This is a genomic window from Pseudomonas fungipugnans, from assembly GCF_029955235.1.
Lineage (GTDB): Bacteria > Pseudomonadota > Gammaproteobacteria > Pseudomonadales > Pseudomonadaceae > Aquipseudomonas > Aquipseudomonas fungipugnans.
Window position 1 is genome coordinate 2053920 of sequence record NZ_JARBWL010000002.1, and the last position, 57046, is coordinate 2110965.

Here is a 57046-nt window from a genome sequence, read left to right on the forward strand (position 1 = left end):
GCCGAGGCCATCGCCAACAATGCCGCCAAGAGTCAAGATACTGCCGCTTTGGTGGCCGCGGTGCGCGTCGGCGTATCGCGCGCAATCGTCCAAAGCATTGTAGGGACTGAGTCCGAGCTACCAGTTATCACTCTGGAGCCAAGGTTGGAACAGATATTGCTCAATAGTCTGCAGAAGGCAGGACAAGGCTCGGAAGAGGGCGTTCTGCTGGAGCCAAGCATGGCAGAGAAGCTGCAGCGTTCATTGATCGATGCCGCGCAGCGTCAAGAGATGCAAGGTCAACCGGTGATTCTGCTGGTGGCCGGTCCGGTTCGCGCGATGCTCTCGCGGTTCGGTCGGCTGGCAGTCCCGGGTTTGCATGTGTTGGCTTATCAGGAAATCCCTGACAACAAGCAAGTGACCATCGTTGCGACAGTAGGGCCCAACGGCTGAGGTAGTGGTTTATGCAAGTTAAGCGTTTTTTCGCCGCCGATATGCGTCAGGCCATGAAACTGGTTCGTGATGAGCTGGGCGCTGATGCCGCCATCATTGGCAATCGCCGGATTGCCGGTGGTGTCGAGCTGACGGCTGCGCTGGATTACAAATTGTCGGCGCTGGCTCCGCGCGTTCCGAACATGGAACTCGAAGACGAGCTGCGCAAGACCCAGTCGCGCATCGTCACCGCCCAGGCCGAACTGAGCCTGCGTGGCGATGGCGAGACCGAGGGTGACCAGACCACCAACCGCCAGCTGTTCGCCGGCCTGCCGTTGACCGCTGCCGAACCGCTGGTCGAACCGACCTACAGCGCGCCGCGTCGTCCGGCACCGGCCCCTGCACAGTCCTCTGGCGGTGTCGACCCACGGGCGTTCGACTCGATGCGTTTCGAGCTCAACAGCCTGCGCGAACTGATGGAAGTCCAGCTCGGTTCCCTGGCCTGGAATCAGCTGCAAGGCAGCCGTCCGGCCCAGGCCAACCTGTGGCGCCGCCTGCAACGCATCGGCCTGTCCGGTCCGTTGTCGCGTGACCTGCTGGCACTGATTAGCGATATTGAAGAGCCTCGTCAGGCCTGGCGCATGTTGCTGGCGCACCTGGCGCGGATGATTGCCACCCCGGAAGTCGAGCCGCTGGAAGAGGGCGGTGTGATTGCCATGGTCGGCCCTGCCGGCATGGGCAAGACCACCACCCTGGCCAAGCTCGCCGCCCGTTATGTACTCAAGTACGGCGCACAGAACATCGCGCTGGTGAGCATGGACAGCTATCGCATTGGCGCCCAGGAACAGCTGAAAACCCTGGGCCGGATTCTCAATGTGTCGGTGACCCACGTCGATCCGGGGCAGTCCCTGGTGCAGGCGCTGGACCCCCTGCTGCGCAAGCGCGTGATCCTGATCGATACCGCCGGCCTGCAAGCCAGCGATCCGGCCTTGCGCATGCAGCTCGAAAGCCTGGCCGGTCGTGGCATCAAATCGAAGAATTATCTGGTCCTGGCCACTACCAGCCAGAAACAGGTACTGACTGCCGCTTATCACAGTTACAAGCGCTGCGGGCTGGCCGGGTGCATCCTGACTAAACTGGATGAAACGGCAAGTCTGGGCGAGGTGTTGAGCCTGGCCATCAGTCATGAGTTGCCAGTGGCTTACCTCACCGATGGCCCGCGGATCCCGGATGATTTGCATCTGCCGCGTCGTCATCAGTTGGTCAGTCGCGCCGTAAGCGTGCAAATGCAGGAAGAACCCAGCGAGGAAGCCATGGCTGACATGTTCGCTGATATTTACCACAGCCCGACCAAGCAGGTTGGCTAAGGTAGTAATGAACAGTTTTTGTACCTACATCGATGGTCTGCCATGCATTGTTCCGTTGGTGAACGCGCAGCCAGTAATGTGGCCTCCGTCTATGCAAGACAAGGTAAAGAAATAACATGGGCAGCATGCATCCCGTACAGGTGATCGCGGTGACCGGCGGCAAGGGTGGCGTCGGGAAGACTAACGTGTCAGTGAATTTGTCCCTGGCTCTGGCTGAGCTTGGCCGCAGGGTCATGCTGCTGGACGCCGATCTGGGGCTGGCGAACGTCGACGTCCTGCTCGGACTGACGCCCAAACGCACCCTGGCCGATGTGATCGAAGGCCGCTGTGAGCTGCGCGACGTGCTGTTGCAGGGGCCGGGCGGAATCCGCATCGTCCCGGCGGCGTCCGGCACCCAGAGCATGGTTCATCTGAGCCCGGCGCAACACGCCGGCCTGATTCAGGCGTTCAGCGACATCGGCGACAACCTCGATGTACTGGTGATCGACACCGCTGCGGGTATTGGTGACTCGGTCGTCAGCTTTGTTCGCGCAGCCCAGGAAGTGCTGCTGGTGGTGTGCGACGAACCGACCTCGATCACCGACGCCTACGCGCTGATCAAACTGCTGAATCGCGATTACGGCATGAACCGCTTCCGCGTCCTGGCCAACATGGCCCAGAGCCCGCAGGAAGGTCGCAACCTGTTCGCCAAGTTGACCAAGGTCACGGATCGCTTCCTCGATGTCGCCTTACAATACGTCGGTGCGGTGCCTTACGACGAAAGCGTGCGCAAGGCCGTGCAGAAGCAGCGTGCAGTCTACGAAGCCTTTCCGCGCTCCAAGTGCGCGCTGGCGTTCAAGGCCATTGCACAGAAGGTCGACACCTGGCCGCTGCCGGCGAACCCGCGCGGGCATCTGGAATTCTTCGTCGAGCGCCTCGTGCAACAGACAGCAGGGCCAGTGGTATGACAGCCAGCGGTTACAACCTCTACAAAAAATCGGCACGTGATGCGCAGTACGAGCTGATCGAGCGTTACGCGCCGCTGGTCAAACGCATTGCCTATCACTTGCTGGCGCGTCTGCCGGCAAGTGTGCAGGTTGAAGATCTTATTCAGGCCGGGATGATCGGCCTGCTGGAAGTCTCGACCAAATACGACGCCAGCAAAGGCGCCAGTTTTGAAACGTACGCGGGGATCCGGATCCGCGGCGCGATGCTCGATGAAGTACGCAAAGGGGACTGGGCGCCACGCTCGGTCCACCGCAATACCCGGATGGTCAGCGACGCAATTCGCTCTATTGAAGCTAAAACCGGCCGTGACGCTAAAGATCACGAGGTTGCGGCCGAACTCCAATTGAGTCTCGACGATTATTACGGGATTTTGAACGATACCTTGGGCAGCCGCCTGTTCAGTTTCGACGACCTGTTGCAGGACGGCGAACACGAAGGGCTGCACGAGGATGGCGCCAGTGCTCATCTTGAGCCGTCACGCGATCTGGAAGACGAACGTTTCCAGGCCGCACTGGCGGACGCGATTGCCAATTTGCCGGAGCGTGAGCGACTGGTGTTGGCGCTGTACTACGACGAAGAGCTGAACCTCAAGGAAATCGGTGAGGTCCTGGGGGTCAGCGAATCGCGGGTCAGCCAGTTACACAGCCAGTGCGCGGCCCGTTTGCGGGGGCGTTTGGGGGAGTGGCGAGCGCGCTGAAGGCAGTGTGGGGACTGCAAACCAGGCTGGTGCGGTTGTGAACGGCACCGGTCTTGTTGTGTTGTGTTCCAGACAGTCATTTGAGTGCTTTGCCTGATTGATTGAAATGGCGCGTCCAGGTGCTGGACGCGTTTAAGACTGCTTGGAGGTCGAATTGGACAAGAACATGAAAATCCTCATCGTTGATGACTTCTCAACGATGCGGCGGATCATTAAAAACCTGTTGCGTGACCTTGGGTTCACCAACACGGTCGAGGCGGACGATGGCACTACGGCTATCCCTGTTCTCAACAGCGGGAGCATCGACTTTCTGGTAACGGACTGGAACATGCCTGGCATGACCGGTATCGATTTGCTGCGCCACGTGCGCGCCGATGAAAAGCTCAAGCACCTGCCGGTATTGATGGTGACCGCTGAAGCCAAGCGCGAACAGATCATCGAAGCGGCCCAGGCCGGTGTTAACGGCTATGTGGTCAAACCCTTCACGGCCCAGGCGTTGAAAGAAAAAATCGAGAAGATTTTCGAACGCATCGGTTGAGCAACTGCGCCACGGGGGAGCTATGGAGCATAACGAATCTTCACAGGGCGATTTTGAATCGACTCTGAAAAAACATGCGGTCGAACTGGTCGAAAGCCTTGAAAAAGGCAGGTTCGGCGATGCGGTGCAACTGATCCATGAGCTCAACCAGACCCGTGACCGCGGCCTGTATCAGGAAGTGGGCAAGCTCACTCGCGAGCTGCACAGCGCGATCGTCAATTTCCAGATTGACCCGAACATGCCGCAAGCCGAGGAAGTGTCGCAAATCACCGACGCCACCGAGCGTCTGGGGTATGTGGTCAAGCTGACCGAGGCCGCGGCCAACCGCACCATGGACCTGGTGGAAAACGCCACGCCGCTGATCAACAGCCTGAGCGAAGAAGCCCAGGCATTGAGCACCGACTGGGGCCGTTTCATGCGCCGCGAAGTCGGGGCTGAAGAGTTTCGCGAACTGGCCCGTCGGGTCGACGGTTTTCTGACCCGCAGCCGCGAAGACAACCGCGTGGTGTCGAGCAACCTCAACGACATCCTGCTGGCCCAGGATTACCAGGACCTCACCGGTCAGGTGATCAAGCGCGTGACCCAATTGGTCACCGAAGTCGAAAGCAACCTGCTCAAGCTCGTACTCATGGCAAGCCAGGTGGACCGCTTTGCGGGCATCGAACATGACCGTGAAGCGATGCTTGCTGAAAAAGATCCGCAAAAACATCTCTCTCAGGGTGAAGGTCCGCAGATTCATGCCGATAAAAGAGAAGATGTTGTGTCCGGTCAGGACGATGTGGACGATTTGTTATCCAGCCTAGGATTTTAGAGTTTTAGCATTTTAGGTTTTTTAGGTTTTTAGACCTGTAGGAGCACCCCCTTAATGAGCTTCGGCGCCGATGAAGAGATCCTTCAGGATTTCCTGGTTGAGGCCGGCGAGATTCTAGAGCAACTGTCCGAGCAACTGGTCGAGCTGGAAAGCCGACCGGATGATGCGGATTTGCTCAATGCAATTTTTCGCGGTTTTCACACTGTAAAAGGGGGCGCCGGCTTCCTCCAGCTCAATGAGCTGGTGGAGTGCTGTCACATCGCCGAGAACGTGTTCGACATCCTGCGCAAGGGTGAACGTCGCGTCGACTCGGAACTGATGGACGTGGTTCTCGAAGCGCTGGACGCGGTGAACGGCATGTTTACCGAAGTCCGTGAGCGCAGCCCGATCACGGCTGCGACGCCAGAGTTGCTCGCGGCACTGGCCCGTCTGGCCGAGCCGCAATCTGCCGATGTTGCCGCCCCCGTGGCGCAAGCGGTGGAAGAGCCGGCTGCCGAAGCCGAATCGGGCGACATCACCGATAACGAATTCGAACAACTGCTGGACTCGCTGAACGCGGTCAAGGCTCAGGCCGCCGCACCGGCTGCTGCGCCTGCGCCTGTTGCCGATGCGACCAGCGATGAAATCACCGATGCCGAATTCGAGTCGTTGCTCGATCAACTGCACGGCAAAGGTCAGTTTGCGGTCGACGCGGTGGCAGCGCCTGCTGCACCGGCGGCTCCGAAAGGACCCGGCGACAGCTCCGACATCACCGACGACGAATTTGAAGCACTGCTCGATCAACTGCACGGCAAGGGCAACTTTGCCGTCGATGCGCTGGAGTCGGCCATTGCTTCGGCCCCGGCCCCGGCTGCGCCAACGGCTAAAGCCGCTGGTGGCGACCTGATCTCCGATCACGAGTTCGAATCGCTGCTCGACGAACTGCACGGCAAAGGCAAGTTCACTGAAGTAGGCACGGCTTCTGCGGGTTCTGCCGTAGCGGCACCTGTGGCCAAGGCACCTGCGCCGGTAGCCGCTCCTGTCGCCAAAGCGCCAGAGCCTAAAGCCGAAGCGCCGAAGCCGGCTGCCGCTGCTGCACCGGCTCCGGCCCGTGCCCCGGCTGCGCCGCCACCGGAAAAGCCGGCCAGCGAAGCCGAAACCACGGTGCGGGTCGATACCGCCCGTCTCGACGAAATCATGAACATGGTTGGCGAGCTGGTGCTGGTGCGTAACCGCCTGGTCCGTCTGGGCCTCAACAGCGGCGACGAAGCCATGTCCAAGGCCGTGTCGAACCTCGACGTGGTCACCGCCGACCTGCAGACCGCGGTCATGAAGACCCGGATGCAACCGATCAAGAAGGTCTTCGGGCGCTTCCCGCGCCTGGTTCGCGACCTGGCTCGCCAGCTCAAGAAAGAGATCAACCTGGAGCTGGTCGGCGAAGAAACCGACCTCGACAAGAACCTCGTCGAGGCCCTGGCCGATCCGCTGGTCCACTTGGTGCGCAACTCGGTCGATCACGGTATCGAAGAGCCGGCCGAGCGCGAAGCGATGGGCAAACCTCGCAGCGGCAAGGTGATCCTGTCTGCTGAACAGGAAGGCGACCACATCCTGCTGTCCATCTCTGATGACGGCAAGGGCATGGACGCTGATGTCCTGCGCGGTATCGCGGTCAAGAAAGGTTTGATGGACAAGGATGCGGCAGACCGTCTCAGCGAGTCCGACTGCTTCAACCTGATCTTCGCGCCGGGCTTCTCGACCAAGACCGAGATCTCCGACGTGTCCGGTCGTGGCGTGGGCATGGACGTGGTGAAAACCAAGATCGCCCAGCTCAACGGCACCATCAATATCTACTCGACCAAGGGCAAGGGCTCGAAGATCGTCATCAAGGTGCCGCTGACCCTGGCGATCATGCCGACGCTGATGGTCATGCTCGGCAACCAGGCGTTTGCGTTCCCACTGGTGAACGTCAACGAGATCTTCCACCTCGACCTGTCGCGCACCAACGTGGTGGACGGTCAGGAAGTGGTGATCGTGCGGGACAAGGCACTGCCTTTGTTCTATCTCAAGCGCTGGCTGGTCAGCTCCGCCGCTCACGAAGAGCAGCGCGAGGGCCACGTGGTGATCCTTTCGGTGGGCACCCAGCGGATCGGCTTTGTCGTCGATCAGTTGGTGGGCCAGGAAGAAGTGGTCATCAAGCCATTGGGCAAAATGCTCCAGGGAACCCCGGGTATGTCCGGCGCCACCATTACCGGTGACGGCCGCATTGCACTGATTCTCGATGTGCCGAGCATGCTCAAGCGTTACGCCGCACGGCGTATTTGATTCTGGCGCAGCGGGGCGACAACGCCCCCGCTGCGTCTAACGGAGTGTTTATGGTAGTCAAAGTCCTGGTGGTGGACGATTCGGGGTTCTTCCGCCGCCGCGTCTCGGAAATTCTTTCAGCGGATTCCAATATCCAGGTTGTCGGTACGGCAACCAACGGCAAAGAGGCGATCGATCAGGCGCTGGCGCTCAAGCCAGACGTGATCACCATGGACTACGAGATGCCGATGATGGATGGCATCACGGCCGTGCGGCACATCATGCAGCGCTGCCCGACCCCGGTGTTGATGTTCTCCTCGCTGACGCACGAAGGCGCCCGGGTCACCCTGGATGCGCTGGACGCCGGCGCGGTGGATTTCCTGCCGAAAAATTTCGAAGACATCTCCCGTAACCCGGAGAAGGTCAAGCAGATGCTGTGCGAGAAGATCCTCAGCATTTCGCGCAGCAACCGTCGTGCAAGCACTTACAGCGCTCCGGCCCCGGTCGCAGCGCCAGCCCCGACGCATGCGCCTGCGAGCACCAGCAGCTACACCAGCCATGCGCCCGCGCGCCCGGTACCTGCACCGTTGCCGACCCGTGCGCCAGCCTCGACCGGTCCATCGTCGCCAGCCCCCAAGCGTAAAGCCTACAAGCTGGTGGCCATCGGCACGTCCACCGGCGGTCCGGTTGCGCTGCAACGGGTCCTGACCCAGTTGCCGGCCAACTTCCCGGCGCCGATCGTGTTGATCCAGCACATGCCGGCGGCCTTCACAAAGGCCTTTGCCGAACGTCTGGACAAGCTCTGCCGCATCAGCGTCAAGGAAGCCGAGGATGGTGACATCCTGCGTCCGGGCCTGGCGCTGCTGGCACCAGGTGGCAAACAGATGATGATCGATGGCCGTGGCGCGGTGAAAATCCTGCCGGGCGACGAGCGTCTGAACTACAAACCGTGCGTGGACATCACTTTCGGTTCGGCGGCCAAGTCCTACGGCGACAAAGTTCTGGCGGTGGTGTTGACCGGCATGGGCGCCGACGGTCGCGAAGGCGCACGTCTGCTCAAGCAGGGCGGCAGTGCGATCTGGGCTCAGGATGAAGCCAGCTGCGTGATCTACGGCATGCCGATGGCCATCGTCAAAGCGGAACTGGCCGACGCGATCTACAGCCTGGACGATATTGGCAAGCACCTGGTCGAGGCTTGTATCTGATGGATGTTCTAAGCCTTATCGGCATCATCATGGCGTTCGTCGCCATCATCGGTGGCAACTACCTCGAAGGCGGTCACCTCGGCGCCCTGGCCAATGGCCCGGCGGCGTTGATCGTTCTTGGCGGGACCATCGGTGCGGCGTTGTTGCAATCGCCAATGAGCGCCTTCAAGCGCGCCATGCAGATCCTCGCCTGGATTCTGTTTCCACCTCGCGTGGACCTGGCCGGCGGCATCGACCGCGTGGTGAACTGGAGCCTGACCGCCCGCAAGGAAGGCCTGCTGGGACTCGAAGGGGTGGCCGACGCCGAACCCGACAGCTACTCGCGCAAAGGCCTGCAATTGCTGGTGGACGGCGCCGAGCCGGAAGCGATTCGCAGCATCCTGGAAGTGGATTTCTACACCCAGGAAAGCCGCGACATCGAAGCCGCCAAAGTCTTCGAAAGCATGGGCGGCTATGCGCCGACCATCGGCATCATCGGTGCGGTGATGGGCCTGATTCACGTCATGGGCAACCTGGCCGATCCGACGCAGCTTGGTAGCGGCATCGCCGTGGCGTTCGTCGCCACCATCTACGGCGTGGCCAGTGCCAACCTGGTGTTGCTGCCCGTGGCCGCCAAACTCAAGTCAATTGCGTTGCGGCAGTCGCGTTATCGCGAAATGTTGTTGGAAGGCATTCTGTCGATCGCCGAAGGTGAAAACCCTCGCTCTATTGAGTTGAAGCTTCAGGGCTTCATGGATTGATGGGAGACATGGATCATGGCACGTCGTCGCCAACCTGAGGAACACGTCAACCACGAACGCTGGCTGGTGTCCTACGCGGACTTCATCACCTTGCTGTTCGCGTTCTTCGTGGTGATGTACTCGATCTCCTCGATCAACGAAGGCAAGTACAAGGTCATCTCCGAAGCGTTGATCGGCGTATTCACCGACTCCGATCGCGCCCTCAAGCCAATCCCGATTGGTGACGAACGACCGAAGACCGTGACCCCGGCCAAGCCACTGGTCAAGGACGCCGAGCAGGTCGACGCCGGTATTGCCGGGGCCAGCGACCCGCTGAAAAGCATCGCCGATGACATCAGCGCGGCGTTCGGCGACCTGATCGCTTCCAATCAGATGACCGTGCGCGGCAACGAGTTGTGGGTCGAGATCGAACTCAATTCCAGCCTGTTGTTCGGCAGCGGCGACGCCATGCCCAGCGACATCGCCTTCAACATCATCGACAAGGTCGCGGCGATCCTGAAGCCGTTCGACAACCCGATCCACGTCGAAGGTTTTACCGACGATCAACCGATCCGCACCGCGCAATACCCGACCAACTGGGAGCTGTCTTCGGCCCGTTCGGCGAGCATCGTGCGCATGCTGGCGATGCAGGGCGTGAACCCCGGTCGCCTCGCGTCGGTGGGCTACGGTGAATTCCAGCCGGTGGCCAACAACGCCACCGCCGAAGGCCGGGCGCGCAATCGCCGGGTGGTGCTGGTGGTGTCGCGAAATCTCGATGTACGCCGTAGCCTGACCGGCACTGGAACCGCCAATGCGCAACCGGATGCGGCGTTGAAGCGTGCTGGCACACAAACTGCACCGACCCCGGTCAAGTCGCCGGGACGAGAGAGTGCCGTCAATTCTCCGTCACCCGCATTAATACGCTGAGCTATTTCTCGGTCGAGTCATTCGGTCGGGAGGAACAATCTGAATGAGAGTCTGGGCAGTTGCCAATCAAAAGGGTGGTGTTGGTAAAACCACTTCCTCTATCGCTTTAGCCGGGTTGCTGGCTGAGGCGGGCAAGCGCGTGGTTGTGGTCGATCTCGACCCCCACGGCTCGATGACCAGCTATTTCGGCTACGACCCCGACAGTCTGGAACACAGCAGCTACGACCTGTTTCTGCACAAGGGCAGCGTGCCGCAAGGCTTGCCCGGCCAGTTGCTGTTGCCCACCAGCGATGAACGTATTTCCCTGCTGCCATCGAGCACCGCGCTGGCAACCCTTGAGCGACAGTCGCCGGGGCAGAGTGGCCTGGGGCTGGTGATCGCCAAGAGTCTGGCGCAATTGTGGCAAGACTTCGATTACGCCGTGATCGACAGCCCGCCGTTGCTGGGCGTGCTGATGGTCAATGCCCTGGCCGCGAGCCAGCAACTGGTGATCCCGGTGCAGACCGAACACCTGGCCGTCAAAGGCCTGGAGCGCATGGTCAACACCCTGGCGATGATCAACCGTTCGCGCAAACAGGCGCTGCCGTTCACCATCGTGCCAACCCTGTTCGACCGCCGTACCCAGGCGTCGCTGGGCACCCTGCGCGTACTGCGCGACAAGTACCCGGAAGAGATCTGGCAGGGCTACATCCCGGTGGACACCCGCCTGCGCGATGCCAGCCGGGCCGGCGTCACGCCTTCGCAGTTCGACGGCAAGAGCCGTGCTGTCCTGGCCTACCGCGCGTTGCTCAAGCACTTGCTGACGGCACAACTCGTTCCGCAGGTGGCGTGAGATGAATCGCCCGGTAAAAGTCACTTCGCGCCCGCAACTGGCGCTCCAGTCGTATCTGGACAACCTGTTGCAGGACGCGACCGAGGAGCTGACGCCCGAGATCGAGGTGCTGCCTGAGGTCGTCGAAGCTGAAGGCGCGCTGGACGAATTTCAGGCGGCCGTACTCGAAGAACAGGCCCGGGATGCGCGGCAGCCTGCTGCCGTCGCCGCGCCTGTTGCCACACCGATCGTCGTAAAGGCACCTGTAACTGTCATCGAAGCCCCGACGCCGGTACTGGCACCGGTCTCGACCATTGCGCCGCTCCTGCAAACGCTGGTGCCGCCAATCGTCGAAGTGCATCTGCCGCCAAGCAACACGCCGCCACCGGTAGAAACCGATGGCCGTCCGTCCTGGGCCGCCGAGCCGTTCGAATGCCTGCTGTTCGACGTCGCCGGGCTGACCCTGGCCGTGCCGCTGGTGTGCCTGGGTTCGATTTACTCGCTGGCGGGTCACGAGCTGACGCCGTTGTTCGGTCAGCCGGAGTGGTTCCTCGGGATCCTGCCAAGCCAGGCCGGCAACCTGAAAGTGCTGGATACCGCCCGTTGGGTCATGCCCGACCGCTACCGCGATGACTTCCGTCAGGGCCTGCAATACGTTATTTCGGTTCAGGGCTACGAGTGGGGACTGGCGGTGCATCAGGTCAGCCGCTCATTGCGCCTGGACCCGAACGAAATCAAGTGGCGCAGTCAGCGGGGCCAGCGGCCATGGCTGGCGGGCACGGTGATTGAACACATGTGTGCGTTGCTCGATGTGTCGGAACTGGCGGAGTTGATCGCCAGTGGCGGAGCAAAGCACATGGGCGGCACCAAGGCGCCCCATAAACCTACATAACAGAACACATACCGCCAGGGCGGTTTTTCGAGGGGTCAGATATGAATAGTCACGCGACGGCTGCAAAGGGTTCCGAGGATCCGATCCTGCAATGGGTGACCTTCAAGCTGGACAATGAAACCTACGGCATCAACGTGATGCGCGTTCAGGAAGTTCTGCGCTACACCGAAATCGCCCCGGTTCCGGGTGCCCCGAGCTACGTGCTGGGCATCATCAACCTGCGCGGTAACGTGGTCACCGTGATCGACACCCGCCAGCGCTTCGGCCTGGGCACTGTCGAAGTCAGCGATAACACCCGTATCGTCATCATCGAAGCCGACAAGCAAGTGGTCGGGATCATGGTCGACAGCGTGGCCGAAGTGGTTTACCTGCGTCAGTCGGAAATCGAAACCGCGCCAAACGTCGGTAACGAAGAGTCCGCCAAGTTCATCCAGGGCGTGTGCAACAAGAACAACGAACTGCTGATCCTCGTCGAACTGGACAAGATGATGAGCGAAGAAGAATGGTCGGATCTGGAGAACATCTGATTGATTCTTGAGGTGGCGGTTATTGTCCTGTTCCTCTTTTGGGCAGGCACGCTGGCGATGTTCCTGGCCTACATTCGTGGTCAGCGACTGATCGCCGCGCAACAGGCCCAGGGTGATGCGCTGCGCGATCAGCGCATCAAGGACCTGGCCAAACGCGTCGATGACTACCAGAACGGCAACGTACGCATGGGGGAAGACCTGCACGAACTGCGCGCCGTGGTCGGGCCATTGCCGGACAAACTGGCGCAGCTGGAACAGCGCGATCCCTCCAGCCTGTCGTTCGCCCAGGCGGCGCGACTGGTGGGCATGGGCGCCAGCGTCGACGAACTGACCCAGTCCTGCGGCTTGACCCAGGCTGAGGCGGAGTTGATGAGCAAGTTGCACAAGCACTGACTGTTGCAACTGAGTCGAGACCGCTTTCGCGAGCAGGCTCGCTCCCACAGGGGGTTGGTGGTGGGCACGCAATGTGTGAACGCCGCCAGTTCATTGTGGGAGCGAGCCTGCTCGCGAAGGCGTCATCCAAACCTCAATAATCATCCCCACGATCCGTAACATCCTTCTCCACCACCGGTGCATCCGGATCCTGCCCCTGCGGGAATTTGCCCTTCAAATTCCAGGCAAACGCAATAATCTCGGCAATCGTGCGATACAGCTCCTCGGGGATACTGTCTCCCAGTTCCATCCGTGCCAGCAGTTTCACCAGCTCTGGGTTCTCATAGATCGGCACTTCGCATTCGCGGGCAATCTTCAGAATGGCTTCAGCCAGTTCGTCGTCGCCTTTGGCGGTGAGGGTCGGGGCGTGTGCGCCGTCGTATTTGAGGGCGATGGCCTGGCGGGGGGGATTGGGGTTTCTCATGCGGTTTCGTCGACCCAGCGTTGTTCGAGACGGGTTTGTGCGCCTTGGGGCGGGGTGCCGAGGTGACAGTCGATGTCGCCGACGTTCAGGCCGGACGCCAGCAAGCGCTCGCGCAGGGCGCCCAGATTGTTTTCGATCAGTTGCGCGGTGTAGGGCCGTTCGGCCCACAGCTGGCTGGACAGGTTGCCCTGTATCAGTTGCGCCTGAACCTGCAATGGCCCCAGCGGCTCCAGGTCGAACGCCAGTTCTACGCGCCACAGCTGTTGCTTGGGTTCGCGTTCGTCGCGGCGCTCGGGTGCTTGTTCCTTTTCGGGGGCTTCTTCGCGCTGGAACTTGACCTGCAAGGGCACGATGTCTTGCAGGTTACGCATCGGGATTTCCAGCTGCCAGGTGCTCAACAGTCGGCCATCGTCGGTAAGGCCGGTCTGTTCCAGGCTCGACAGCTGATGGCTCTGCAGGCGTGAGACCGCCGCCGCCGCGAGCTTTAGCAGTTGTTCCAGATCGCTTTCACCTTCCGCGCCCTGCATCAGGCGTTCGGGGAGCGGGAAACCGGTTGGCAGCGGTTTGCTGCTGACTTGGCTGAGCATGCCGAGGGCGCTGCGGATGAAGCTCGGCATCGACTGGGCCAGGGTGTTGGCGGCGATGATGGCGCCCAGGGTGGTGTTGGCTGGCAAGCCTGGGGTCAGTTGCGCGATCAGCTTGAGCAGATCGGCCTTCATGTCCGGGGCCAATGCCGGGGTCTGTCCGGCGAGCAATTTGGTTTCCAGGAACACGCCACTGCTGAGCAGCGCCTGAGCCAGGCCTTTGGGTGTGCTCAATTGCTGTACATCCGGCAGACCGGCCAGCAGTTTGTTCACTGCGGCGCGCAGGTCGTCGGAGGTGTCGTCGGACTGCGGCAGGTTTTGCAGGGCCGTGAGCAGGCTGTCCAGCGAGCCCTGGCGGCTTTGCTGGGTGTTCAATTGTTGGGTGACGGCCAGTTGATCCTGGCGGGTGCTCAGCGGCAGGAACTTCAGGGTTTGCGTGTCCTGCACCAAGGCGCTGAGCAAGGTGCCGATGCGCAGCGGCTGCGGGCTGTCGATGTTCAGCGTGCTGCCGCTCAACGCCGTGTTGAGCAACGTCACCAACGAACGAAACACCGCAGGCTGGCCCGGCACCTGGGGCATCACCTGGGACGTCAGCACTTTGCCTTGCAGCAAGGTGCCCACTGGCAGTTGCGCGGTGTCGATGCGGGTGAGGGCGGCGACGCTGGAGGCGATGGCCTGTTGCACAGTGATCGCCAGGTTGCCCGCCGACGGCTGGGTGATCGCCAGGCTGGTGCCCTGGGGCAACGGTTGCAGGCTGGTGGCCTGGACCGTGGTCTGGCGGCCGTTGTCGAGGGTAACCTTGAGCAGCAGTTGAAAACTCTGATCCGCCTGCTTGAGCGACAGCACTTCGGCGCTGGCGGTCTGGCCGGCGCTGATCAGGCCGTCCATGGGCGTCAGCAGCTTGAGAAGGTCGCCGCTGACCACCATCGGGCGCGTCGCCGTCGGCGTGGTCTGGGGGAGCGGGAGGATGTTGATTTCGCCTGACATATACGGTCACAACCTGTGGAAATTGCCCTCTTTAGAGTAGGGCATGGCATGTATAATGCCGCCCGTCTTTCAGGGAGCGGTGAAAACATTGCAATTGTTTTGACACAGCTCTCTAAAACAGGCTGCCAATGCATCTATGCTGCACCTCTTTAGCGGCCGCGCCACTGCCGACTTGAACCGCTGACTTGAAACGCCGATTTGAAACGAAAAGGCCCGTGATCTCTTGAACAGTCCACTCCTGCAAACCGTCGACCTCGCCTGTGAGCGAGACCTTCGGCTGCTCTTCGAAAATCTCGAATTGAGACTGTCCAGTGGCGAAATGGTGCAGATCAGCGGTCCCAATGGCAGTGGCAAAACCAGTCTCCTGCGCCTGTTGTCGGGGTTGATGCAGCCCACCGCGGGTCAGGTGTTGCTCAACGGTCAGCCGTTGAGCGAACAACGTGACGAGTTGGCGCGCAACCTGTTGTGGATCGGTCATGCGGCCGGGATCAAGGATCTGCTGACGCCGGAAGAGAATCTGAGCTGGCTTTGCGCTTTGCATCAGCCGGCGTCCCGTGAGGCGATCTGGCAGGCACTGGCGGCAGTCGGCCTGCGCGGTTTCGAAGACGTTCCCTGTCATGCCTTGTCCGCCGGGCAGCAACGCCGTGTGGCGCTGGCGCGTTTGTACCTCGACAGCCCACCGCTGTGGATTCTCGACGAACCGTTCACCGCCCTCGACAAGCAGGGCGTGGCGCAACTCGAAGAACACCTGGCTGGCCATTGTGAGCGTGGCGGCATGGTGATTCTGACCACTCACCACACGCTGACCCGCTTGCCGGCCGGCTATCGCGACATTGATCTGGGGAAGTGGGCCGTATGAGTGTGTTCGGCCTGTTGGTCGCCCGTGAGGCTCGCTTGCTGTTTCGCCGTCCGGCGGAGTTGGCCAATCCGCTGGTATTTTTCGCTATTGTGGTGGCGCTGTTCCCGCTGGCGGTCGGACCCGAAGCTCAATTGTTGCAAACCTTGTCTCCGGGACTGGTCTGGGTGGCGGCGCTTTTATCGGTTCTGCTCTCGCTGGACGGGCTTTTCCGCAGTGATTTCGAAGACGGATCGCTTGAACAGTGGGTCCTTTCGCCGCACCCCCTGGCTCTTCTGGTTTTGGCCAAGGTACTGGCACACTGGGTGTTCTCCGGCCTGGCGCTGGTGTTGCTCTCGCCATTGCTGGCGTTGATGCTCGGTCTGCCTGCCGCCTGTCTGCCGGTGTTGCTGCTTTCTTTATTGCTGGGTACACCGGTGTTGAGCTTGCTCGGTGCGGTGGGCGCGGCGCTGACGGTGGGATTGAAGCGCGGTGGCTTGCTGCTGGCGCTGCTGATTCTGCCGCTGTACATCCCGGTGTTGATTCTCGGCAGTGGCGCCTTGCAGGCAGCCTTGCAGGGCATGCCGGCGACCGGTTATCTCTTGTGGCTTGGTAGCCTGACCGTCCTGGCGATAACCCTGACACCCTTTGCAATAGCTGCTGGCCTGAAGATCAGCGTCGGCGAATAATGAGGTCTGGTCAAATATTGATCAGTAAAGACCCTTGGCTCTTCACAGCGAAGAGCAACCGTGATGGAAACAGCAATGAACTGGACCTGGTTTCATAAGCTCGGCTCGCCCAAATGGTTTTACGGCATCAGTGGCAAACTGCTGCCGTGGCTGAGCAGTGCGGCGTTGCTGCTGATCGGTGCCGGCGTGGTGTGGGGCCTGGCCTTCGCGCCGCCGGACTATCAGCAAGGCAACAGCTTTCGCATCATCTATATCCACGTTCCCGCCGCGATGCTGGCGCAGTCCTGCTATGTGATGCTGGCGGTGTGCGGCGTGGTCGGGCTGGTGTGGAAAATGAAACTGGCCGACGTCGCCCTGCAATGCGCGGCGCCCATTGGTGCCTGGATGACCGCCGTGGCGCTGGTCACCGGGGCGATCTGGGGCAAGCCGACCTGGGGCTCGTGGTGGGTCTGGGATGCGCGTCTGACGTCGATGCTGATCCTGCTGTTTCTGTATTTCGGTCTGATTGCCCTGGGCAACGCCATCAGCAATCGCGACAGCGCGGCCAAGGCCTGCGCGGTGCTGGCGATTGTCGGGGTGATCAACATTCCGATCATCAAATATTCGGTGGAGTGGTGGAACACCCTGCACCAGGGCGCGACCTTCTCCCTCACCGAAAAACCGGCGATGCCCGCCGAGATGTGGCTGCCGCTGCTGCTGACGGTGCTGGGTTTCTACTGTTTCTTCGGCGCGGTGCTGTTGCTGCGCATGCGCCTTGAAGTGCTCAAGCGCGAGGCCCGGGCGAGCTGGGTGAAAGCCGAAGTTCAGAACAGCCTGGAGGCCGCTCGATGAGTTTTGCTTCATTCGGCGACTTCCTCGCCATGGGCCATCATGGCCTGTATGTCTGGTCGGCCTATGGCATCTGCCTGACCGTGCTGGTCCTCAACGTGGCGGCGCCGATCCTGGCCCGCAAGCGGTATCTGCAACAAGAGGCGCGTCGTCTGCGCCGGGAGAACGGCAAGTGAATCCGCTGCGTAAAAAGCGTCTTATCATCATTCTCGCGATCCTGGTGGGAGTCGGCGGTGCCGTCGGCCTGGCGTTGAGCGCCCTGAAAGAGAACATCAATCTGTTTTACACCCCGACCCAGATCGCCAACGGCGAAGCCCCGCAAGACACGCGCATTCGTGCCGGCGGCATGGTCGAAAAGGGCTCGTTGCAACGCTCCGGCGATTCCCTGGACGTGAAATTCGTTGTTACCGACTTCAACAAGTCCGTGACCATCACTTATCGCGGCATCCTCCCGGACCTGTTCCGCGAAGGGCAGGGCATCGTTGCCCTGGGCAAGATCAACGCCGACGGCGTGGTGGTGGCCGATGAGGTACTGGCCAAGCACGATGAAAAGTACATGCCGCCGGAAGTGACCAAGGCGTTGAAAGACAGCGGTCAGTCGGCACCTGTTCAAGCGAAGGAGGGTTAACCGATGACCGCCGCACTCTTTTCGGGCCCAGGGCTGTTTGTTCCAGAGCTGGGTCACCTGGCGATGATCCTCGCCCTGTGCTTTGCCGTCGTGCAGGCCATCGTGCCATTGCTCGGCGCCTGGCGCGGTGACCGCTTGTGGATGAGCCTCGCGCAACCTGCCGCCTGGGGCCAGTTTGCTTTTCTGGTGTTCGCTTTTGGCAGCCTGACCTACGCGTTCATGACCGACGACTTCTCTGTCGGCTATGTCGCCAACAACTCCAACAGCGCCTTGCCGTGGTACTACAAATTCAGCGCCGTGTGGGGCGCCCACGAAGGCTCGCTGCTGCTGTGGGCATTGATTCTCGGTGGCTGGACCTTCGCCGTATCAGTGTTCTCCCGGCAATTGCCGCAAGTGATGCTGGCCCGTGTGCTGGCGGTGATGGGCATGATCAGCACCGGTTTCCTGCTGTTCCTGATCCTCACCTCCAACCCGTTCGCGCGCATCCTGCCGCAGATCCCGGCGGACGGCCGCGACCTCAATCCGTTGCTGCAAGACATCGGCCTGATCGTTCATCCGCCGATGCTGTACATGGGTTACGTCGGTTTCTCCGTTGCCTTTGCTTTCGCCATCGCGGCGTTGCTGGGTGGTCGGCTTGATGCAGCCTGGGCGCGCTGGTCGCGTCCGTGGACCATCGTGGCCTGGGCCTTTCTCGGCATCGGCATCACCCTCGGTTCGTGGTGGGCGTACTACGAGCTCGGCTGGGGTGGCTGGTGGTTCTGGGACCCGGTGGAAAACGCCTCGTTCATGCCATGGCTGGTGGGCACTGCGCTGATTCACTCGTTGGCGGTCACGGAAAAGCGTGGCGTGTTCAAGAGCTGGACGGTATTGCTGGCCATCGCCGCGTTCTCGTTGAGCCTGCTGGGCACGTTCCTGGTGCGTTCCGGCGTGCTGACGTCGGTACACGCTTTTGCTTCCGATCCCGAGCGTGGTGTGTTCATCCTGATCTTCCTGCTGTTCGTGGTCGGTGGGTCGCTGACGCTGTTCGCCCTGCGCGCTCCGGTGGTCAAGAGCCATGTCGGCTTCAACCTCTGGTCCCGGGAAACCCTGTTGCTGGGCAATAACCTGGTGCTGGTGGTCGCGGCCTCGATGATCCTGCTGGGCACCTTGTATCCGCTGATTCTCGACGCCATGACCGGCGCCAAAATGTCGGTCGGCCCGCCGTACTTCAATGCGCTGTTCATTCCGCTGATGGCGTTGCTGATGGTGGTGATGGCGGTTGGCATGCTGGTGCGCTGGAAAGACACCCCGGTCAAATGGCTGGTGGGCATGCTGACGCCGGTGCTGCTTGGCAGCGCTGTATTGGCGGTGATTGCCGGTATCGCTTATGGCGACTTCAACTGGGCCGTGATCGCGACGTTCATGCTCGCGGCCTGGGTATTGCTGGCCGGTGTGCGTGACATTTTCGACAAGACCCGCCACAAAGGCCTGATCAAAGGCCTGCCGACCCTGACCCGCAGCTACTGGGGCATGCAGATCGCTCACCTGGGCATCGCCGTATGCGCGCTGGGCGTGGTGTTGTCCAGCCAGAACAGTGCCGAGCGCGACCTGCGCCTGGCGCCGGGCGAGTCCATGGACCTGGCCGGTTATCACTTCATCTTCGAAGGCGCCAAGCACTTCGAGGGGCCGAACTTCACGTCCGACAAGGGCACCATCCGCGTGATCCGCGACGGCAAGGAAGTCAGCGTGCTGCACCCGGAAAAACGCCTGTACACCGTGCAGAATTCGATGATGACCGAAGCCGGGATCGACGCCGGGTTCACCCGTGACCTCTATGTTGCCCTTGGCGAGCCGTTGGAAAACGGCGCCTGGGCCGTGCGTGTGCACGTCAAACCGTTCGTGCGCTGGATCTGGTTCGGCGGTTTGCTGACCGGTTTCGGCGGGTTGTTGGCGGCGCTGGATCGCCGTTATCGGGTCAAGGTGAAAAGCCGCGTGCGTGAAGCACTTGGCATGACGGGAGCCACTGCATGAGACGTTGGTTGATGCTGTTGCCACTGGCGATTTTTCTGGTGGTGGCTGTTTTCCTGTATCGCGGGCTCTATCTGGACCCGGCCGAGTTGCCCTCGGCCATGATCGGCAAGCCGTTCCCGGAGTTTTCCCTGCCAGCCGTGCAGGGTGACAAGACCCTGACCAAGGCTGACATCCTGGGCAAACCGGCCCTGGTCAACGTCTGGGGCACCTGGTGCATTTCCTGCCGGGTCGAGCACCCGGTGCTGAACAAACTGGCCGGGCAGGGCGTGCTGATCTACGGCATCAACTACAAGGACGTCAACGCCGACGCTTTGAAGTGGCTGGTGGAATTTCACAACCCGTACCAACTGGACATCCGCGACGAAGAGGGCTCCTTGGGCCTGAACCTCGGCGTGTATGGCGCTCCGGAAACGTTCTTCATCGACGCCAAGGGCATCATCCGCGACAAGTATGTCGGCGTGATCGATGAGCAGGTCTGGCGCGAAAAACTGGCCGCCAAATACCAGGCGCTGGTCGATGAGGCCAAGCCATGAAGCGCTGGATCGCCGCCGCTGTATTGGGCTTGAGCATGGCCGGCGTGGCACATGCGGCCATCGATACCTATGAGTTCGCCAAAGACGGTGATCGCGAGCGTTTTCGCGAGCTGACCAAAGAGCTGCGTTGCCCCAAGTGTCAGAATCAGGACATCGCCGATTCCAACGCACCGATTGCCGCCGACTTGCGTAAAGAGATTTTCCGCATGCTGGAAGAGGGCAAGGACAACCAGCAGATCATCGACTTCATGGTGGATCGTTACGGTGATTTCGTCCGCTACAAGCCTGCCCTGACCGGCAAGACCGCGCTGCTCTGGTTCGGCCCTGCCGCCCTGTTGCTGGGCGGCTTTGGGGTTATCGCCGTGATTGTCCGTCGTCGTCGCGTGCAACGCGCTGAAACGCCGGACTCGCTTTCTGCCGAGGAGCGCGAGCGCCTCGATCACCTGTTGGAAAAAAACCAAGAATGATTGATTTCTGGCTCGCTGCAGGTCTGCTGCTTCTGGTTGCCCTGAGTTTTCTGTTGATCCCGGTTTTGCGTGGCCGTCGTGCCCAGCTTGAAGAGGATCGTACGGCCCTGAACGTCGCGCTGTATCAGGAGCGCGTGGCTGAGTTGCAGACTCAGCAGCAAGAGGGCGTGCTGGATGCTGTGCAAATGGATGCCGGACGTGCCGAGGCTGCCCGTGAATTGCTCGCCGATACCGAAGGCGTCGCGGCGCCACGTGTTTCGCGTCTGGGCAAACCGTTGCCGCTGCTGGCGGCGATTCTGGTGCCGGTGCTGGGTCTTGGCCTGTATCTGCACTTTGGTGCCAGTGACAAGGTCGAGCTGACCCGTGAATTCGCCCAGGCCCCGCAGTCGATGGAAGAAATGACTCGGCGCCTGGAACGTGCAGTCGCGGCGCAGCCGGATTCGGCGGAAGGCCTGTACTTCCTCGGTCGTACCTACATGGCTCAGGATCGCCCGGCGGACGCGGCGAAGATCTTCGAGCGCACCGTCAATCTGGCAGGTCGTCAGCCGGAACTGTTGGGGCAGTGGGCGCAGGCCCAGTACTTCGCCGATGGCAAGAAGTGGTCGGACAAGATCCAGTCCCTGACCGACGAAGCGCTCAAGGCCGACCCGAAAGAAGTCACCAGCCTTGGGCTGCTGGGCATCGCCGCGTTTGAAGCTGAGCGTTATCAGGACGCCATCGATTACTGGAACCGCCTGCTGGTGCAACTGCCGCCGGACGACAACTCCCGTTCCGCGCTGCAAGGCGGCATCACCCGCGCCACCGAGAAGCTCCAAGCCAGCGGTGGCAAGGTTGCTCAAGCGCCTGCGGCCAAGGTTGCGGCGCTGCTCAAGGTACACGTCGATCTGGCGGCGGAGCTCAAAGACAAGGTCAAGCCCGGCGACAGCGTGTTCATCTTCGCTCGTGCCACGTCCGGTCCACCGGCACCATTGGCAGCCAAGCGCCTGACCGTCGCCGACTTGCCGGTGACCGTCGAACTGGGCGATGCCGATGCAATGATGCCGCAGTTGAAACTGTCGAACTTCCCTGAAGTCCAACTGGTTGCGCGCATCTCCCGCGCCGGCCAGCCGACTGCCGGTGAGTGGGTCGGACGCAGCCAGCCGCTGGCCAGCAGCACCACTGTGCCACAGCGTCTGATCATCGACAGCCCGGATAAATAACAGGAAAAATCGCCATGACCGCCATCGCTCGTATCACCCTGCTCAGTCTGGTCATGGGGTTAAGCGCATGTGCGGTCCATCGGCCACCCGAGCCGGGCTTGCCGCCCATTCCGCCCTCGGAGCCGAGCACAACGCCTGCGCCATCACCGACCAGCCCCGGCACACCGTCGGCACCGATCAAACCGTCGAAACCGCAGCCTCGCACCTCCGCCAGTTTTGCCCCGCCACCGGGTGGCAACAGTCACTGGGACGCGAAGCTCGGTGTCTATGTCCTCGACGACCAGACCAACACCTTCTACCGCCAACGCACCTACTACCGCTGGAACAACGGCTGGAGCCGCGCCATCAGCCCCGACGGGCCGTGGGAAGACACCGATATTCACGGTGTGCCCAGCGGTCTTGGCCGGCAGTTCGGGCAATAACCACTGTGGGAGCCGGCTTGCTCGCGATCGCGATCTTTCAGGCCACATGAATGTTGAATGAAAGTCCGCAATCGCGAGCAAGCCCGGCTCCCACAGGTTGCACATCTCGGGTAACGTAGCCGCTGCCGAACTGGCGACACGCAACGAGGATGTTTTTGATGGCTGGCAGGTTGATCTATCTCATCGGACCTTCCGGTTCGGGCAAGGACAGCCTGTTGGACGCAGCCCGCACACGATTGGCCGAGCGGGGTTGTCGTGTCGTACGGCGGGTCATCACCCGCTCAAGCGAAGCCTTGGGGGAGGCCGCCCAAGGCGTCAGCCCCGAGCAATTTGCCGAGATGCAAAAACAGGGCGCATTCGCCCTGAGTTGGCAGGCCAACGGTCTTTCGTATGGCATCCCCCGGGAAATCGACGATTGGCTGGCGGCGGGGCAGGACGTGCTGGTCAACGGCTCCCGCGGTCATCTGCACGAAACGCGCGAACGCTACCCTGACGTGCAAGTGCTGTTGCTCACCGTGGACCTGCCTGTGTTGCGTCAGCGTCTGTTGGCGCGAGGCCGCGAATCCCTGGCGCAAATCGACGAGCGCCTGGCGCGCAATACCCAATTCAGCGAAAACCTGCTCGAAGACAATGATGCTGCGTTGTGCCTGATCGACAATTCCGGGCCGCTGGAGAATGCGGTTGAACGCTTGCTGAGTTATCTCGAGGGCGGTCGACCTGCGCCTGAACGATAAAAGATGTTCAGAGAATCGCCTGATAAAGGGTTAAAGCCTTGCTCGATTGTACCAAGCCCTGACGCAGTAACAGATTGAGGTAAGCGCTGACATCCATTGGCGGCATCTTCAGCTGCTGGCGTTGCCGTTGGGCCGCCGCAATCACCGCGGCCGGATCGAGGTCCATGAGATTGTCGACAAACTCATCTGGGTGCTGAGCCTCAATGCCATAAGGTCGTAGCACAGCGCAGGGAAAGTCTTTCTGATTGAACGTGACGATGACGCTGGCATTGCAGCGGATGGCAACTGCCAGAACATGTCGGTCATCGACATCCGGCAGCACCAGCCCATCAATCAGCGCTTCATAACCGTATACACAAGCATCGGGTATCGCCTGTTCCATCAGTCCGGATGTGCGGTCCAGCTGTTCAGGCATCAGGTCAGGGCGGTTTTTCAGCAGATTTCGTTTCCATTCGTTGTGTATTTCCTCAGACCACTTCGCCCTGAAACGCCCTGAGAGCGCAAGCCACATCAGGAAGTCTCTCAAAGGGGCGGGGTACAGCACGCAAGCGTCATATACAGCGGTAAACGGGGAATGCCTCACTCGTATCCTGTCCTTAACGCCTGTGCTTGTTCGGCGAGAAGCGTCATTGCTCGCTCGCTGGCGGTGTCGCGCCGGTTTTTATAGTCCATCAGATCGGCAAAACGCACACGTCGGTGCTTGCCGGTTTTGTGGTAGGACAAATCGCCAGATTCCAGCAGCTTGATCAGATGCGGGCGTGAGACGTTGAGCAAGTCTGCCGCTTCCTGAGTAGTCAGCTCTGCATGAACCGGAACCACTTTGACAGCGTTGCCCGCGGCGAGCTCAGCCAGAATGTCGACCAGCAGCCGAAGTGCCGAGGTTGGCAGTTCGACGCTGTGAGCCTTGTTCTGTTCGTCGAAAATCTGGATCTGTTGAGTTTCGAATCGGGTGGCCAGCCACGCAGCAAGCGTGCGTTGCCCTTCGATAGCAGCCTGAACTTCGCGCTCTATGGGCAAAGTGAGGGGGGAATGGATAACTGGCGACATGACGATTTCCAATAGTTGAATAACCAATGCTGGCAGGCTATTCGAAACAATCGAAAATCGCAATAAACGAAAAGCGGCGGTTTTTAAACCTGATTCGCCAACAATCCCGATTACGCCGTCCTGGAAAATCAGGTAGCGCGCCGACGCAGGGCTCAATCCCGGAAGGCATGGCACCCCCCCCTCAATCACACTCTGCAAAACAACCGCACGTCGTCCTCGGGATTTTTGTGCTTGAGTAAATGTAACTCTAGGGTTACTTTTGTTCAGGCCGTAGCAAGGAGGCTGATAGTGCAGAGCAGGCTATTGATGAAGGAGTTGATGGAGGCAGGCTGGACGCTGGATCGGGTCACCGGCAGTCATCACATCTTCACCCATCGTTACAACCCGTACACGATTCCCGTCCCGCACCCGAAAAAGGATTTGCCGTTCGGGACGGTCAATAGCATCAGGAGGCGCGCCGGGCTCTATTGCCCGCCGGCCAGTTACGCAGGAGATCCATAATGCAATACCCAATCTGTATCGAGTGGGGCGACGAGAACACTGCCATCGGTATTCAGATCCCCGATATTCCGGGTGCGGTAACCGCCGGGGATACCTTTGAAGACGCCTATAACGCGGCGGTCGAGATTGCCCACATCATGCTGCAGGAAATGGCCGCTGGCGGGGAGTCGATCCCGATGCCGACATCCGCTGCCACTCACCGTGGCAACCCGGAGTTCGCCGAGATGGGCTGGGGGATGCTGGAGCTGGATATCTCGCCCTACATGGGCAAGACCGAGAAGGTCAACGTGACGTTGCCTGGCTATGTCATTCAGCGCATCGACCGCTATGTGCGGGAACACAACGTCAAAAGCCGCTCGTCATTTCTGGCGGATGCGGCGATGGAGAAGCTGGTTCGGCATTGAGCCCGGGTCGCGCCGCAATCGCGGGCAAACTTGTTGCTCCAGGAGCAAGGTTTGCCCGCGATGACTTTAACGATTCAAGCGGTCGCCAACGACGGTTTCTGCGAAGCGCTGATAAACCTAAACAGCGCCAACAGCGGAAATGCACTGCCCACAATCACGATCCACAACCAGCCACCCTGTTCATACACCACGCTGGCTATCGATGAACCGAACGCGCCGCCGATGAAGATGCTGGTCATGTACAGCGCATTCAAACGGCTGCGGCTTTTGGCGTCGAGGGCATAGACCGCACGCTGGCCGAGGACCATGTTCATCTGCACGCAGAAGTCGAGCACGACGCCGGTAACGGCCAGGCCAATGACGCTGTAGGCCGGGTGGATGAAGGCCGGCAGGAAGCTCAGGCTGGCGAACACCATGGCCAGCAGCGAGGCGACGCGGGTGTGACCGGCGTCGGCCAAACGGCCGCTGATGGGGGCGGCGATGGCGCCGATGGCACCGACCAGGGCAAAGATTGCGATCTGGGTCTGGCTCAGGCCGTGATTACGCGCCAGTTCCAGCGGCACGGCGGTCCAGAACAGACTGAAGGTGGCGAACATGCAGCCCTGGTAAAACGCCCGCTGACGCAGCACCGGTTGCTGGCGCAACAGGGTCCAGAGCGATCCCAGCAATTGGCCATAGGAGGCACTGTGGTCCGGCTGGCGCTTGGGCATGGTCAGCGCCAGTACAACGCTGATCGCTGCCATCAAACCTGCCGCAATGACAAACATTGCCCGCCAGCCAAAGTGGTCAGCCACCACGCTGGATACAGGACGGGCCAACAGAATACCCAGCAGCAAACCGCCCATGATCCCGCCGACCACCCGACCGCGAGACTCTTCTGGCGCCAGATGGGCGGCCAGGGGAATAAGGATCTGCACCGACACCGAACTGAAACCCACCAGCAACGAAACCAGCAGAAACACGTTTGGCTGATCGGTAAACGCTGCCGCCAGCAGACTGGCAATCGCCACCACGGTCGTGATGATCATCAGCTTGCGGTTTTCCAGCAGGTCGCCCAGCGGAACGAGGAAGAACAGCCCCAGTGCATAACCGATCTGGGTCAGCGATACGATGAAGCTGGCCATGGTGCTGGTCAGGCCGATATCCGGCGCGATGAGGCCAATGATCGGTTGCGCATAATAGATGTTGGCAACGATGGCGCCGCAGCAGAAGGCGAACAGCAATACCATGCCGCGGGTCATTGTCGCGGTGCCGGAATGGGGCACCTGAGTTGCTGGGTTCATAACGTGTCTCGCTGAACAGAAGAAGAATGCGTGCAGGCTAAGGGCCGTGCCACAACGGCGGAAGAGGGATTGGAGTGATAGTCATCATTGCTTTGCGCGATGAATGACACCGGGGCTGTGCTGACTGCCGATGAACCTTGCGTTCGAACGTTGAGGGAGGATGATACATTTACTTACATCCTGTTCGATAGCGTGCTTGTGCTCACTTCTCACGTTCCATCACCGGAAGGTACCTCCATGAATGCAATGTTCCGTCACCTGTCTGCCATCACCCTTGCTTCGTTGTTTATCACCGGTGTCGCCCAGGCCCAGGACGCGCCGGGCACGCGTATTGGCGTACGCGGCGAAATCACCACCGTCAGTGCCGACGCCTTGAAAGTCCACACCTATAGCGGTAGCGATGTCACCGTCAACCTCACCAAGGACACCATGGTGCGTGCCGTGACTCTGGCCAACATCGAAGACATCAAGCCCGGCAGCTACATCGGCTCCGCGGCTATTCCCCAGGAAGATGGCACCCTCAAGGCGCTGGAAGTCCACGTCTTCCCACCGGAACTGGCCGGCACTGGCGACGGCCATCGGCCTTTCGACCTGGGCAAGGGCAGCAGCATGACCAACGGCAGCGTCGGCGACCTGGTGGTGAGCAATGGCCGCACCTTGACCGTCAACTACAAGGGTGGTCAGCAGAAAATCCTGGTGCCGGAAGACGTGCCCATCGTCAACCTGACGCCGGGTGATCGCAGTTTGCTGAAAGTGGGCGTGAAAATCGTCACCTTCGCCACCCAAGGGGCTGACGGCACGCTCACCGCCCAGTCGATTTCAGCCGGCAAGGATGGCGTGAAACCGCCGATGTGATGGCGGCATGGGTTAAGCAAAGAATCATGTTTCGCTGAACATCTACTGTGGGAGCGAGCTTGCTCGCGATAGCGTCTGATCAGTCGACATTGCTGTTGAATGTCATGCCGTCATCGCGAGCAAGCTCGCTCCCACAGGTTGTTCACCTTGACTACCTGGCATTGGGCCAAATCCCCCTCGCACACTCGCGCAAAAAAAGGCGACCTCTTCAGGTCGCCTTTTTTTGCGCGCTCGGGTCTTACTGACCGCTGTAGATCTGATCAAAGATCCCGCCATCATTGAAGTGGGTCTTCTGCACGGTGCGCCAGTCACCAAAGGTCTTCTCCACTGACAGGAAGTCGACTTTCGGGAAGCGATCGGTGTACTTGGCCAATACCGCCGGATCACGCGGGCGCAGGTAGTTGGCTGCGGCAATTTCCTGACCTTCTGGCGACCACAGGTACTTCAGGTATTCCTCGGCCACCGCGCGGGTGCCTTTCTTGTCGACGACTTTATCCACCACGCTTACGGGCGGCTCGGCCTCGGCGGAAACGCTCGGGTAGATCACTTCGAACTGGTCACGACCGAACTCGCGGGCAATCATTTCCGCTTCGTTTTCGAAGGTCACCAGCACGTCGCCAATCTGGTTGGTCATGAACGTCGTGGTGGCGGCACGGCCACCGGTATCCAGTACTGGCGCTTGCTTGAACAGTTTGCCTACGAATTCCTTGGCCTTGTTCTCGTCACCGCCGTTTTTCAGCACGTAGCCCCAGGCCGAGAGATAGGTGTAGCGGCCGTTACCCGACGTTTTCGGGTTCGGCACGATCACTTGCACGCCGTCCTTGAGCAGGTCGGGCCAGTCTTTCAGCGCTTTCGGGTTGCCTTTGCGGACGATGAATACCGTCGCCGAGGTGAATGGCGCGCTGTTGTTCGGCAGACGCGTGACCCAGTTGTCCGGCACCAGCTTGCCGTTGTCCGCCAGGGCGTTGATGTCAGTGGCCATGTTCATGGTGATGACGTCAGCCGGCAGGCCGTCGATGACCGAGCGCGCCTGTTTGCTGGAGCCGCCGAAGGACATCTGCAGCGTGATGTTTTCGTTGTGCTCGGCTTGCCAGTGTTTCTGGAACGCAGTGTTGTAGTCCTTGTAGAAGTCGCGCATCACGTCGTAGGACACGTTGAGCAGGGTCGGAGCGGCTTGAGCCATGCTCGCCAAGGTCAGGCCAGCGGCCAGAAGTGAGGCGCCAAAGAGTTTTTTCACTGCGCATTCCTTGTTTTATAAAATGTTCGAAACCTTGCAGGAGCTGCCGCAGCCTGCGGCAGCTCCTGCGTGATATCCGTCAGTAGTGGGGCAATTTGCCAGCAACTATAAACGGGGCACGCATAGTCGCTTAAAGATTAAAAAGCTCTGTGCTTATTCCATTTTCTTGAACAGCGCATTGCCACATCGAGAGCAGAACGCGGCACTCGGTTCATGGCTGCCTTTGTTGCACACCGGGCAGTCGTGTTGCTGCTGTTCGCCGCGCATCGCGCTGGCCAGTTCTGCGGTGAAAATCCCGGTCGGGACGGCGATGATCGAGTAACCGGTGATCATCACCATCGACGAGATGATTTGCCCCAGCACCGTCTTCGGCACGATGTCGCCGTAGCCGACGGTGGTCAGCGTGACGATAGCCCAGTAAATGCCTTTGGGGATGCTGGTAAAGCCATGCTCGGGGCCTTCGACCACGTACATCAGCGTGCCGAACACAGTCACCAGCGTGCAGACGCCGAGCAGGAACACGAGGATTTTCTGCTTGCTGCCACGCAGGGCATCGAGCAGGTAATGGGCCTGTTTCAGGTAGGGGCTGAGCTTGAGGACCCGGAAGATGCGCAGCATCCGGATGATACGGATGATCAGCAGGTACTGAGCGTCGCTGTAATACAGCGCGAGGATGCCGGGCACGATGGCCAGCAAATCCACCAGCCCATAAAAGCTGAAGGCGTAACGCAGCGGCCTGGGCGAGCAGTACAGACGCAGGATGTACTCGCCCAGAAAGATGACCGTGAACCCCCACTCGATGTACGCCAGCACGTCGGCGTAGTTCTGGTGAACCGCGTCGATGCTGTCGAGGACCACGGTCACCAGGCTGGCGAGGATGATCACCAACAAGGTGCTGTCAAAGCGCCGGCCAGCCACGGTGTCAGTCTGGAATATCATCACGTACAGGCGATGGCGCCACGTGTTGTTGCCGTTCATTCAAATCGCCCTAGGCAAGAAATCAGCGCAGCCTAGGGTGATTCTCCACGGTTTTGCAAGGTTCATTGGCGCTTGGCGCCGGACGCGATAGACGAAATCCCGCACCCACCAGCCAACTGGCGAGGATGAACGGCGCGGTCAGTGTGGCCAGGCCCATGGCCGCAAACAGCGGCATCAGCACGACGGCCAACACCATGCCCGCCAACGGCAGCCACGCTTGACGCCGTTGTTGGCTAAGGGCGAGGGCAGCCAGCACGGGGTTGTAGCCACTCAGGCCGAGCAAGGCGCTGGCAGTATCGTGATGCAGCAGGGCAAAACCCAGGCCGGCGACCGAGCCGGACAACGCCCAGAAAAAAGCCCGGCGATCGGCGATCAACAAACCGACGGCGATCAAGGCGCCCGCCAATGGATGCCCCAGAAACATCACCTGGCCCAGCGCCTTGAGCGGGGCGACGAGCAGGTTGAGGGTGTCCATTTCAACCGGCGGCGCAGGCGCGTGGGGCGCGGCGAACGCCAGCAGCAACCAGCCGAGCCCGACGAAGGGCGCGGTGTAGGCGGGCAGGTAATAAGGGTGGCGGGCGCGTTTGAGCCATTGCTGAGTGAGCATCGCACTCAGGCCGCCCGCGGCGATGATCAACGGCGGCAACAGCGCCGACCAGGGAAAATACAGGCTCAGCAGCAGACCGAGCAAAACCCCGTTGTAGCTGAACAGCCCGGCTTGTCGATCGGCCTTGGCATAACCGCGTCGTTGCGCGGTGAGCAGGCCGGCGACAGCGCCCAGCAGTGCGCCGCCGAGCAACGTCGGCGCGGTAAAAAGAATGGCTAAAAGGCACAGCAGACCGAACAGCGGATGGCGCTGGAGGAAGATCTGGCTGAAGCCGTTGAGCAGGGCAGTCGCCCAATCGGGGCAGTGGGTGTTGAAGTGGTTGGCAGGCATGATGAAGTCTGGGGGCAGAGGAAAATCAACGGTCTTGCATAAATCCTGTGGCGAGGGAGCTTGCTCCCGCTGGGCCGCGAAGCGGCCTCAAATCGGCGAATGCGGTCTTTCTATTGGACCGTCATGCCAAAGCGACGACTGCTTCGCAGCCGAGCGGGAGCAAGTTCCCTCGCCACAGGGGGCGTTCGCTAGATCAACGTCTCGATACGCAGGGAATTGGTCGACCCAGGCTGCCCGAACGGCACCCCCGCCGTAATCAGCAACGTATCTCCGCGCTGCGCCATGCCCTGGGCCTGCGCAATCTCCAGCGCCGTCGAGCACACCTCATCCACCTGCCGCAGCCGGTCATTGACTACCGAATGCACGCCCCACGCCACGCTCAGGCGGCGCGCGGTTTGCAGGTTCGGCGTCAGGTTGAGGATCGGCACCGTCGGCCGTTCCCGAGCCGCGCGCAGGCTGGAGGCGCCGGATTCGCTGTAGTTCACCAGCACGGCCACCGGCAACACGTTGCTGATGCGACGAATCGCGCAACTGATCGCATCGGACACGGTCGCCTCGGCTTTCGGCCGGCTCACGTCCAGTTGGGTCTGATAATCCGGACCGTTTTCCACCTGGCGAATGATCTTGCTCATCATCTGCACGGCTTCCAACGGGTATTCGCCGGACGCGGTTTCAGCCGACAGCATCACCGCGTCAGCCCCTTCGGCCACCGCATTGGCGACGTCAGTCACTTCGGCGCGGGTCGGCGCCGGCGAGAAGCGCATCGATTCGAGCATCTGCGTCGCCACCACCACCGGTTTGCCCAGTTCGCGGCAGGTGCTGATGATGTTCTTCTGGATCTGCGGCACGCTCTCGGCCGGGACTTCCACGCCCAGATCACCGCGAGCGACCATGATCGCATCACTCAATTCGGCGATTTCCCGCAGGTGCGTCACCGCCGACGGCTTCTCGATTTTCGCCATCAGGAACGCCTTGTCGCCGATCAACACGCGGGCCTCGCGAATGTCTTCCGGACGCTGCACGAACGACAGCGCCACCCAGTCCACGCCCAGCTCCAGGCCGAAGCTCAAGTCACGACGATCCTTGGCGGTCAGCGGGCTCAGGTCCAGCACCGCTTGCGGCACGTTCACGCCTTTGCGGTCCGACAACTCGCCGCCATTGAGCACGGTGGTGTCGATGGCGTCGGCGTATTTGCTGACCACACGCAGGCGCAGCTTGCCGTCGTCCAGCAGCAGGTCCATGCCAGGTTCGAGGGCGGCGATGATTTCCGGGTGCGGCAGGTTGACCCGGCGTTGATCGCCCGGCGTGGCATCCAGGTCCAGGCGCAAGGCCTGACCGCGATGCAGTTGCACCTTGCCGTCGACGAATTTGCCGACCCGCAGTTTCGGCCCTTGCAGGTCCATCAAAATGCCCAGCGGGTAATTCAGCTGACGCTCGACTTCACGAATCCACTGGTAGCGCTTGGCGTGATCGGCGTGGTCGCCGTGGCTGAAATTCAGCCGGAAGATGTTGACCCCGGCCTCGACCAGTTCGCGGATGTCATCGATCCCGTCGGTGGCCGGGCCGAGGGTGGCGAGGATTTTGACCTTTTTTTCAGGCGTCATGGTGTGTGCTCTCGAGAATCAGGATGGCGCGAAAATCGTTGACGTTGGTGCGGGTCGGCTCGGTGACGATCAGCGCATCGAGCGCCTCGAAATAGCCGTAGCCGTTGTTGTTATCCAGCTCATCGCTGGCGCTCAGACCGAGCGCGGCGGCGCGGGCGTAGCTGGTCGGGGTCATGATCGCGCCGGCGTTGTCTTCGGAGCCGTCGATGCCGTCGGTGTCACCGGCCAGGGCGTAGACGCCGGGCAGGCCCTTGAGGCTGTCGGTGAGGCTCAGCAGGAACTCGGCGTTGCGTCCGCCACGGCCATTGCCGCGCACGGTGACCGTGGTTTCGCCGCCGGACAAAATCACGCACGGCGCCGCCAGTGGCTGGCCGTGCTGCACGATCTGCCGGGCGATACCGGCGTGGACTTTCGCCACTTCCCGGGATTCGCCTTCCAGGTCGCCGAGGATCAGCGGACTGAAACCGGCCTGACGGCATTTCACCGCTGCCGCTTCGAGCGATTGCTGCGGGCGGGCGATCAACTGGAAATGACTGCGGGCCAGGCTTGGATCGCCGGGTTTGACGGTTTCCGATTCGGGGCTTTGCAGCCAGGTACGCACCGAGGCCGGGACCTCGATGCTGTAGCGTTTGAGAATCGCCAGCGCTTCGGCGGATGTACTCGGGTCGGCCACGGTGGGGCCGGAGGCGATGACCGTGGCGAGGTCGCCCGGCACATCGGAAATCGCGTAGGTATAAACAGTGGCAGGCCAGCAGGCCTTGCCGAGACGGCCGCCCTTGATCGCCGAGAGGTGCTTGCGCACGCAATTCATCTCGCCGATGGTGGCGCCGGATTTGAGCAGGGCCTTGTTGATCGACTGCTTGTCGGCGAGGGTGATGCCCGGTGCCGGCAGGGCGAGCAGCGCCGACCCGCCGCCAGACAGCAGGAAAATCACGCGGTCGTCTTCGGTCAGGTTGCTGACCCGTTCCAGCACGCGTTTGGCCACCGCCAGACCGGCCGCGTCCGGCACCGGGTGTGCGGCTTCGACCACTTCGATTTTTTCGCACGGGGCGCCGTGGCCGTAACGAGTGACGACCAGGCCAGAGACTTCACCCTGCCAGCAGCGCTCGACCACTTGGGCCATGGCGGCGGCGGCCTTGCCAGCACCGATGACGATCACCCGACCGCTGCGGTCTTTCGGTAAATGGGCTTCGAGGACTTGCTGCGGATGGGCCGCGTCGATGGCTGTGGCAAACAGCTCGCGCAGCAGTTGTTGCGGATCGACCGACATGGCGGGCTCCCGGGAGTTCTTGTTATTGGGATAGAGCGATGACCTATGGACAAACTCGGTCCTTGTGGGAGCTGGCTTGCCTGCGATGGCATCGCCTCGGTCTTCCTGAAAGACCGCGTCGCCTGAATCGCAGGCAAGCCAGCTCCCACAGGGGACCGAGACAGCTTCAGCCTGGTGTTATTTATCGCGAATCGAGAAGTTCGCCATGTGCTCCAGGCCCTTGATCAGTGCCGAGTGGTCCCAGTTGCTGCCACCGATGGCCGCGCAGGTGCTGAACACTTGCTGGGCGTTGGCGGTGTTCGGCAGGTTGATGTTCAGCTCCCTGGCGCCTTGCAGGGCCAGGTTCAGGTCCTTCTGGTGCAGGCTGATGCGGAAGCCCGGATCGAAGGTGCCTTTGATCATGCGTTCGCCGTGCACTTCGAGGATCTTGGAGGATGCAAAGCCGCCCATCAGCGCTTCACGGACCTTGGCTGGATCGGCACCGTTTTTCGAGGCGAACAGCAGCGCTTCGGCCACGGCCTGGATGTTCAGCGCGACGATGATCTGGTTTGCCACTTTCGCGGTTTGACCGTCGCCATTGCCACCGACCAGGGTGATGTTCTTGCCCATGGCCTGGAACAGCGGCAGCGCGCGTTCGAAGGCATCGGCATCGCCGCCGACCATGATGCTCAAGGTCGCCGCCTTGGCGCCGACTTCACCGCCGGACACTGGCGCGTCGAGGTACTGCGCGCCCTTGGCGTTGATCTTGGCGGCGAAGGCTTTGGTGGCGGTTGGCGAGATCGAGCTCATGTCGATGACGATCTTGCCTTTGCCGACACCGGCCGCAATGCCGTCGGCGCGGAACAGCACGTCATCGACCTGCGGGGTATCCGGGACCATGACGATGATGAATTCAGCTTCCTGGGCGACTTCTTTCGGGTTGGCCAGGGCGATGGCGCCAGCGGCGACCAGATCAGCCGGGGCAGCATCGTGGTGCGCCGACAGGAACAGGCTGTGACCGGCTTTCTGCAGGTTCAACGCCATTGGGTGGCCCATGATGCCGGTGCCGATAAATCCGATTTTAGCCATGAGAAAATCCTCTTGTTTTTATGTTGCTTCACGCAAATTGGGGGACTGCTTTTGTGGGAGCTTGCTTGCCTGCGATTCAGGCGACACGGTCAGTCAGGTGCACCGCGTTGATGCAATCGCGGGCAAGCCCGCTCCCACAAGGGGAATAGCGTCAGATTGCGTTATGGGTTTTCAACCAGCCCAGTCCCGCCTCAGTGGTGGTCAACGGCTTGTATTCGCAGCCGACCCAGCCCTGATAACCGATGCTGTCCAGGTGTTCGAACAGGAAGCGGTAGTTGATTTCACCGGTGCCCGGTTCGTTGCGCCCAGGGTTGTCAGCCAACTGTATGTGGTTGATCTCGCCCAGGTGCGCGGCCATGGTGCGAGCCAGGTCGCCCTCCATGATTTGCATGTGGTAGATGTCGTATTGCAGGAACAGATTGGCGCTGCCCACCTGTTCGCGAATCGACAGGGCTTGCGCCGTGTTGTTCAGGTAGAACCCAGGGATGTCGCGGGTGTTGATCGCTTCCATCACCAGTTTGATGCCCACCGCTTGCAGCTTGTCGGCGGCGTATTTGAGGTTGTTGACGAAGGTCCTTTCCACGGTGGCATCGTCGATGCCCTGCGGACGAATCCCGGCCAGGCAATTGATCTGCGTATTGCCCAGCACTTGCGCGTAGGCGATGGCCAGATCGACCCCTGCACGGAACTCTTCAATGCGGTCCGGCAGGCAGGCGATACCGCGCTCACCCTTGGCCCATTCGCCGGCCGGCAGGTTGAACAGCACTTGGGTCAGACCGTTGGCGTCGAGCCTGGCCTTGATCTCGGCCGAGCTGAAGTCATAGGGGAACAGGTATTCGACACCACTGAAGCCGGCCTTGGCGGCAGCTTCGAAACGGGCAAGAAAATCCTGTTCGGTGAACAGCATGGACAGGTTGGCTGCGAAACGCGGCATGGTGGTCTCCCGTATAGGTATGGGGCCCCCTGTGGGAGCGAGCCTGCTCGCGAAAGCGGTGTGTCGGTCAACATCTGTGTTGAATGTGAAACCGTCTTCGCGAGCAGGCTCGCTCCCACAGTGGGAACGTTCAGTCGTTAATCAAGCAACGAAATCGCCGTTGGCGCATCGTTGCCGACCAGCGCCAGGTCTTCGAATTCGTTGACGGCGTTGATCTCGGTGCCCATGGAAATGTTGGTCACACGCTCCAGGATAATCTCGACAATCACCGGCACCTTGAACTCTTCGATCAGCTCCTGGGCCTTGCGCAGGGCCGGCTGGATCTGACCTGGTTCGAACACCCGCAGTGCTTTGCAGCCAAGGCCTTCGGCGACGGCGACGTGATCGACACCGTAACCATTGAGCTCCGGCGCGTTCAGGTTATCGAAGGACAGCTGCACGCAGTAGTCCATGTCGAAACCGCGTTGAGCCTGACGAATCAGCCCCAGGTACGAGTTGTTCACCACCACGTGGATGTACGGCAGTTTGAACTGCGCGCCCACCGCCAACTCTTCAATCATGAACTGGAAATCATAGTCGCCTGACAGCGCCACTACTTTGCGGCTCGGATCTGCCTTGACCACGCCCAGCGCTGCCGGGATGGTCCAGCCCAACGGACCGGCCTGGCCGCAGTTGATCCAGTGACGCGGCTTGTAGACGTGCAGGAACTGCGCGCCGGCAATCTGCGACAGACCAATGGTGCTGACGTAGCAGGTGTCCTTGCCAAACACCTGGTTCATCTCTTCGTAAACGCGTTGCGGCTTGACCGGCACGTTGTCGAAGTGGGTCTTGCGCTGCAGGCTGGCCTTGCGTTGCTGGCAGTCTTGCAGCCAGGCGCTGCGGTTTTTCAGCTTGCCGGCGGCTTGCCATTCGCGAGCGACTTCGATGAACACGGTCAGCGCAGCAGCGGCGTCGGAAACGATGCCCAGGTCCGGGGTGAACACGCGGCCGATCTGCGTCGGCTCGATGTCAACGTGAATGAACGTGCGACCTTCGGTGTACACATCGATCGAACCGGTGTGACGGTTGGCCCAACGGTTACCGACGCCCAGCACCACGTCCGACTTGAGCATCGTCGCGTTGCCATAGCGGTGCGAAGTCTGCAGACCGACCATGCCGACCATCAACGGGTGATCGTCCGGGATCGTGCCCCAGCCCATCAGGGTTGGAATGACCGGAATGCCGGTCAGTTCGGCGAATTCCACCAGCAGCTCGCTGGCGTCGGCATTGATGATGCCACCACCGGCGACCAGCAACGGGCGCTCGGCTTTGTCCAGCATCGCCAGGGCCTTTTCCACCTGAATGCGGGTCGCGCTCGGCTTGGCCAATGGCAGCGGCTGGTAGGCGTCGATATCGAATTCGATTTCAGCCATCTGCACGTCGAACGGCAGGTCGATCAGCACCGGACCTGGACGGCCGGAGCGCATTTCATAAAAGGCTTTCTGGAAGGCGTAAGGCACCTGGCCTGGCTCCATGACGGTGGTTGCCCACTTGGTCACGGGCTTGACGATGGCGGTGATGTCGACAGCCTGGAAGTCTTCCTTGTGCATACGGGCGCGGGGTGCCTGCCCGGTGATGCACAGAATCGGGATCGAGTCGGCCGAGGCGCTGTAGAGCCCGGTGACCATGTCGGTACCGGCAGGCCCGGAAGTGCCGATGCACACGCCGATGTTACCGGCCTTGGTGCGGGTGTAGCCCTCGGCCATGTGCGAGGCGCCTTCAACGTGGCGAGCGAGCACGTGATCGATGCCACCGACCTTCTGCAGGGCGGAGTACAGCGGGTTGATCGCGGCGCCCGGGATGCCAAAAGCGGTATCAACCCCTTCGCGGCGCATCACCAGAACGGCGGCTTCGATTGCTCTCATTTTGCTCATGGTTTTGTGCCTCTTACGTTTTGTAATTGTATACAAGTGGCTTTGCGCAGAGTTTATTCACGGCGGACGGCGCAGGTCAATCCATTTTCTCAAGCGTCTGTTTCATTCGTCGGAAGCCCGTTCTGCTGTGGCTTTTCGTCGCATGTGGCGCTTTTCGAAAATTATTGTATACAAAAAATTAAACCATTGTGTTCTATTTGTACCATCGAGCTGCGGCACAAACGCGCAGCTCCACCGCTTTCCCTATAACAAAATGAGGACGGCACCATGAGCGCTTTAACCTTGAAAGTTGCAGTCAACCTGGTCAGCCAGGCCATCGCCGCCGGGCGTGCAATCTCCGCGGCTCCACTGACCATCGCGGTACTGGATGCGGGTGGCCATCTGGTCACGTTGCAACGCGAAGACGGCGCCAGCCTGCTACGCCCGCAAATCGCCATCGGCAAGGCTTGGGGGGCAATCGCCCTGGGCAAAGGCTCGCGCCTGCTGGCACTGGATGCACAACAACGGCCGGCGTTTATCGCGGCGTTGAACAGCCTGGGGCAGGGCAGCGTGGTGCCGGCACCGGGCGGCGTGCTGATCCGCGATCAGGCGGGGAACGTGCTGGGTGCGGTGGGGATCAGCGGGGATTTGTCGGATGTGGATGAGCAGTGCGCGATCAGCGCGATAGAGGCGCAGGGGTTGCGGGCGGATGCTGGGGTTACGGCTTGATTTTCAGCGTCTGAGCAAATGTCATCGCGAGCAAGCTCGCTCCCACAGGGATTTCGGGTGGTTACACATTCTGTGTTCATCCCCAGTGTCATTGTGGGAGCGAGCTTGCTCGCGATAGCTATCGAAAGGACACATCCAGATAAAAGCCTGCCACTAGCTCCCACAGGGATTTCGGGTGGTTACACATTTTGTGTTCATCCCCGGGCCAGTGTGGGAGCGAGCTTGCTCGCGATCGCTATCGAAAGGACACATCCAGATAAAAGCCTGCCGCACCCTTCGGTCCCCACGGGGCTAGCCTTTCCAGGACTTAATCATAAGAGAGGCAAAGGAATGCCTGATTTTCCCGCTTCACACCGCCTACGCCTGGGTCGCTATGTCGAAGCCAATCGGATTTATCTTCTGACGACCAACACGCTCGACCGCAAATCGGTATTCGAGAGTTTGACCTTGGGCAGACTTGTCGTTGAGCAATTTCGAAGTGCAGAGGAGCAGGGTTGGGCAAACTCATTGGCTTGGGTTGTCATGCCAGACCATTTTCACTGGTTGATCGAGTTGCAGCAGGGATCATTGAGTGAGCTGATGCAAAAAACCAAATCATTGAGTACGCGAGCGGTGAATATGGCTACCGGTCGCAAGGGCAGCCTTTGGCAGCAGGGCTACCACGATCGGGCATTAAGGCGAGAGGAAGATTTGGTGGAGCTTGCCCGGTATGTCGTTGCCAATCCATTACGAGCTGGTCTGGTCGAGCGGCTTGGCGACTATCCGCTTTGGGATGCTATCTGGGTTTGAGCGATTAGCGAGTCGCTGCCATCGCGAGCAAGCTCGCTCCCACATTGGATTCGCGACGAACACAAAATTTGTGAGCACCCTCATCCCCTGTGGGAGCGAGCTTGCTCGCGATTGAAGTCGACTCGGTTTTCAGTCCGGCTCACACCCCTTCAACACCAACCGGATAATCGTCTGTGCTGCCGCCTCGTAATCTGCCTCGTCCAGCTTCGCTTTGCCGGTCACCGCCGAGATCTGCCAGTCGAAGTCGGCGTAGGTCTGGGTCGCGGCCCAGATGCTGAACATCAGGTGGTTGGGGTCGATGGTGGCGATCTGGCCGCGGTCGATCCAGGTCTGGATGCAGTCGATGTTGTGCTTGGCCTGGCTGTTGAGCTGTTCCACCAGGTCGGGGCTCAAATGTGGGGCGCCGTGCATGATTTCGCTGGCGAACACCTTGGAGGCGAAAGGCAGGTCGCGGGAGATGCGGATTTTCGAGCGGATGTAGCCGCTCAGCACTTCACTGGGCACGCCGTCCGGGTTGAACGGGGTCGAGGCCTGCAGGATCGGCTCGATGATGCTTTCCAGGACCTCGCGATAGAGGTTTTCCTTGGATTTGAAGTAGTAGTAGACGTTGGGCTTGGGCAAACCCGCCTTGGCTGCGATGTCACTGGTTTTGGTCGCAGCGAAGCCCTTGTCGGCAAATTCTTCACTGGCGGCACGCAGGATCAGTTCTTTATTGCGCTCGCGGATAGTGCTCATAAACCAGGGGGTTCCTTGCCTGTGCTGGCGGTTGCGCATGGTATCACCGGCCTCGCGCGGCGCTCAAGAATGCCTGTAACAGCGGTGTTACTGACAATCTCTGTCGGTGCGCTGAACAAATTCGCGGATCTTCGGGTGAACCCCGGACACGCTGCTAGAGTTCAAGTCAGCGATCAGCCATTGGCACTAGTCATCTTGAGTGGCCGGGCTCTACTTTCAATCGCCGCGTGTCACTGCCGGCCTGTTCGAGTGCAAAACTGTGGAGAAAAGCAGACGAAGCAAAATCGGCCTGGTAGTCGGGGTGCTCCTGCTGGTGCTGCTGGGTGTCGCGCTTTGGTATTTCCTGGTGTTGGGTCGCCACAAAGTCAAACCGCCGCCACCCGCCGAACCAGTGGCCGCCGTCGCGGTGAAATTGCAGGACGTTCCGGTGTACATCGACGCGCTGGGCACGGTCACACCGACCCGCACTGTGACGGTCATCAGTCAGGTCGATGGCATTCTCAGCACGGTCGAATTCAAGGAAGGCCAGCAGGTGCGCAAGGGCCAGGTGATTGCCCGTATCGACGACCGGGCACTCAAGGCGCAACTGGCCGTGGCCAAGGGCACGCTGGTGCATGATCAGGCGCTGCTGAGCAACGCCGTGCGGGACCTGGCGCGTTATCGCGAGCTGATCAAGGTCGGCTCCACCACCCAGCAAACCCTCGATACCCAGGCGTCCCTGGTGCAGCAACTGCAAGGCACCGTCGCGTCCGATCAGGGCAGCGTGCAGAACCTGGAAGTGCAGGTCAGTTATTGCACCATCACCTCGCCGGTCGATGGCGTGGTCGGTTTGCGCCTGGTCGATCCGGGCAACTACGTCACCACCACCGCCACCACCGGCATTGCCGTGATTACCCAGATGACCCCGGCCACCGTGGTGTTCGCCGTGCCCGAGGACGACCTTGGCGCGATCAATCAGGCCATGGCCAAAGGCGTGGTGACAGTGCTGGCCTATGATCGTAACAAACACAACCTGCTGGCGACCGGCGCTCTGCTGGCGCTGGACAATCAGGTCGATACCAGCACCGGCACGATCAAGGTCAAGGCGCAGTTCGATGACTCGGGCAAGGCGCTGTTTCCCAATCAGTTCGTCAATGCGCGGCTCAAGGCCGACACCCTGACGCAAATCACCGTGGTGCCGACCCGGGCGATTCAGCACGGCAGCAAGGGCGACTTCGTGTTTGTGGTGGTCGATCCTGGCAACAAGGTCAGTTTGCGCAACGTCAAGACCGGTCCGGCCACGGGCGATGTCTCGGCGATTCTCGACAATGGCGTGAAGCAGGGCGAGCAGATAGTCACCGAGGGCGCGGACAAGCTGGACGACGGTTCCGCGGTGAAGGTCGTCGCGCAGTGAGGGGGCGCTAACCATGAACGTCTCGCGCCCCTTTATCGAACGGCCAGTGGCGACCACTTTACTGATGATCGCGGTGCTGTTGCTCGGCATGCTCGGTTATCACCTGCTGTCGGTGTCGGCGTTGCCGGAAGTCGATTACCCGACCATTCAGGTGTTCACCCAGTACCCCGGTGCCAGCCCCGAGGTGATCAGTTCGTCGATCACCGCGCCGCTGGAACGCCAGCTCGGCGAGATGCCGGGCCTCAAGTCGATGAACTCCACCAGCTCCGACGGCGCGTCGGTGGTGACCCTGCAATTCGATTTGTCGCTGTCGCTGGATGTCGCCGAACAGGAAGTGCAAGCCGCAATCAATGCCGCCGGCACGTTCCTGCCGGCCAACCTGCCGTATCCGCCGGTGTACAGCAAGGTCAACCCGGCGGATGCGCCGGTGCTGACACTGTCGCTGACCTCCGACGTGTTACCGCTGACCAAGGTCGAGGACCTGGCCGATACGCGCCTGGCGCAGAAAATTTCGCAGATCACCGGCGTCGGCCTGGTCACCATCAGCGGCGGTCAGCGCCCGGCGGTACGGGTCGAGGCTAACACCTCGGCGCTGAACAATCTGGGCCTTTCGATCGATGACCTGCGCACCTCGCTCGGCACCGCCAACGTCAACCAGGCCAAGGGCAACATCGACGGCAAATACCAGGCCTATTCCATCGGCGCCAACGACCAGTTGCAGTCGGCCGAGGAATATCGCGATCTGGTGATTGCCTACAAGAACGGCGCACCCATTCGCCTGTCGCAGATCGCCTCCTCGACCCAGGGCCCGGAGAATCCGCGTCAGGCTGCCTGGACCAACAGCACGCCGTCGATTGTCCTCAACATCCAGCGCCAGCCCGGTGCCAACGTCATTGATGTGGTCGACCGGGTGCAGAGCCTGTTGCCCAAGCTGCGCGCCAGTCTGCCGGCCACGCTCAAGGTCGCGGTACTCACCGACCGCACGCAAACCATTCGTGCCTCGGTCACCGACGTGCAGTACGAACTGGGCGTGGCGGTGCTGTTGGTGGTGATCGTGATTTTCCTGTTCCTGCGCAATCTGCCGGCGACGATCATTCCGGCGGTGACCGTGCCGCTGACGCTGGTCGGCACGCTGGCGGTGGCCTATGGGCTGGGGTTTTCGCTGAACAACCTGACGCTGATGGCGCTGACCATCGCCATCGGCTTCGTGGTCGATGACGCCATCGTCATGATCGAGAACATCACCCGCTACATCGAGGCCGGCGACTCGCCGATGGAAGCAGCGCTCAAGGGCTCGGAGCAGATCGGTTTCACCATCATCTCGCTGTCCATCGCGCTGATCGCGGTGATGATCCCGCTGCTGTTCATGGGCGACGTGGTGGGACGGCTGTTCCGCGAATTCGCCATGACCGTGGCCGTGACCATCGTTATCTCGGCACTGATTTCCCTGACGCTGACGCCGATGATGTGTTCGCGGATGCTCAAGCACAAAAAGGAAGAGCGCCGGGTCGATTTCTTCGACCGGATCAACGGCTATTACGTCAAAGGCCTGGACTGGGTGCTGGAGCATCGCGGGCTGACGCTGATCTCGGTGGTGCTCACTGCGCTGCTGACCCTGCTGATCATCGTGATCATGCCCAAGGGCTTTTTCCCCGAGCAGGACACCGGGCTGATCCAGGGTATTTCCCAGGCCTCGCCGACCATTTCCTTCCAGCAGATGCAGGTTGAACAACAGCGGCTGGCGGCGCGGATCCTCAAGGACCCGGCGGTGGCGAGCCTGTCGTCCTTTGTCGGTATCGACCAGACCAACCCGACCATCAATCAGGGCAACCTGCTGATCAACCTCAAGGCCCACGGCGACCGTGACAGCAGCGCGGCGGTGATTCGCCGGCTGTCCGACGCCAACGCCGATGACGCAGGCATTCGCCTGTACCTGCACAGCGTGCAGGACCTGACCCTCGACGCCACGGTGTCGACCACCAGTTATCGCCTGGGTTTGCAGGCCACTGACCCGGACGAACTGGAGCAATGGACCACCAAGCTGTTGGCGGCGATCAAGCAGGACCCGATGTTCACCGATGTGCAAAGCCAGGCGATGCAGTTCGGCAATCAGATCCAGCTCAACTTCGACCGCGCCACCGCCTCGCGGCTGGGCGTGACGCCGCAGGCCATCGATGACGTGCTGTACGACGCCTTCGGACAGCGTCAGGTCTCGACCATCTACACCCAGCTCAACCAGTATCACGTGGTGATCGCCACCGACCATCCGCCGCGCAATCTGGCGGACCTGCTGACCGGGCTGTACGTCGACATTCCGTCTGGCGGCGTGGCGCCGTTGTCGAGCATGGCGACCATGCAAGTGATCCGCACGCCGGTCACCATCAACCGGCTGGGGCAATTCCCCTATGCCGATGTCTCGTTCAACCTGGCGCCCGGCCAGACCCTCGGCGCCGCCGTGACCCGGCTCAAGGACATTGAAGACAAGGCCGGCCTGCCGCTGTCGGTACAGGCCAATCTGGAAGGGGCGGCGGCCACCTTTGAAGCGTCGCTGTCCAATCAGGTGTTCCTGGTGCTGGCGGCCGTGATTGTGGTGTACCTGATGCTGGGGATTCTCTACGAGAGTTTCGTGCACCCGGTGACGATTCTCTCGACCCTGCTGTCCGCTGCGCTGGGGGCCTTGCTGGCGTTGCTGATCACCGGCACCCAGTTCGACATCATCGGCCTGATCGGCATTGTGCTGCTGATCGGTATTGTGATGAAGAACGGCATCATGATGGTCGACTTCGCCCTGGAACTGGAGCGCAAGGGTGGGCTGGACCCTGTGGCGGCGATTCGTCAGGCTGCCGAGCTGCGGTTCCGGCCAATCCTGATGACCAGCATGGCTTCGCTGTTCGGTGCGGTGCCGTTGGCGCTGGGCACCGGGATCGGTTCCGAGCTGCGCCATCCGCTGGGCATCGCGATCATTGGCGGGCTGTTGCTGAGCCAATTGTTGACGCTGTTTTCGACGCCAGTGATTTTCCTCGCCATGCACGGTCTGGAACGGCGTTTCAGTCGGCGCCAGCCGGTGGTCGAGGCCTATCGCGATGAACCTTAGCGCGCCCTTTATCCAGCGTCCCATCGCGACCACCTTGCTGGCGGTCGGGCTGGCGCTGTTCGGTGTACTGGCGTTCAACTTGCTGCCGGTGGCGCCGCTGCCGGAAGTGGATTTCCCCACCATCAGCGTGCGCGCCTCATTGCCGGGGGCCGACCCGAGCACCGTGGCGTCGTCGGTGGCGACGCCGCTGGAGCGCCAGTTCGGGCAGATCGCCGGGGTCACCGAGATGACGTCGTCCAGCTCGCTGGGGGCAACGCGCATCACCCTGCAATTTGACCTCAATCGCGACATCGACGGCGCTGCCCGGGATGTGCAGGCAGCGATCAACGCGGCGCGCAGCAACTTGCCAAGCGATTTGTCCGGCAACCCGACCTACCGCAAGGTCAACCCGGCCGACTCGCCGATCCTGATCCTCAGCCTGACCTCCGACAGCGCGACCCGCGGGCAAATGTATGACGTGGCCTCGACCTTGCTCGAGCAGCGTTTGCTGCAAACCACCGGGGTCGGCGATGTGACGGTGGGCGGCGCGTCCTTGCCGGCGGTGCGGATCGAACTCAACCCCGACCGACTGAACCAGTACGGCGTCAGCCTGGAGCAGGTGCGCGAAGTGGTGCAGGCGGCCAACGTCAACCTGCCCAAGGGCACGGTGTCGATAGGCGACCGGTCGTACGGGCTGCAAGCCAACGACATGCTGTACAAGGGCGCTGACTACGGGCCACTGGTGGTCAAGCAGAGCAACGGCGATCTGGTGCGTATTTCCGATTTGGGCGACGTCACCGAGGACGTCGAAGACCTGCGCAACTATGGCCTGTCCAATGGCAAACCGGCGGTGCTGCTGGTGGTGTTCAAGCAGCCGGGGGCCAACGTCATCGACACGGTGGACGCGGTGAAGGCCGACCTGCCGTTTCTCCAGAGTTCGATTCCGTCGTCGATCAAGATCAATACCCTGATGGACCGCACCACCACCATTCGGGCATCGCTGCGCGATGTCGAGCTGACACTGCTGATCTCGATTGTGCTGGTCACGCTGGTGACGTTCGCGTTTTTCCGCGACTGGCGCAGCACGCTGGTGCCGGCCATCGTCGTGCCGCTGTCGCTGCTCGGCACCTTTGGCGCGATGTATTTCCTGGGCTACAGCCTGAACAACCTGTCGCTGATGGCGCTGACCATTTCCACCGGCTTTGTGGTGGACGATGCCATCGTGGTCGTCGAGAACATCATGCGCCACCTGGAGAAGGGCGAAACCCGGATGCAGGCGGCATTGGCCGGGGCGCAGGAAGTCGGGTTCACGGTGATGACCATCAGCGTCTCGCTGGTGGCGGTGTTCATTCCGCTGCTGCTGATGGGCGGAATTGTCGGGCGGCTGTTTCGTGAATTCTCGATTTCGCTGTCGGTGGCCATCGTCATTTCGATGGTGGTGTCGCTGACCGTGACGCCAATGCTCTCCAGCGTGCTGCTGCGTACCAAAGAGCAGACCGCCAGTGACAGCGAGCATCCGGATTCGCGCTTCCACCGGTTCTATGACCGGACGCTGGGCTGGGTGATCGAGCATTCGTTTCTGATGGGCCTGACCACCTTGCTGGTGATCGTGCTGGCCTGCGTGCTGTATGTGCTGGTGCCCAAGGGCTTCTTCCCGCAGGAAGACACCGGGCGCATGTCCGGCAGCATCATTGCTTCACAAAGTATTTCGTTCGGCGCGATCCAGTCCAATTTCAGCGAGATCAACCGCAAGGTGTTGAGCAACCCGAACGTGGCGACGGTCGGCGGATTTCTCGGCGGTGGTGGCGGGATCGGCGGGGCGGTCAACAGTGCGCAGTTGTTCATCACCCTCAAATCCTTGTCCGAGCGCAAGGACAGCGCCGATCAGATCATGGCCCAGGTGCGCAAGACCCTCGGCGAAATGCCGGGCACGCGCCTGTATTTGCAGTCGGCCCAGGACATCACCGTCGGTGGCCGGCAGAGCGGGGCGCAGTATCAATACACCATGACCGCCGATGACCAGAGTACCCTCGATGAGTGGGTGCCCAAGGTGGTGGCGGTGCTGCACACCTTGCCGCAACTGACCGACATCAACACCGACCAGCAGGACAACAGTCTGATGGCCAGTGTGACCGTGAATCGGGATGCGGCGGCGCGGCTGGGGGTGAGCATGTCGGCCATTGACCAGACGCTGTACGACGCCTTTGGTCAGCGTCAGGTCTCGACCATCTACCGCTCCGCCAATCAGTATCACGTGGTGATGGAAGTGGCGCCGCCCTACTGGACCGACCCGTCGGCGCTCAAGGGGATTTACGTGCCGGTGGGCACGGCCGCCGCCACCAGCAAAGGCAGCGCGGCGGCGCCTAATCTCAGTGCCACGGCCAAGCAGCAGTTGGTGCCGCTGTCGGCGATTGCCGATTACTCGGTGGGGCGCACGGCCATTTCCATCAATCATCAGGGCACTTTTCCGGCGGTCACGGCCTCATTCAACCTGGCGCCCGGCGTGTCCATCGGCCAGGCCACGGCGCTGGTGGAGAATGCCGTGGCGCAGTTGCGCATGCCGGCCAGCGTGGTTGGCTCGTTTGCCGGCACGGCCCAGGTGTTCCAGTCGTCGGTGGCCAATGAGCCGTTGTTGATCGTCGCTGCATTGCTGTCGGTGTACATCGTGCTGGGCATGCTCTACGAGAGCCTGGTGCACCCGTTGACGATTCTCTCGACCTTGCCGTCTGCCGGGGTCGGGGCGTTGATTGCGTTGCTGCTGACCGGCACCGAGCTGTCGATCATTGCGCTGGTGGGGGTGATTTTGCTGATTGGTATCGTCAAGAAAAACGCGATCATGATGATCGACTTCGCCATTACTGAACGGCGCGAGTTTGGCCTGAGCGCCAAGGAAGCGATTCGCCGCGCCTGCCTGATCCGCTTCCGGCCGATCATGATGACCACCCTGGCGGCGATTCTCGGCGCCTTGCCGCTGGTGCTGGGCACCGGCTATGGCTCGGAGCTGCGCCGGCCGTTGGGGATTTCGATTATTGGCGGGTTGGTGTTCAGCCAGTTGCTGACGCTCTACACCACCCCGGTGATTTACCTCTGGCTCGACCGGGCGTCCCAGCGCCTGCGCCGCAAGGAGCAATAAATGAGTGTTTGTAAATCCCTTGCAGGCAGCACCCAATCTCCTGTGGGAGCGAGCCTGCTCCAGCGCCAGTCAGCTACGACGCAGAACCCTGTGGGAGCGCATTCAGCTGATTGGCGCTGGGGGCGGCTCCCACATGTGTTCGCGTTGTTGGTTGCGATTGGGTTGAGCGGCTGCATGGTCGGCCCCGACTATCACAAGCCCCCCATCGAACTGCCGATGACTTTCAAGGAAGGCACGCAATGGCAGCGGGCGGCGGCCAACCCGCAGGGCGCATTGGACAGCCAGTGGTGGCGGGCCTATCAGGATCCGATCCTCAATGACCTGATCGCCCGTTCGGCCAAGGCCAACCAGTCGATCATCGGCGCCGAAGCGGCGTATCGCCTGGCGCAGGCGCAAGTGGCATCGAGTCGCGCCGGGTTGTGGCCGACGGTCGGGGTCGGGCTTTCCGGGGCGCGTGGCGCAGGCGGCAGCGGTTCCAGTTCCAGTTCCAGCACGACGACGGGAGTGAGCGCCGGCACGGGGGGCACTGGCGTCTCAAACTCGGTCAGCGCCACCCTGAGCGCCAGTTGGGAGCCGGACCTGTGGGGGCTGGTGCGGCGCGGTATCGAGTCGAGCCAGGCAAACCTGCAGTCCTCCGATGCCTTGCTGGCGGGAGTGCGCCTGTCCATCGATGCCAGCGTGGCTACCAACTATCTGGGCCTGCGGCAACTGGACATGGACATCGACCTGCTGCAAAAACAGCAGACCATCAATCAGCAGTTGCTGGAGATGATCCAGGCGCAAACGGTTCAGGGCACAGCCACCAACGACCAATTGCTGGTGGCTCAGGATCAGTTGAGTACGGTGATCACCGATCTGCAAACCTCACAACGGTCACGCGAGCAGGCCGAACACGCACTGGCGGTGCTGGTGGGTGTGGCACCGGCACAGTTCAATCTGCCGGCGGTAACCGCCTACAATTTTGTGCTGCCAATGCCGCCACCAACGTTGCCATCGAGCCTGTTGCAACGGCGCCCGGATGTGGTGTCTGCCGAGCGTCTGGCGGCGGCAGCGAACGCGAAAATCGGTGTCGCCCAGGCGGCGTTCTACCCGACGCTGGACCTGACGGCCGAAGGCGGCTATCGCGGCTCCGCGCTGGGTGGCCTGTTCTCCCTGCCTAACCGCGTCTGGACCCTGGGACCGGCGCTGGCCGAAACAATTTTCGACGGCGGTGCCCGGGAAGCGGCGAAGGAGCAAGCCCAGGCCAGCTACGATCAGGACGTGGCCAACTACCGGGGCACGGTGCTCAGTGCGCTGCAAAACGTCGAGGACAACCTGTCAGCGATCAATCATCTGCACACCCAGGCACAAGCTTTTGAACAGATGTTCCAGCGCAATCAGCAATTGTTCGGCAGTCAGGAAGCGCAACAACGCGCCGGCACGGTCAGTCAGCAAGCGGTGCTGACCCAGCAACTGGTGTTGCTGCAAGCTGAACAGAATTGGCGTGATACTCAGGGGCTGCTCAGTCAGGGCAGCGTCGCGCTGTTCCAGAGTCTGGGCGGGGGCTGGCAGGAACACGCCGAGCCGAAAAACTGACACCCGAGCCGAGCGCAGAGGCCTGGCGCATGGCCGTGATCGCCAGGCATGACTCACTCAATGGGCTTTGGCGAAGGGCAGGGAAGGGGGCGTACCGCTGCGGTTGAACAGTGTCATCGCCGCAGCGCGACGGTATTCGCTCGGCGTCTGTGCCATTTCGATACGGAAATGCCGGTTGAAATTGGACAGGTTTTCATAGCCCACCTCAAAGCAGATGTCCGTCACCAACATCTCTGTTTGCAGCAATAGCCTGCAGGCGCGCTGGACCCTGAGTTTGCGCATCAGGTCGATGAAGCCGTGGCCGGTAATGCGTTTGAAGAAACGCGAAAACCCCGGTTCGCTCATCTCCAGGCGCTGAGCGATGACCGACAGGCGAACATCCCCTGTGAGCTCTGTCAGCAGGTAATCAAACGCCTTGTTGATGCGTTCCGAACTGCGCGCGTCCAGCGTCGGTGTGTAGTAGGCGCTGGCGAGCATATGGACGTCTTGCGCAGGCGCTTTCATCAGCGTGTTGATCAATTGCAGAAACAGGATCAAACGCTCAAGGCCTTGAGCCGGGCCTATCTCCTCCAGCAAGCGTGCCGCCTGCAAGGCGGTTGAACCGGTGAACTCCAGACCTCGGCGGGCACATTCGAACAGCTGTTGAAGCTCGCCCAGCTCGGGCAATGTACCGCGCAACGCCAGAATGGCTGCGCCATCGAACTGCAGCACGACATCGCGGCCCTCCAGGTATTCCCCGGGCGCGACATCGCCAATCCAGTCATGAGGCAGGTCGGGACCGATGAGTGCAACGTGGCCGGCCCCGAACGCACCAATGTAGTCGCCCGCAACCAGCTTGCCGCTGCCCTGGCGAATCAGATGAATTTCGAACTCCGGATGGTGGTTCCAGCGAGCCAGTGCGTAGGGGTAATCGTGTTCGTACCAGCGAAAGCAATGATCGGGCTCGGGAAGAATGACCTCCAGTTCCGCGGGTCGCTGTTCGAACAGGGCGGCTCGGCTATCAGGCATGACATGGCCCTTTTATCGTTATTTGTTCTTGGTCTGCGACCAACATACGCCTTGTCGATCAGTGCCTGCTACTGCAGGTATTGACTGAGGCTGATACTTTTTTGATCGCCGCAGTGGGGCAGCGCTTGGGTTAAAAAAGTACCAGAGCGGCATCCGCCATTCGTTTGTCCGGGGTTTTTCAAGCTGCTGTAATCGGGGCGTCCACTCTTGTCGGTCCGACGGATTTGATCAGCCGTGGTCAACAACAAAAACAACAGCTCCAGCCATCCAGGGCGAGGAGCGGAGAGCCCTACGATGAACATCCCCAAAGCGCTTTTCCTTTGTGCCAGCCTGTCCTTCGCCCTCGTCTGCCACGCCGCCGAAACAGTGACCATCGCCACTGTGAACAATGGCGACATGATCCGCATGCAACGGCTTTCAAAGGTTTTTGAACAGCAGCATCCTGAGGTGAAACTCAATTGGGTGGTGCTGGAAGAAAATGTCCTGCGCCAACGCCTGACCACCGATATCGCGACACAGGGCGGCCAGTTCGATGTGCTGACGATTGGCACCTACGAAACTCCGCTCTGGGGTTCCAAGCACTGGCTCGAACCGCTGACGAACCTGCCGGCAGACTACGACCTCGAAGACATTTTTCCTTCGGTGCGCCAGGGCCTGACGGTGAACAACACCCTCTACGCATTGCCTTTCTACGCAGAAAGCACGATGACGTATTACCGCACCGATCTGTTCAAGCAGGCCGGCCTGAGCATGCCGGCGCAACCGACCTGGACGCAGCTCGGCGAATTTGCCGCCAAACTGCATCAGCCGGACAAGGGACCGTACGGCATCTGCCTGCGCGGCAAGGCTGGTTGGGGGGAGAACATCGCGCTGTTGAGCACCATGGCAAACGCCTTCGGTGCGCGTTGGTTCGATGAAAAATGGCAGGCGCAACTGACCAGTCCACAGTGGCTGGCAGCGGTTCATTTCTACGTCGATGTCTTGAAGAAGTACGGGCCGCCGGGCGTGTCGAGCAATGGCTTCAACGAGACGCTGGCGCTGTTCAACAGCGGCAAGTGCGCGATCTGGGTGGATGCTAGCGTGGCCGGCTCGTTCACCACCGATAAAACCCAGAGCAAGGTCGTGGACAGTGTCGGCTTCGCGCCCGCTCCGGTTGAAGTGACCGACAAAGGTTCGTCGTGGTTGTATGCCTGGTCATTGGCGATACCGGCCACGTCCACCCACAAACAGGCGGCAAAGGCGTTCATCACTTGGGCGACGTCCAGGGAATATATTCAACTGGTCGCGGCACAGGACGGCATCACCAATGTGCCGCCCGGCACTCGGCAGTCCACCTACAACGAGGCCTATCTGCAGGCCGCGCCGTTCGCAAAAGTGACGTTGCAGATGATGCAGCACGCCGATCCTGCGCACCCCTCAAGCCAGCCGGTTCCTTATGTCGGCATCCAGTACGTCACCATTCCCGAGTTCCAGGCGATCGGTACGTCCGTCGGCAAGCTGGTGTCTGCGGCACTGACGGGACAGATGTCGGTCGATCAAGCGCTGAACGATGCCCAGACCGCCACTGAGCGTGAGATGAAACGCGCGGGTTATCCCAAGTAACTCCGCACAAGCCTGCTCCTGCTTCCTGTGGGAGCGAGCCTGCTCGCGAAGAGGCCATGACATTCAGTCTATGAGTTGACTGACACACCGCTTTCGCGAGCAGGCTCGCCCCCACATTGGGCGCACCCGATACTTAAAAAATGGATGAACCAACAATGAAACGACTCGAAGGTAAAAGCGCGCTTGTCACCGGTTCCGCCCGAGGCATCGGGCGTTCTTTTGCTCAGGCTTACATTCGTGAGGGCGCGACGGTCGCTATTGCCGACATCAACCTGGAGCGTGCCCAGGCCACGGCGACCGAGTTGGGACCGAACGCGTATGCGGTCGAGATGGACGTGACCCGCCAGGACTCGATCGACGGTGCAATCGCCGCCGTCGTTGCCCGGACCGGCAAGCTCGATATCCTGATCAATAATGCCGCCCTGTTCGATCTGGCGCCGATTGTCGAGATCACCCGAGACAGCTTCGAGCGTCTGTTTTCGATCAATGTGGCAGGCACACTGTTCACCCTTCAGGCGGCGGCTCGGCAGATGATCAACCAGGGGCATGGCGGCAAGATCATCAACATGGCCAGCCAGGCCGGTAGAAGAGGGGAGGCGCTGGTCGGTGTGTATTGCGCAACCAAGGCCGCCGTGATCAGCCTGACCCAATCAGCCGGTCTGGACCTGATCAAGCATCGGATCAATGTCAATGCCATCGCGCCAGGCGTCGTCGACGGTGAGCATTGGGACGGCGTCGATGCGATGTTCGCCCGCTACGAGAACCGGCCATTGGGTGAAAAGAAAAGGCTGGTGGGGCAGGAGGTGCCTTTTGGGCGCATGGGCACCGCTGACGATCTCACCGGTATGGCCATTTTTCTCGCCTCCTCTGAAAGTGAGTACGTTGTGGCGCAGACCTACAACGTCGACGGTGGCAACTGGATGAGCTGATGTCGCTTCTCGCTTCTCGCTTCCCCTGCACCCGTCGCGTTATGCTCCGCGCACTTTTTATGTAGGGAAGCCTGACCCATGGCAGGAAGCAGTTTGCTGGTGTTGATCGACGATATCGCCGCGGTCCTCGATGACGTAGCGTTGATGACCAAAATGGCCGCAAAGAAGACCGCTGGCGTCCTGGGCGATGATCTGGCGCTCAACGCCCAGCAGGTCAGTGGCGTACGCGCCGAGCGGGAAATTCCGGTGGTGTGGGCGGTCGCCAAGGGCTCGTTTCGCAACAAGCTGATTCTGGTGCCGTCGGCGCTGGCCATCAGTGCGTTCATCCCATGGCTGGTCACGCCGCTGCTGATGGTCGGCGGCGCTTACCTGTGTTTCGAAGGCTTCGAAAAACTCGCCCACAGCTTTCCGCACAGCAAGACTGAAGACCAGGCCGGACACGCACAGATGGTCGATGCCGTGGCCGATCCGGCCACCGATCTGGTGGCGTACGAACAGGACAAGATCAAGGGCGCGATCCGCACCGACTTCATCCTCTCGGCGGAAATCATCGCCATCACCCTCGGCACCGTGGCCGACGCCACGCTGACCCAGCAAGTGATCGTGCTGTCGGGCATCGCCATCGTCATGACCATCGGCGTGTATGGCCTGGTGGCCGGCATCGTCAAACTCGACGACCTCGGTTTGTGGCTGACCCACAAACCCGGGCAGATGGCCAAGCGTATCGGCGGGGCGATCCTGCGCGCGGCGCCGTACATGATGAAGAGCCTGTCGGTGATCGGCACGGCGGCGATGTTCCTGGTGGGTGGCGGGATCCTCACCCACGGCGTGCCGGTGGTGCATCACTGGATTGAAAGCGTCAGCGTGGCGGCGGGCAGTGCCGGGTTTGTGGTGCCGGTGTTGCTCAATGCGGTGGCGGGGATTGTGGCGGGGGCGGTTGTGCTGGTCGGCGTCATGGCCGCCAGCAAAATCTGCAAAGCGCTGAAGGGCCAAGACCCGGCCGCCATTCAAGATTAAACACATGCCCGCTCCCACAAGGGGGGCGTGGTGTGGTTGGGGAATAAAAAAAGGCCATTCGATTTCCATCGAATGGCCTTTTTTGTTGCCGATCGACTTACTCGGCAATCTGCAACTTGCGCGCCTCGGTGTAGACGAAACGCACTTTCTCGTACTCGAACGGCGAGTTCAGCTGACCATAGCGGAAGCTGGTCTGGTAGCGCTTGTCGATGCCGCGCAGGACCCAGATTTCCGGGTGGTTTTCGCTGACCTTGGCGACGTTCAGGAAGTTGATCGCCGATTCGCCGGTGTAGTCCACCGCCAGGCCTGCGGTGTCACGCAGGTTGGACGGGCCGAGGATCGGCAGGACCAGGTAGGCACCGCCCGGTACGCCATAGAAACCCAGGGTCTGGCCGAAGTCTTCGCTCTGGCGCGGCAGGCCCATGGCGGTGGCCGGGTCCCACAGGCCGGCGACGCCCAGGGTGGTGTTGAGTAGCAGGCGGCCGGTGGTTTCCAGCGAGCGATGGCCCTTGAGTTGCAACAGGCTGTTGAACAGGTTCGGCACATCGCCGAGGTTGTTGAAGAAGTTGCTGACGCCGGTGCGCAGGAAGCTCGGGGTGACGTAGCGATAGCCATCGACAACCGGCAGGAACACCCACTGGTCGAACCGGTAGTTGAAGTGGTAGACCCGACGGTTCCACTCCTCCAGCGGGTCGTAGACGTTCAGCGCGTTGAGGGTCGAGCGCTCGAACTCGCGCTGATCCAGTCCCGGGTTGAACTTGAGTTTGGTCAGTGGCTCCTTGAAGCCGTCCTGGTCAACCACCACGGGAGCGTTGGCTTTGCTGTTGTCGGCCTGGGCGACGCCTGCACAGAGTAACGCTGCGATAAGCAGGAGATATTTAGCCACGGAAGAACTCCAGCATGGCGTCGCTGTTGACGCGGTAGTTAAGGTTGCCGCAATGGCCGCCGTACGGGTAGACGGTCAGGCGATCGCCAAAGGTTTTACGCAGGAAACCGAGGTCGCCAGGGCCGAGGATCACGTCGTCGGCGTTGTGCATGACGGCGATTTTCGGGCTGTCGTGCAGGTAGTCCTTGAGCGCGTACAGGCTGACCTGATCGACCAGTTGCAGCAGGCTGCCACCGTCGGTGCGGGCGCGCCACATCGGGATCACCTGTTCGGTCAGGTAGCAGTCGAAGTCGCATTGCAGCGCACGCTTGAGAAATGGCGTGAGGCTGGTGCCTTCGGTGATCGGGTATTTCGGCGGGGTGATCAGGCCGCGACGGTTGATCAGGTCCGAGGTGAAGGCGATATCGGCTGCCGAGAAACGGAACGAGGTGCCGATCAGCATCGCCATCTGTTCGTTGGTCAGGTGCTGCTTGGACTGCTGGAAGTCGTAGAGCAGGGCATCGTTGAGGTCGATGTAGCCTTTCTGCTGGAAGTAACGGGTCAGTTTGCTCAGCACCAGTTCATAGAAGGTGGTGCTGTTGGTGATGCCCTTGACCTCGGTCTGGACCAACTTGTCCAGGTTGGTGATCGAGGTGTAGAGGTTGACTGGCGGGTTCAGCAGCAGGACTTTCTTGAAGTTGAAGCTGCGACGGGTTTCATCCAGATGCGCGACGAACGCGGCATCCAGGGCGCCCAGGCTGTAGCCGGTCAGGTAGTAGTCGGTGACCGGCACTGTCGGGTTTTGCGCCCGTACGGCCTGCATCACCCGATACATGTCTTCGGCATCTTCCTTGGTGATACCCGGCGTGGCAAAGCGCGAAGCGGCGCTGATGAAGTCGAAGCTGGTCGGCGACGACAGTTGCACCACGTGGTAGCCGGCCTTGTAGTAGAGCTTTTTCAGGTATTCGTTGAGGCTGCTGTCGTAGCGCGCACCCGTGCCGGCGATCAGGAAGATCAGCGGCGCGGCGTGGTCCTGGGTGGCAATGCGGTAGGTGAGTTTTTTCACTGCCCAGAAATTGTCTGGCAGGATGAACTCGCGTTCCGGGCGCAGGGTGACGCTGCGATCGGACTGATTGATGTCATCGTTGGACGGTAGCTCCGGGCGCAACTCCGGTGGCGTCGTGGCGATCGTCGCCTCGAACGGGTTGGTCAAGGGGTAGCCATAACTGGCGGCGTCGATGTCGACGGCCAGCGCGGACGCACTCAAAATAAGGCCGCCAAACAAGGCGGCGAAGCGCAAGGAACGGAGCATGACTAAATCCCTTAGGAAAGGTGCCGAATGAAGTTCGCAGGCTATGACCACCGCGCGAGGGCCAAAGTGCCATGTATCGGCACCAAAGAGGCAAGAAATCGGGGTAATAGTAGCTGGACGATACACTTTGCAGCCGTTTCGTGAGCAATTATCTGCTGCCCGCGCTTGCTTACCGCTGCCGGGGGATTAAGCTGGCCGCCGTTTTCGCCTATTGGAGTGTTTCATGTCCCACCGTCTGCCCGTGATTTTGCTGCTCGTTCTGTTGCCGTTATGGCTGGCCGCCAGCTATGGCGCGCGTTATGGCTTCATGGAGGATGCGCAATGGGTCGGCCTGTGCGCCGATGAAGCGAGCCGCTGGGAATGCGCCGTGCGCTCCAACCTGGGCCTGATGATCCACTTCAAGGTGCTGGGTTATGGCGCGTTGGCGGCGGCGATTCTCGGCTTCGTGGTGCCGGGCCGCGCGGGGTGGTGGCTGGCGGTGCTGGCGCTGGTGCTCGGCTTTCCGGCGCTGGCGTTGTACAACACCACACTGGCGGTGTTTGCGGTGGTGATCGCGGGGATGCGTCTGGTCAGAGCCTCCCGCAGCGCTTGATAGTCTGCCTTCGCGAGCCAGCCCGCTCCCACATTCGACCGCCTCTATTTGGAGTATGCGGTCACCTGTGGGAGCGGGCTGGCTCGCGAAGAGGTCAGCACAAGCGCTGAAGATCAGCCCTTGCGACCCCGCAAACTGCGCCACAACGCGGCAACCATCAACCCGCTCACCAGCGCCCAGCCCCAGGCCTGCTGGTTCTGCAGGCCTTCACGGAACAGCTGCGGCGCAATGCCGGCGCCGATGATGAAGGTCAGCAGGGCGATTTCCCGGCGTGGCACGTTCACCGGACGGCACAGGTAGACCAGTGCCGGGACGATGAAGGCAACGCTCGGGAAGCTGCGATAGCGCGGATCGAACACCAGTTCCAGCATCATCACCGCGGCGGCGAACCCGGCGGCTGCCAGCAGCCAGCCTGCGCGGCGTTCCAGCACATTGAAGGCCCGCTCACGCCAGCCGGTGCGAGCGCTCAGCGTCAAGGCGGCATGGATCAGCACCAACAGGTTCAATGCCGTCAGCAAGCCGACCCACAGCCATTCCCCGGCAAAACGGGTGGTGACCCGCGCCAGATCGCCCCAGGCGCCAATCGAACAAGCGGCGAGCGCGCCCAGCAGCGGCAGCACCAGCGCTGCGCGAGTCGTGCGAACCCGGCCGCCGATCAGCAGCGTGCCGAGGAAAATCAAACCGCCCACCGTCAGCCACTGCGACCAGTACGGCACGTTCGTCACCGGACCTGCCAGCACGCCCTTGTCCTGGCGATCGGCATCGAACAGACCCCAGTAGCCGCCGACCGCGCCTTCACTGGCGCGCTTCCACGGCTGGTCAAAGGCTTCGATCAGGTTGTAGTGCCAGCCTTGCTGTTCGGCCATGGCCACAAAACCACGAATGAACTTGGCTTCGTTGACCCGACTCGGCAGGGCGGTTTCACGCTGACGGCCTTCACTCGGCCAGCCGGTTTCGCCAATCAGCACATCCTTGGGCGCGAACTTGTTGCCGAATACCTGACGAACCTCGGCCACGTGTTGCAGGGCGGCGTCGATATTCGAGGGATCATCTTCCCAGTACGGCAGCAAGTGAATGGTCAGGAAATCCACCGCCGGGGCGATTTCCGGGTGCTTGAGCCAGAACTCCCAGACGTCGGCATAAGTGACAGGCTGTTTGACCTGGCTCTTGACCTTGTTGATCAGTCTGGCCAGTTGTGGTCCGGTGACTTCCTTGCGCAGCAGGGCCTCGTTGCCGACGATCACCGACGTCACCACATCCGGGTTGGCGTTGGCGCTGGCAATCAGCAGGTCGACTTCCTTCTCGGTGTCCACCGGGTTGCTGTTGACCCAGGCGCCGAT

Annotated in this window: 56 protein-coding genes (2 of these 56 only partly in view); 38 read left to right on the forward strand and 18 right to left on the reverse strand. The window is 61.1% G+C overall.

What is annotated here, in order from left to right:
* The 14 genes from flhA to POF45_RS24555 form a co-directional block, all read left to right on the forward strand.
* Positions 1-432: the end of a flagellar biosynthesis protein FlhA gene (gene flhA, locus POF45_RS24490; RefSeq protein ID WP_259500760.1), read on the forward strand. The gene continues 1698 nt to the left of window position 1, outside the view; only the last 432 of its 2130 coding nucleotides appear in the window; its start codon lies beyond the left edge, outside the window; it ends in the stop codon at positions 430-432.
* An 11-nt stretch (positions 433-443) separates the two neighbouring features.
* Positions 444-1778, forward strand: a complete 1335-nt coding sequence (gene flhF, locus POF45_RS24495) for a flagellar biosynthesis GTPase FlhF (RefSeq protein ID WP_259500762.1) — start codon at positions 444-446, stop codon at positions 1776-1778.
* A 116-nt stretch (positions 1779-1894) separates the two neighbouring features.
* Positions 1895-2725, forward strand: a complete 831-nt coding sequence (fleN, locus tag POF45_RS24500) for a flagellar synthesis regulator FleN (RefSeq protein WP_259500764.1) — start codon at positions 1895-1897, stop codon at positions 2723-2725.
* Positions 2722-3462 (forward strand): RNA polymerase sigma factor FliA, encoded by a 741-nt coding sequence (fliA, locus tag POF45_RS24505; RefSeq protein WP_007894214.1) that lies wholly within the window; start codon positions 2722-2724, stop codon positions 3460-3462. The genes fleN and fliA overlap by 4 nt, the downstream gene beginning before the upstream one ends.
* A 166-nt stretch (positions 3463-3628) precedes the next feature.
* A complete protein-coding gene (locus POF45_RS24510; RefSeq protein WP_003183998.1) occupies positions 3629-4000 on the forward strand; it encodes a chemotaxis response regulator CheY in 372 nt (123 codons plus the stop codon).
* Between the two features lie 22 nt (positions 4001-4022).
* Complete coding sequence (locus POF45_RS24515) at positions 4023-4811, forward strand: protein phosphatase CheZ (RefSeq protein ID WP_259500775.1); 789 nt, start codon at positions 4023-4025, stop codon at positions 4809-4811.
* 54 nt (positions 4812-4865) lie between these two features.
* Positions 4866-7112 carry a chemotaxis protein CheA gene (locus POF45_RS24520; protein WP_282316953.1) on the forward strand — a complete coding sequence of 749 codons (2247 nt, stop codon included), beginning with the start codon at positions 4866-4868 and terminating at the stop codon, positions 7110-7112.
* 50 nt (positions 7113-7162) lie between these two features.
* The gene (locus tag POF45_RS24525) at positions 7163-8296 is read left to right on the forward strand and encodes a protein-glutamate methylesterase/protein-glutamine glutaminase (RefSeq protein ID WP_259500779.1); all 1134 of its coding nucleotides are present in this window, start codon (positions 7163-7165) and stop codon (positions 8294-8296) included.
* Positions 8296-9036 (forward strand): flagellar motor protein, encoded by a 741-nt coding sequence (locus POF45_RS24530; protein WP_259500782.1) that lies wholly within the window; start codon positions 8296-8298, stop codon positions 9034-9036. The genes POF45_RS24525 and POF45_RS24530 overlap by 1 nt, the downstream gene beginning before the upstream one ends.
* A gap of 12 nt (positions 9037-9048) precedes the next feature.
* The gene (gene motD / locus POF45_RS24535) at positions 9049-9942 is read left to right on the forward strand and encodes a flagellar motor protein MotD (RefSeq protein ID WP_409077951.1); all 894 of its coding nucleotides are present in this window, start codon (positions 9049-9051) and stop codon (positions 9940-9942) included.
* A 43-nt stretch (positions 9943-9985) separates the two neighbouring features.
* Positions 9986-10774: a ParA family protein gene (locus POF45_RS24540; protein ID WP_259500786.1), complete on the forward strand. Its 789-nt coding sequence runs from the start codon at positions 9986-9988 to the stop codon at positions 10772-10774.
* Position 10775: 1 nt separating this feature from the next.
* Positions 10776-11645, forward strand: a complete 870-nt coding sequence (locus POF45_RS24545) for a CheW domain-containing protein (protein WP_259500787.1) — start codon at positions 10776-10778, stop codon at positions 11643-11645.
* 41 nt (positions 11646-11686) lie between these two features.
* Positions 11687-12172, forward strand: coding sequence for a chemotaxis protein CheW (locus tag POF45_RS24550; protein WP_259500788.1), 486 nt, complete (start codon positions 11687-11689; stop codon positions 12170-12172).
* Positions 12173-12565, forward strand: a complete 393-nt coding sequence (locus POF45_RS24555) for a DUF2802 domain-containing protein (RefSeq protein ID WP_259500790.1) — start codon at positions 12173-12175, stop codon at positions 12563-12565.
* A gap of 133 nt (positions 12566-12698) precedes the next feature.
* Here POF45_RS24555 and POF45_RS24560 read toward each other — a convergent pair whose 3' ends face one another.
* Entirely contained in the window at positions 12699-13028 is a 330-nt protein-coding gene (locus POF45_RS24560; protein ID WP_259500792.1) for an EscU/YscU/HrcU family type III secretion system export apparatus switch protein, read from the reverse strand.
* Complete coding sequence (gene fliK, locus POF45_RS24565; RefSeq protein WP_282316954.1) at positions 13025-14599, reverse strand: flagellar hook-length control protein FliK; 1575 nt, start codon at positions 14597-14599, stop codon at positions 13025-13027. Before fliK ends, POF45_RS24560 begins: the two co-directional genes overlap by 4 nt.
* A 223-nt stretch (positions 14600-14822) precedes the next feature.
* Between fliK and ccmA the strand changes: the two genes are divergently transcribed.
* From ccmA to phnN, 11 genes are all read left to right on the forward strand, one after another.
* Entirely contained in the window at positions 14823-15458 is a 636-nt protein-coding gene (gene ccmA / locus POF45_RS24570; protein WP_259500796.1) for a cytochrome c biogenesis heme-transporting ATPase CcmA, read from the forward strand.
* On the forward strand, positions 15455-16123 hold the full coding sequence (gene ccmB / locus POF45_RS24575; protein ID WP_259500797.1) for a heme exporter protein CcmB: 669 nt from the start codon (positions 15455-15457) through the stop codon (positions 16121-16123). Before ccmA ends, ccmB begins: the two co-directional genes overlap by 4 nt.
* 75 nt (positions 16124-16198) lie before the next feature.
* Positions 16199-16954 (forward strand): heme ABC transporter permease, encoded by a 756-nt coding sequence (locus POF45_RS24580; RefSeq protein ID WP_282316955.1) that lies wholly within the window; start codon positions 16199-16201, stop codon positions 16952-16954.
* Positions 16951-17127 carry a heme exporter protein CcmD gene (gene ccmD, locus POF45_RS24585; protein ID WP_259500801.1) on the forward strand — a complete coding sequence of 59 codons (177 nt, stop codon included), beginning with the start codon at positions 16951-16953 and terminating at the stop codon, positions 17125-17127. Before POF45_RS24580 ends, ccmD begins: the two co-directional genes overlap by 4 nt.
* On the forward strand, positions 17124-17579 hold the full coding sequence (ccmE, locus tag POF45_RS24590; RefSeq protein WP_259500803.1) for a cytochrome c maturation protein CcmE: 456 nt from the start codon (positions 17124-17126) through the stop codon (positions 17577-17579). Before ccmD ends, ccmE begins: the two co-directional genes overlap by 4 nt.
* Before the next feature lie 3 nt (positions 17580-17582).
* Positions 17583-19589: a heme lyase CcmF/NrfE family subunit gene (locus tag POF45_RS24595; protein ID WP_259500805.1), complete on the forward strand. Its 2007-nt coding sequence runs from the start codon at positions 17583-17585 to the stop codon at positions 19587-19589.
* Positions 19586-20122: a DsbE family thiol:disulfide interchange protein gene (locus POF45_RS24600; RefSeq protein ID WP_259500807.1), complete on the forward strand. Its 537-nt coding sequence runs from the start codon at positions 19586-19588 to the stop codon at positions 20120-20122. Before POF45_RS24595 ends, POF45_RS24600 begins: the two co-directional genes overlap by 4 nt.
* Positions 20119-20589, forward strand: coding sequence for a cytochrome c-type biogenesis protein (locus tag POF45_RS24605; protein WP_259500809.1), 471 nt, complete (start codon positions 20119-20121; stop codon positions 20587-20589). The genes POF45_RS24600 and POF45_RS24605 overlap by 4 nt, the downstream gene beginning before the upstream one ends.
* Positions 20586-21788, forward strand: a complete 1203-nt coding sequence (gene ccmI / locus POF45_RS24610) for a c-type cytochrome biogenesis protein CcmI (RefSeq protein ID WP_282316956.1) — start codon at positions 20586-20588, stop codon at positions 21786-21788. The genes POF45_RS24605 and ccmI overlap by 4 nt, the downstream gene beginning before the upstream one ends.
* Positions 21789-21802: 14 nt before the next feature.
* Entirely contained in the window at positions 21803-22210 is a 408-nt protein-coding gene (locus POF45_RS24615) for a hypothetical protein (protein WP_259500813.1), read from the forward strand.
* Positions 22211-22368: 158 nt separating this feature from the next.
* The gene (gene phnN / locus POF45_RS24620) at positions 22369-22944 is read left to right on the forward strand and encodes a phosphonate metabolism protein/1,5-bisphosphokinase (PRPP-forming) PhnN (RefSeq protein ID WP_282316957.1); all 576 of its coding nucleotides are present in this window, start codon (positions 22369-22371) and stop codon (positions 22942-22944) included.
* A 7-nt stretch (positions 22945-22951) separates the two neighbouring features.
* On the opposite strand, the gene POF45_RS24625 is transcribed toward phnN, so the two are convergent.
* Positions 22952-23527: a PIN domain-containing protein gene (locus POF45_RS24625; protein ID WP_259500818.1), complete on the reverse strand. Its 576-nt coding sequence runs from the start codon at positions 23525-23527 to the stop codon at positions 22952-22954.
* Positions 23524-23991 (reverse strand): helix-turn-helix domain-containing protein, encoded by a 468-nt coding sequence (locus POF45_RS24630; RefSeq protein WP_259503120.1) that lies wholly within the window; start codon positions 23989-23991, stop codon positions 23524-23526. Before POF45_RS24630 ends, POF45_RS24625 begins: the two co-directional genes overlap by 4 nt.
* 288 nt (positions 23992-24279) lie before the next feature.
* Here POF45_RS24630 and POF45_RS24635 point away from each other — a divergent pair, with 288 nt between their 5' ends.
* Together POF45_RS24635 and POF45_RS24640 are read left to right on the forward strand one after the other, a co-directional pair.
* The gene (locus tag POF45_RS24635) at positions 24280-24492 is read left to right on the forward strand and encodes a type II toxin-antitoxin system HicA family toxin (protein WP_282316958.1); all 213 of its coding nucleotides are present in this window, start codon (positions 24280-24282) and stop codon (positions 24490-24492) included.
* Positions 24492-24896, forward strand: a complete 405-nt coding sequence (locus POF45_RS24640) for a type II toxin-antitoxin system HicB family antitoxin (RefSeq protein ID WP_259500821.1) — start codon at positions 24492-24494, stop codon at positions 24894-24896. The genes POF45_RS24635 and POF45_RS24640 overlap by 1 nt, the downstream gene beginning before the upstream one ends.
* A 74-nt stretch (positions 24897-24970) precedes the next feature.
* Here POF45_RS24640 and POF45_RS24645 read toward each other — a convergent pair whose 3' ends face one another.
* Complete coding sequence (locus tag POF45_RS24645) at positions 24971-26179, reverse strand: MFS transporter (protein WP_259500823.1); 1209 nt, start codon at positions 26177-26179, stop codon at positions 24971-24973.
* A gap of 237 nt (positions 26180-26416) precedes the next feature.
* Between POF45_RS24645 and POF45_RS24650 the strand changes: the two genes are divergently transcribed.
* Positions 26417-27034, forward strand: coding sequence for a DUF5666 domain-containing protein (locus tag POF45_RS24650; protein ID WP_259500825.1), 618 nt, complete (start codon positions 26417-26419; stop codon positions 27032-27034).
* Between the two features lie 238 nt (positions 27035-27272).
* Here POF45_RS24650 and POF45_RS24655 read toward each other — a convergent pair whose 3' ends face one another.
* The 8 genes from POF45_RS24655 to gcl all read right to left on the reverse strand — a co-directional run bounded on the left by POF45_RS24655 (position 27273) and on the right by gcl (position 36975).
* Positions 27273-28271, reverse strand: a complete 999-nt coding sequence (locus POF45_RS24655) for a sulfate ABC transporter substrate-binding protein (RefSeq protein ID WP_259500827.1) — start codon at positions 28269-28271, stop codon at positions 27273-27275.
* Positions 28272-28424: 153 nt separating this feature from the next.
* A complete protein-coding gene (locus POF45_RS24660; protein ID WP_259500828.1) occupies positions 28425-29249 on the reverse strand; it encodes an ion transporter in 825 nt (274 codons plus the stop codon).
* Positions 29250-29271: 22 nt separating this feature from the next.
* On the reverse strand, positions 29272-30186 hold the full coding sequence (locus POF45_RS24665) for an urea transporter (RefSeq protein ID WP_282316959.1): 915 nt from the start codon (positions 30184-30186) through the stop codon (positions 29272-29274).
* 188 nt (positions 30187-30374) lie between these two features.
* Positions 30375-31790 (reverse strand): pyruvate kinase, encoded by a 1416-nt coding sequence (gene pyk / locus POF45_RS24670; protein WP_282316960.1) that lies wholly within the window; start codon positions 31788-31790, stop codon positions 30375-30377.
* Positions 31780-33060 carry a glycerate kinase type-2 family protein gene (locus tag POF45_RS24675; protein WP_259500833.1) on the reverse strand — a complete coding sequence of 427 codons (1281 nt, stop codon included), beginning with the start codon at positions 33058-33060 and terminating at the stop codon, positions 31780-31782. Before POF45_RS24675 ends, pyk begins: the two co-directional genes overlap by 11 nt.
* 177 nt (positions 33061-33237) lie before the next feature.
* Positions 33238-34128 (reverse strand): 2-hydroxy-3-oxopropionate reductase, encoded by an 891-nt coding sequence (locus POF45_RS24680; RefSeq protein ID WP_282316961.1) that lies wholly within the window; start codon positions 34126-34128, stop codon positions 33238-33240.
* Positions 34129-34279: 151 nt separating this feature from the next.
* Positions 34280-35062 (reverse strand): hydroxypyruvate isomerase, encoded by a 783-nt coding sequence (hyi, locus tag POF45_RS24685; protein WP_259500837.1) that lies wholly within the window; start codon positions 35060-35062, stop codon positions 34280-34282.
* A gap of 137 nt (positions 35063-35199) precedes the next feature.
* Positions 35200-36975 carry a glyoxylate carboligase gene (gcl, locus tag POF45_RS24690; RefSeq protein WP_259500839.1) on the reverse strand — a complete coding sequence of 592 codons (1776 nt, stop codon included), beginning with the start codon at positions 36973-36975 and terminating at the stop codon, positions 35200-35202.
* A gap of 267 nt (positions 36976-37242) precedes the next feature.
* Here gcl and POF45_RS24695 point away from each other — a divergent pair, with 267 nt between their 5' ends.
* Positions 37243-37683, forward strand: a complete 441-nt coding sequence (locus POF45_RS24695) for a GlcG/HbpS family heme-binding protein (protein ID WP_282316962.1) — start codon at positions 37243-37245, stop codon at positions 37681-37683.
* 330 nt (positions 37684-38013) lie between these two features.
* Positions 38014-38472 carry an REP-associated tyrosine transposase gene (locus tag POF45_RS24700; protein ID WP_259500844.1) on the forward strand — a complete coding sequence of 153 codons (459 nt, stop codon included), beginning with the start codon at positions 38014-38016 and terminating at the stop codon, positions 38470-38472.
* A 129-nt stretch (positions 38473-38601) separates the two neighbouring features.
* Here POF45_RS24700 and POF45_RS24705 read toward each other — a convergent pair whose 3' ends face one another.
* Positions 38602-39207 (reverse strand): TetR/AcrR family transcriptional regulator, encoded by a 606-nt coding sequence (locus POF45_RS24705; protein WP_259500846.1) that lies wholly within the window; start codon positions 39205-39207, stop codon positions 38602-38604.
* A gap of 259 nt (positions 39208-39466) precedes the next feature.
* On the opposite strand from POF45_RS24705, the gene POF45_RS24710 reads away from it, so the two are divergent.
* The 4 genes from POF45_RS24710 to POF45_RS24725 all read left to right on the forward strand — a co-directional run bounded on the left by POF45_RS24710 (position 39467) and on the right by POF45_RS24725 (position 48381).
* Positions 39467-40600 carry an efflux RND transporter periplasmic adaptor subunit gene (locus POF45_RS24710; RefSeq protein ID WP_259500849.1) on the forward strand — a complete coding sequence of 378 codons (1134 nt, stop codon included), beginning with the start codon at positions 39467-39469 and terminating at the stop codon, positions 40598-40600.
* 13 nt (positions 40601-40613) lie between these two features.
* Entirely contained in the window at positions 40614-43694 is a 3081-nt protein-coding gene (locus POF45_RS24715) for an efflux RND transporter permease subunit (protein WP_259500851.1), read from the forward strand.
* On the forward strand, positions 43684-46806 hold the full coding sequence (locus POF45_RS24720; RefSeq protein ID WP_282316963.1) for an efflux RND transporter permease subunit: 3123 nt from the start codon (positions 43684-43686) through the stop codon (positions 46804-46806). The genes POF45_RS24715 and POF45_RS24720 overlap by 11 nt, the downstream gene beginning before the upstream one ends.
* Positions 46807-46941: 135 nt before the next feature.
* Positions 46942-48381, forward strand: a complete 1440-nt coding sequence (locus POF45_RS24725; RefSeq protein ID WP_259500855.1) for an efflux transporter outer membrane subunit — start codon at positions 46942-46944, stop codon at positions 48379-48381.
* A 57-nt stretch (positions 48382-48438) separates the two neighbouring features.
* Here the strand turns inward: POF45_RS24725 and POF45_RS24730 are convergent, their stop codons facing one another.
* Entirely contained in the window at positions 48439-49389 is a 951-nt protein-coding gene (locus POF45_RS24730) for an AraC family transcriptional regulator (protein ID WP_282316964.1), read from the reverse strand.
* 294 nt (positions 49390-49683) lie between these two features.
* On the opposite strand from POF45_RS24730, the gene POF45_RS24735 reads away from it, so the two are divergent.
* The 3 genes from POF45_RS24735 to POF45_RS24745 all read left to right on the forward strand — a co-directional run bounded on the left by POF45_RS24735 (position 49684) and on the right by POF45_RS24745 (position 52937).
* Positions 49684-50991 carry an ABC transporter substrate-binding protein gene (locus tag POF45_RS24735; RefSeq protein WP_282316965.1) on the forward strand — a complete coding sequence of 436 codons (1308 nt, stop codon included), beginning with the start codon at positions 49684-49686 and terminating at the stop codon, positions 50989-50991.
* Between the two features lie 155 nt (positions 50992-51146).
* Positions 51147-51920 (forward strand): L-iditol 2-dehydrogenase, encoded by a 774-nt coding sequence (locus tag POF45_RS24740; RefSeq protein WP_259500860.1) that lies wholly within the window; start codon positions 51147-51149, stop codon positions 51918-51920.
* Between the two features lie 78 nt (positions 51921-51998).
* On the forward strand, positions 51999-52937 hold the full coding sequence (locus tag POF45_RS24745) for a DUF808 domain-containing protein (protein ID WP_282316966.1): 939 nt from the start codon (positions 51999-52001) through the stop codon (positions 52935-52937).
* 97 nt (positions 52938-53034) lie between these two features.
* On the opposite strand, the gene POF45_RS24750 is transcribed toward POF45_RS24745, so the two are convergent.
* Both POF45_RS24750 and POF45_RS24755 read right to left on the reverse strand, forming a co-directional pair.
* Complete coding sequence (locus POF45_RS24750) at positions 53035-53823, reverse strand: MlaA family lipoprotein (RefSeq protein WP_259500864.1); 789 nt, start codon at positions 53821-53823, stop codon at positions 53035-53037.
* Positions 53816-55114 (reverse strand): serine/threonine protein kinase, encoded by a 1299-nt coding sequence (locus tag POF45_RS24755; protein WP_259500866.1) that lies wholly within the window; start codon positions 55112-55114, stop codon positions 53816-53818. The genes POF45_RS24750 and POF45_RS24755 overlap by 8 nt, the downstream gene beginning before the upstream one ends.
* A gap of 223 nt (positions 55115-55337) precedes the next feature.
* On the opposite strand from POF45_RS24755, the gene POF45_RS24760 reads away from it, so the two are divergent.
* The gene (locus POF45_RS24760; protein ID WP_259500869.1) at positions 55338-55706 is read left to right on the forward strand and encodes a hypothetical protein; all 369 of its coding nucleotides are present in this window, start codon (positions 55338-55340) and stop codon (positions 55704-55706) included.
* A gap of 113 nt (positions 55707-55819) precedes the next feature.
* On the opposite strand, the gene POF45_RS24765 is transcribed toward POF45_RS24760, so the two are convergent.
* A protein-coding gene (locus POF45_RS24765) for a glycoside hydrolase family 17 protein (protein WP_282316967.1) crosses the window boundary here: on the reverse strand, positions 55820-57046 show its 3' portion. 369 nt of this gene lie beyond the right edge of the window; only the last 1227 of its 1596 coding nucleotides appear in the window; the start codon falls outside the window, past its right edge; its stop codon occupies positions 55820-55822.

Coding starts and splice junctions, on each gene's coding strand:
- flhF (WP_259500762.1), top strand. CDS start 444: ATGCAAGTTAAGCGTTTTTTCGCCGCCGATATGCGTCAGGCCATGAAA.
- fleN (WP_259500764.1), top strand. CDS start 1,895: ATGGGCAGCATGCATCCCGTACAGGTGATCGCGGTGACCGGCGGCAAG.
- fliA (WP_007894214.1), top strand. CDS start 2,722: ATGACAGCCAGCGGTTACAACCTCTACAAAAAATCGGCACGTGATGCG.
- POF45_RS24510 (WP_003183998.1), top strand. CDS start 3,629: ATGAAAATCCTCATCGTTGATGACTTCTCAACGATGCGGCGGATCATT.
- POF45_RS24515 (WP_259500775.1), top strand. CDS start 4,023: ATGGAGCATAACGAATCTTCACAGGGCGATTTTGAATCGACTCTGAAA.
- POF45_RS24520 (WP_282316953.1), top strand. CDS start 4,866: ATGAGCTTCGGCGCCGATGAAGAGATCCTTCAGGATTTCCTGGTTGAG.
- POF45_RS24525 (WP_259500779.1), top strand. CDS start 7,163: ATGGTAGTCAAAGTCCTGGTGGTGGACGATTCGGGGTTCTTCCGCCGC.
- POF45_RS24530 (WP_259500782.1), top strand. CDS start 8,296: ATGGATGTTCTAAGCCTTATCGGCATCATCATGGCGTTCGTCGCCATC.
- POF45_RS24540 (WP_259500786.1), top strand. CDS start 9,986: ATGAGAGTCTGGGCAGTTGCCAATCAAAAGGGTGGTGTTGGTAAAACC.
- POF45_RS24545 (WP_259500787.1), top strand. CDS start 10,776: ATGAATCGCCCGGTAAAAGTCACTTCGCGCCCGCAACTGGCGCTCCAG.
- POF45_RS24550 (WP_259500788.1), top strand. CDS start 11,687: ATGAATAGTCACGCGACGGCTGCAAAGGGTTCCGAGGATCCGATCCTG.
- POF45_RS24560 (WP_259500792.1), bottom strand. CDS start 13,028: ATGAGAAACCCCAATCCCCCCCGCCAGGCCATCGCCCTCAAATACGAC.
- fliK (WP_282316954.1), bottom strand. CDS start 14,599: ATGTCAGGCGAAATCAACATCCTCCCGCTCCCCCAGACCACGCCGACG.
- ccmB (WP_259500797.1), top strand. CDS start 15,455: ATGAGTGTGTTCGGCCTGTTGGTCGCCCGTGAGGCTCGCTTGCTGTTT.
- POF45_RS24580 (WP_282316955.1), top strand. CDS start 16,199: ATGAACTGGACCTGGTTTCATAAGCTCGGCTCGCCCAAATGGTTTTAC.
- ccmD (WP_259500801.1), top strand. CDS start 16,951: ATGAGTTTTGCTTCATTCGGCGACTTCCTCGCCATGGGCCATCATGGC.
- POF45_RS24595 (WP_259500805.1), top strand. CDS start 17,583: ATGACCGCCGCACTCTTTTCGGGCCCAGGGCTGTTTGTTCCAGAGCTG.
- POF45_RS24600 (WP_259500807.1), top strand. CDS start 19,586: ATGAGACGTTGGTTGATGCTGTTGCCACTGGCGATTTTTCTGGTGGTG.
- POF45_RS24605 (WP_259500809.1), top strand. CDS start 20,119: ATGAAGCGCTGGATCGCCGCCGCTGTATTGGGCTTGAGCATGGCCGGC.
- ccmI (WP_282316956.1), top strand. CDS start 20,586: ATGATTGATTTCTGGCTCGCTGCAGGTCTGCTGCTTCTGGTTGCCCTG.
- POF45_RS24615 (WP_259500813.1), top strand. CDS start 21,803: ATGACCGCCATCGCTCGTATCACCCTGCTCAGTCTGGTCATGGGGTTA.
- phnN (WP_282316957.1), top strand. CDS start 22,369: ATGGCTGGCAGGTTGATCTATCTCATCGGACCTTCCGGTTCGGGCAAG.
- POF45_RS24630 (WP_259503120.1), bottom strand. CDS start 23,991: ATGTCGCCAGTTATCCATTCCCCCCTCACTTTGCCCATAGAGCGCGAA.
- POF45_RS24640 (WP_259500821.1), top strand. CDS start 24,492: ATGCAATACCCAATCTGTATCGAGTGGGGCGACGAGAACACTGCCATC.
- POF45_RS24645 (WP_259500823.1), bottom strand. CDS start 26,179: ATGAACCCAGCAACTCAGGTGCCCCATTCCGGCACCGCGACAATGACC.
- POF45_RS24650 (WP_259500825.1), top strand. CDS start 26,417: ATGAATGCAATGTTCCGTCACCTGTCTGCCATCACCCTTGCTTCGTTG.
- POF45_RS24660 (WP_259500828.1), bottom strand. CDS start 29,249: ATGAACGGCAACAACACGTGGCGCCATCGCCTGTACGTGATGATATTC.
- POF45_RS24665 (WP_282316959.1), bottom strand. CDS start 30,186: ATGCCTGCCAACCACTTCAACACCCACTGCCCCGATTGGGCGACTGCC.
- pyk (WP_282316960.1), bottom strand. CDS start 31,790: ATGACGCCTGAAAAAAAGGTCAAAATCCTCGCCACCCTCGGCCCGGCC.
- POF45_RS24675 (WP_259500833.1), bottom strand. CDS start 33,060: ATGTCGGTCGATCCGCAACAACTGCTGCGCGAGCTGTTTGCCACAGCC.
- POF45_RS24680 (WP_282316961.1), bottom strand. CDS start 34,128: ATGGCTAAAATCGGATTTATCGGCACCGGCATCATGGGCCACCCAATG.
- hyi (WP_259500837.1), bottom strand. CDS start 35,062: ATGCCGCGTTTCGCAGCCAACCTGTCCATGCTGTTCACCGAACAGGAT.
- gcl (WP_259500839.1), bottom strand. CDS start 36,975: ATGAGCAAAATGAGAGCAATCGAAGCCGCCGTTCTGGTGATGCGCCGC.
- POF45_RS24695 (WP_282316962.1), top strand. CDS start 37,243: ATGAGCGCTTTAACCTTGAAAGTTGCAGTCAACCTGGTCAGCCAGGCC.
- POF45_RS24700 (WP_259500844.1), top strand. CDS start 38,014: ATGCCTGATTTTCCCGCTTCACACCGCCTACGCCTGGGTCGCTATGTC.
- POF45_RS24705 (WP_259500846.1), bottom strand. CDS start 39,207: ATGAGCACTATCCGCGAGCGCAATAAAGAACTGATCCTGCGTGCCGCC.
- POF45_RS24715 (WP_259500851.1), top strand. CDS start 40,614: ATGAACGTCTCGCGCCCCTTTATCGAACGGCCAGTGGCGACCACTTTA.
- POF45_RS24720 (WP_282316963.1), top strand. CDS start 43,684: ATGAACCTTAGCGCGCCCTTTATCCAGCGTCCCATCGCGACCACCTTG.
- POF45_RS24730 (WP_282316964.1), bottom strand. CDS start 49,389: ATGCCTGATAGCCGAGCCGCCCTGTTCGAACAGCGACCCGCGGAACTG.
- POF45_RS24735 (WP_282316965.1), top strand. CDS start 49,684: ATGAACATCCCCAAAGCGCTTTTCCTTTGTGCCAGCCTGTCCTTCGCC.
- POF45_RS24740 (WP_259500860.1), top strand. CDS start 51,147: ATGAAACGACTCGAAGGTAAAAGCGCGCTTGTCACCGGTTCCGCCCGA.
- POF45_RS24745 (WP_282316966.1), top strand. CDS start 51,999: ATGGCAGGAAGCAGTTTGCTGGTGTTGATCGACGATATCGCCGCGGTC.
- POF45_RS24755 (WP_259500866.1), bottom strand. CDS start 55,114: ATGCTCCGTTCCTTGCGCTTCGCCGCCTTGTTTGGCGGCCTTATTTTG.
- POF45_RS24760 (WP_259500869.1), top strand. CDS start 55,338: ATGTCCCACCGTCTGCCCGTGATTTTGCTGCTCGTTCTGTTGCCGTTA.